Origin of the sequence: uncultured Barnesiella sp., assembly GCF_946496565.1 — a bacterium.
Lineage (GTDB): Bacteria > Bacteroidota > Bacteroidia > Bacteroidales > Barnesiellaceae > Barnesiella > Barnesiella merdigallinarum.
Genome location: NZ_CAMMHD010000001.1, coordinates 230687 through 283377 on the forward strand (window position 1 = coordinate 230687; position 52691 = coordinate 283377).

Here is a 52691-nt window from a genome sequence, read left to right on the forward strand (position 1 = left end):
GCCCGGGCACGCCTTCGATACGATGAAAATCGTAGCCGGACAGTACGAAGCCACCGAGCTGATAAGCGGCGAAAAAGAGACCAAAACCATCAGCCCCGACACCCCCTTCGACTGCACGCTGCCCGCTTATGGTGCCGTGGTGTGGAAGATGGAATTAAAAAATTTTTCCCAACGAAATATAGAAAAAATGAAAAAGGACAAGAAAATTTCGAAATAGAAATTGTACCTTTGTCTCAAAATAATAATCTCTGTTTTTACATTCAAAAAATCATGAGTCAAACACCTCCCTTCAAGGTATTTTCGGGAACCAATTCAAGGTATCTCGCTGAGAAAATCTGTAATAGTCTGGGTTGCGAATTAGGCCAAATGAACATTCAGCATTTTGCCGATGGTGAGTTTGCCGTCTCTTTCGAGGAGTCAATTCGGGGCTGCCAGGTATATCTGGTGCAGTCGACCTTCCCCAATTCCGACAACCTGATGGAATTGTTGTTAATGATTGATGCCGCCAAACGCGCTTCGGCCAAATCTATCGTAGCTGTCGTTCCCTACTTCGGCTGGGCTCGTCAGGACCGCAAGGACAAACCCCGTGTTTCCATCGCCGCCAAACTCCTGGCCGACATCTTGAGCGTGGCCGGTATCAACCGCCTCATCACGATGGACCTGCACGCCGATCAGATTCAAGGTTTCTTCGATGTTCCCGTTGACCACCTCTATGCTTCGTCGGTATTCATTCCCTATATCCAGTCGCTGAACCTCAAGGATATGGTGGTAGCTACCCCCGACGTAGGCGGTTCCAAGCGTGCCAGCACCTATGCCAAATACCTGGGTGTGCCTCTGGTACTTTGCCACAAGCAACGCGCCAAAGCCAACGTAGTGGAGAGCATGACCGTGATTGGCGATGTAGAGGGCAAGAATGTAATCCTCGTCGACGATATGGTCGACACCGCCGGCACCATCACCAAAGCCGCCGACCTGATGATGAGCAAAGGCGCCCTTTCGGTTCGTGCCATCGCTTCGCATGCCGTGATGAGCGACCCCGCTACCGAGCGTGTACAGAACTCGTCGATGACCGAGATGATCTTCACCGACAGTATTCCCTACACCAAGCTGTGCGACAAGGTGCACATCATCAGCATCGCCGACCTCTTTGCAGACACCATTCGCCGCGTGTACGAAAACAAATCCATCAGTTCGCAATACCTGCTGTAATACAGCACACCGTTATAACAGACGAAGGCCGATGCCATTCAGGCACCGGCCTTCGTCGTTTTGTATCCCAGCCCTCCGAACCGTCGTGTGGCCGCCGGGAGAGCAGGGGAGGGGGAGGAAGTTCCTCTTTGGCTTGGGATGTTCCTGGGCTGGCGTGCCTGCCTGCGGGAGAATCATCGCTTTACCCATAGGGCCCTTTACTCACCGGGCTCTTTCTGCCTTGCACCCGTCGTCCCTATTCAGGTCGGGCATAAAAAAAGCGAGGCGCATCGCGTTTTGCGATACGCCTCGCTGGGTATAGAGGATTAGAGATTTACTCGTTTATTTGACTTCCTCGAAGTCAACGTCGGTCACATCCTTGCCGTTGTTGTTGCCGCCCTGTTGAGCGTTGGCACCCGGTTGAGCCTGTTGGGCACCGGCCTGTTGCTGAGCCTGAGCGTTATACAGGTCTTGAGCAGCGGCTTGCAGTACACTCTCGAGTTCGCTCGAAGCCGAGTCGATACCGGCGATGTCCTGAGCCTTGTGAGCCTCTTTCAGTTTGTTCAGAGCCGATTCGATGGCGCTTCTCTTGTCGGCCGGAATCTTGTCGCCCATCTCTTTGAGCTGTTTCTCGGTCTGGAAGATGAGGGCATCGGCGTGGTTCAGTTTGTCGATACGCTCTTTTTCCTTGGCATCGTTTTCGGCGTTGGCGGCAGCCTCGTCCTTCATCCGTTTGATTTCGGCGTCGGTCAAGCCGCTCGAAGCCTCGATACGAATGCTTTGCTCTTTGCCCGTGCCTTTATCTTTGGCCGATACATTCAAGATACCGTTGGCATCGATATCGAATGTAACCTCGATTTGAGGCACACCACGCATGGCAGCGGGGATTCCGTCGAGGTGGAACTTACCGATGGTCTTGTTGTCTTTGGCCATAGGACGTTCACCTTGCAGTACGTGGATTTCTACCGAAGGCTGGTTATCGACAGCGGTCGAGAAGATTTCCGACTTGCGGGTAGGAATCGTCGTGTTGGCGTCGATCAGTTTGGTCATCACGCCGCCCAGCGTTTCGATACCCAGCGACAGAGGCGTTACATCGAGCAGCAATACATCTTTTACATCGCCGGTCAATACGGCACCCTGTATGGCGGCACCTACGGCTACTACCTCATCGGGGTTAACACCCTTCGAAGGAGTCTTGCCGAAGAATTTCTCTACGATAGCCTGGATGGCAGGGATACGGGTCGAACCACCTACGAGGATTACCTCGTCGATATCCGATGCACTCAAGCCAGCATCCTGCAGAGCCTTGCGGCAGGGCTCGATGGTAGCCTGGATCAAGCGGTCGCACAACTGCTCGAATTTAGCACGGGTCAACGTCTTAACCAAGTGTTTGGGCACACCGTTTACAGGCATGATGTAAGGCAAGTTGATCTCGGTCGAAGTCGAGCTCGACAACTCGATTTTAGCCTTTTCGGCAGCCTCTTTCAACCGTTGCAGAGCCATAGGATCTTCACGCAGGTCTACGCCTTCGTCGTTCTTGAACTCGTCGGCCAGCCAGTCGATGATTACGTGGTCGAAGTCATCACCACCCAGGTGAGTATCACCGTTGGTCGATTTTACTTCGAATACACCGTCGCCCAACTCCAGGATAGAGATATCGAACGTACCACCACCCAGGTCGAATACGGCAATCTTCATATCTTTGTTGGCCTTGTCAAGACCGTAGGCCAAAGCGGCAGCCGTAGGTTCGTTGACGATACGGCGTACGTTCAAACCGGCAATCTCACCGGCCTCTTTCGTAGCCTGACGTTGCGAGTCGTTGAAGTAGGCAGGTACCGTGATGACGGCATCGGTTACCTCTTGACCCAGATAGTCTTCGGCCGTTTTTTTCATCTTTTGCAGAATCATGGCCGAAATCTCTTGCGGAGAGTAGAGACGACCGTCGATGTCGACACGCGGCATGTTGTTGTCGCTGCGAACCACCTTGTAAGGTACACGAGCAATTTCGTTGGTTACCTGGTCGTACGATTCGCCCATGAAACGTTTGATCGAGAATACCGTTCTCGTCGGGTTGGTGATGGCCTGACGTTTGGCGGGCTCGCCCACTTTACGTTCGCCACCGTCTACAAATGCCACAATCGAAGGAGTCGTGCGACGACCTTCACTGTTGGCGATTACTACCGGCTCGGTGCCTTCCATTACGGCTACACACGAGTTGGTTGTTCCTAAGTCAATACCAATAATCTTTCCCATAGTTATATTCTTTTTTATTTGTTATTCAATAGAGTTAATTGTCCGCCGCCCTTGCGAGCGACACTCCATAATATTCAAATGCCATGCCAAAAAACGAGGCTCTCGAAAATGTTGCTTTTGTCAGTCTTTTCCAAAAGCACTTCGGCCGCCCGTGTCAGTAATGCTGTCGATTTGTCATATCGGCCGGAGGCGGCTGCGGGGCTCTGTGTAGAAAACATCTGCGGGGCTAAAAGGTTGATGGCCCGGGAGCTTATTTTCGCCGATTTATTTCGTTATTAAACCGAAATGACGTAAATTTGCCCATCTTATAATAGGTGTGAAAACAGTAGCCTAAAAAATATAAGTTAACTAAATACTAATTATTATGAACATTTCTCACATTGAACACTTAGGAATCGCTGTGAAAAGTCTCGAAGAAGCTATTCCTTATTACGAAAACATTTTAGGTCTCAAATGTTATTCTATCGAAGAGGTACCCGACCAGAAAGTGAAGACGGCCTTCTTCAAAGTAGGACAGACCAAGATCGAGCTGCTCGAGCCCACAAGCGAAGACAGCACGATTGCCAAGTTCATAGAGAAACGCGGCGAAGGTATCCATCACCTGGCTTTCGCTATTGAAGATGGTGTAGCCAATGCGTTGGCCGAGGTCGAAGCCAAGGGCGTGCGCCTCATCGACAAGGCTCCCCGCAAAGGTGCCGAGGGGCTGAACATCGCTTTCCTGCACCCCAAATCGACCTGCAGCGTATTAACCGAACTTTGTGAAGACCCTAATAAATAAGAAATATGAGCAATCAACTTGAAAAAGTACAGGAGCTGATTGAGCTGCGCGCTCAGGCTCGCCTGGGTGGTGGACAAAAAGCCATCGATAAACAACACGAGAAGGGTAAATATACGGCTCGTGAACGTATTGCGCAACTCCTCGACGAAGGCAGCTTCGAAGAGTTGGATATGTTTGTGCGACACAGATGTACCAATTTCGGGCAAGAGAAGAAATCGTTTTTGGGCGACGGCGTCGTAACCGGTTACGGTACGATCGAAGGCCGCCTTGTTTATGTATTCGCTCAGGACTTTACCGTATTCGGCGGTTCTTTGTCCGAGACGATGGCTTTGAAAATCTGCAAGGTCATGGATATGGCCATGAAGATGGGTGCGCCCTGTATCGGTCTCAACGACTCGGGTGGTGCCCGTATCCAGGAGGGTATCAACGCCCTGGCCGGTTATGCCGAGATTTTCCAGCGTAACATCATGGCTTCGGGTGTGATTCCCCAGATTTCGGCTATCCTCGGTCCCTGCGCCGGTGGTGCCGTATATTCGCCTGCCTTGACCGACTTCACGATCATGGCCAAAGGTATCTCCTACATGTTCCTCACCGGCCCGAAGGTAGTGAAAACCGTAACGGGCGAGGATGTAACACAAGAGGCCCTCGGTGGTGCCGAAGTTCACTCTGTTAAATCGGGTGTAGCTCACTTTGCTGCCGAAAACGGCGAAGAGGCACTGGCTATTATTCGCAAGCTCATCAGCTATATCCCTCAAAACAACCTCGAAGAGGCTCCCCTCGTTCCCTGCAACGACCCCATCGACCGTCTCGAAGACTCGCTCAACGAGATTATCCCCGATAGCCCCAACCGTCCTTATGACATGTATGAGGTAATTGGTGCCATCATCGACAATGGCGAGTTCCTCGAAATCCAACGCGATTACGCCAAGAACATCATCATCGGTTTCGCCCGCTTCAACGGACAGTCGGTAGGTATCGTAGCCAACCAGCCCAAATACCTGGCCGGTGTGCTCGACAGCAACGCTTCGCGCAAGGCCGCTCGTTTCGTTCGCTTCTGCGACGCCTTCAACATTCCTATCGTCAGCCTCGTCGACGTGCCGGGATTCTTGCCGGGTACGGGACAAGAATACAACGGTGTGATTCTGCACGGTGCCAAACTGCTTTACGCCTACGGCGAAGCTACGGTGCCCAAAGTCACCATCACACTGCGCAAGTCCTATGGCGGTTCGCACATCGTGATGAGTTGTAAACAACTGCGTGGCGACATGAACTACGCTTGGCCTACTGCCGAAATCGCCGTAATGGGTGGTGCCGGTGCCGTAGAGGTGCTCTATGCCAAAGAAGCCAAAGAGGCCGAAGACCCCGCCAAGTTCATGGCCGAGAAAGAAGCCGAATATACCAAACTGTTTGCCAACCCCTACAACGCAGCCAAGTATGGTTATATCGACGACGTTATCGAACCTCGCAACACCCGCTTCCGCATCATTCGCGCCCTGCAGCAGTTGCAGACCAAGAAGTTAACCAACCCGGCTAAGAAGCACGGTAATATTCCTTTGTAATACCTTTAAAGTATAACGACAATGAATAAAAAAATTTTAGGGATATTCCTGTTCGCTGCCTTCATGGTATCGTCGGTATGGGCACAGGGAAGGAAAGGCTTGCGTATCAACGAGGTGCTGGTGACCAACGAAAACAACTATCAGGACGACTACGGCTGTCAGTCGGCCTGGATAGAGATTTTCAATACCACCTTTGGTACCGTCGATGTGCGCAGCTGCTACTTGACCAACGACAAGAACAATCCCAAGAAATATCCTATTCCCAAGGGCGATGTTCTCACCGAGATGCCGCCTCGGCAACATGTGCTTTTCTGGGCCGACGGCAAGCCTAACAGGGGAACATTCCACGTGAATTTTACGCTCGACCCCGACAAAGACAACTGGATTGGTCTCTACGATTCCAACGGTCGTGACCTCATCGACTCGGTGACGGTTCCGGCAGGGATTCCCACCGACCACTCCTATGCCCGCTACGAAGACGGTGTGGGCCATTGGGTAATCAAGGGCGGAAACGAGCAGTCGGGCTATGTAACGCCGAGTACCAACAACATTACGCTCGACAAGAATGTGAAAATCGATATGTTTACCGAGCACGACCCCTTCGGGGTGGGTATGGCAATCATGGCCATGGCTATCGTATTTGCCGGTTTGTTGCTGCTCTACCTGTTGTTCCGTCTTATCGGGCAAATCTCGGTTCTCATCAAGAAGCGCAATGCTATGCGAGTACATGGTATTTCCGATAAAGAAGAGGCCAAGGAGAAAGGCTTCGGCCGCGAGGCGGGCGAGGTATATGCCGCTATCGCCATGGCTCTGTACCAGCATCTCGAAGCCCACGACGTAGAAGACACAATCCTCACCATCAACAAGGTGAAGAGAGCCTACTCGCCTTGGAACTCCAAGATTTATTCGCTGCGTGAAATTCCCTCTAAAAAGTAATCCCCCAAAAAACGATTAAACAAACTTATGAAAGAGTATAAGTATAAAATCAACGGTAACCTCTATAAGGTTTCTGTTGGCGAAATTGAGAAAAACATTGCCCATGTCGAGGTGAACGGTACCACTTACAAAGTACAGATGGAAGAGGCTGCTCCTGTAAAGGTTTCTACGCCCAAGCCCTCGTCGGCTCCGCGTACTGCTACGGGTGAGCCCGTTATCGCCAAACCCACTGTCAACTCGGGTGCCGACGCCGTGAAATCGCCGTTGCCCGGTGTTGTGAACGATATTTTGGTGAAAGTTGGCGATACGGTGAGCGCAGGCCAGGCCGTGCTTATCCTGGAAGCCATGAAGATGGAAAACAACATCAACGCCATCAAGAGCGGTAAAGTGACGGCCATCAAAGTAAATAAAGGTGATTCGGTACTCGAAGGAACCGAACTTATCATAATTGAGTAAGACTATGGGATTTATAGATTTCTTAGGAGATAATTTAGTCCAGTTCTGGGAGTATACCGGCTTTGCCAACTGTACCCTCCCGCACCTGGCTATGATTGTGGTGGGCTTGTTCTTTATCTATTTGGCGATAAAGAAAAATTTCGAGCCCATGTTGCTGGTACCCATCGGTTTCGGTATTCTTATCGGGAATATTCCTTTTAAAATCGATGCCGGTCTCGAGGTTGGTATTTATGAAGAGGGTTCGGTGCTCAATATCCTCTATCAGGGAGTGAGTGCCGGTTGGTATCCCCCGTTGGTATTTTTGGGCATTGGTGCCATGACCGACTTTTCGTCGCTTATCGCCAACCCCAAACTGATGCTGGTGGGTGCTGCTGCCCAGTTCGGTATCTTCGGGGCCTATATGGTCGCCTTGGCTCTCGGGTTTACCCCCGACCAAGCCGGTGCCATTGCCATCATCGGTGGTGCCGACGGTCCTACGGCCATCTTCCTTTCGTCGAAATTGGCTCCTAACCTCATGGGTGCCATAGCCGTTTCGGCTTACTCGTATATGGCACTTGTCCCGGTAATCCAGCCGCCTATCATGCGTTTGATGACCACGAAAAAGGAGCGTGTAATTCGTATGAAACCGGCGCGTGCCGTTTCGCAAAACGAGAAAATCATGTTCCCCATCGTCGGGTTGCTGCTCACCTGCTTCCTGGTTCCGTCGGGCTTGCCCCTGTTGGGTATGCTTTTCTTCGGCAACCTGTTGCGTGAGAGCGGTGTTACCTCGCGTTTGGCCAAGACCGCAAGCGGCCCCTTGTGCGACACGATTACCATTCTGTTGGGTGTAACGGTAGGAGCCTCTACTCAGGCTTCCGAGTTCCTCACCCCCAGCACGCTCGGTATCTTCGCTCTTGGTTTCATGGCTTTCGTCATTGCTTCGGCTTCGGGTGTATTGTTTGTGAAAATTTTCAATCTCGTGTTGCCCAAGAGCAAGAAAATCAACCCGCTTATCGGTAACGCCGGTGTTTCGGCTGTACCGATGTCGGCTCGTATCTCCAACAACCTTGGTCTCGAATATGACTCGACCAACTACTTGTTGATGCATGCCATGGGTCCCAACGTGGCCGGTGTAATCGGTTCGGCTGTTGCCGCCGGTGTGTTGCTCGGCTTCCTCTCGTAATCTCTCTGTAGAGTTATGATACATTCGGGCGGTGCGCTTCCTCGCTGGAGGCGCACCGCCCTTGTTTTTTCTCACCGTTTCCTTGTGCAGGGTAATGGGCATATTTGCGGTATGTATACGCCGGGAGTTATAGTATGATTAACCTCTTCGACAGGGAGGCGAAAGCGGTATGCTTGTAGTTCCGTTCGGAGTTGATAATCAAAATGTTTACACTTTATTCCGGTATTCGGTAGGCGACATGCCAGTCTGGTGTTTGAAGTATTTCCCGAAAAACGATTGGGTCGAGAAGTTCAGTTGGTAGGCAATCTCCTGGATACTCATATCGGAGTATTTCAGCAGGTTTTTCGCTTCGAGTATCACATAGTTGTCTATCCACTGTGCCGCCGATTTGCCCGACAGTTTCTTGACCAGCGTCGAGAAATATTTGGGCGTGATGCACAACTGTTCGGCATAGAAGGTAACGCTTCGTTCCTGCATGTGGTATTGCGAGAGCAGAGCGATGAATCGCCCGAAGATAATCTCTTGACGGTTTTTTTTATTTTCGTTTTTGGAGACAGGGGTGTAGTTCAGAATCAGGTCGTACAGTTGCCAGATGAGCGCGGCTCCCAGGCTTTGGAGTGTTTCCATCTTTTTACTCCCTTCTGTCGATTGGCTGATGAGCTTGATCAACGATATGAACTTGCAGAAGATTTCGATTTCGTCTTTGGAGAGTCGTAGGCAAGGCTCGTTTCGTAATTGAGAGTATACGGGAATGATGTCGCTGAGATTGATTTGAACTTTCTCAAAAAACGAACGGGTCACTGAAATCCCGTAAAAGGAACACTGCTGCTCGCTATTCAGCTGTACGATGTTTGCGGGTAGATTCAATATCATGGTGCCCGGCTGGATGTGATATTCGTTCAAATTGATGTTGATTGTCATCTCACCCGACAGGCATACCAGTGCTACCAGCGAGTCTATACGGCACGGGTATTTGAAGAAGTCGATGTCGGGGCGGTCGTTCTCGATAATGATGAGGCTGTCTTCCAGTCCGGTGGAATGTTTGATTTCGACTAACTTTTTCAGTTGTTTGTGGGTGAAACTTTCGATACATGTTTTGTCCATAAAATGCGATGTTTTGGACAAATATAATGTGATATGTGTGAATTTTAGCTGTAAATTTTTCTTAAATCTGACTTTTGGAACACTAACAGTAGAAAAAGGAACTTTATAGCTGTGTTGCTTTCCTACATCTTTGCATCGAATTTTAACAACGGAAAGTATGAAAAAGAATGGTAAAGCATTTGCTTATTTGTTTTTGACCGTAGCTTCGGTTCTGAGTGTAGGATGCAGTTCCTCGGGAAAGGAGGAAAAGACGGAGCGCGAAGTTCCGGTGAAGACTTGGACGGTCGCTTTTTGTGAGAATCTGGGTGTACATGAATATATGGGAACTGTCGAGGGAGAGTCTTCTTCCTCACTGAGTTTTCAGGTACCGGGGTATGTCGAGCGCATCTATGTGCGCGAAGGTCAGCGGGTAGCTCAGGGCGAACTGTTGGCCCGGCTCGACAAGACCACGTTGCAAAGCACCTATGATGCTGCTTGTTCTTCGTTGCGGCAGGCCGAAGATGCTTATGCCCGTATGGAGCAGTTGCACGAGAAGGGGAGCCTGCCCGAAATCAAGTGGGTCGAGGTACAGAGCTCATTGCAGCAGGCCCGCAGCATGGAGCAGATTGCCCGCAAGAATCTCAACGATGTCGAGTTGCGTGCTCCCTATGCCGGGGTAGTAGCTCAGAAGAGCATCGATACGGGATCGTCGGTGGTGCCCGGGGTACCGGTTTTCCAGTTGATGAAGATTATGCGCGTGAATGTAAATATGGCTGTCCCTGAGGATGAGATAGCCTCGATAGGTCTGGGCGATGAGGTATCGGTCTCCGTAGCGGCTCTCGGCAACAAGAGCTACACCGGAAAGATTATCGAGAAAGGCATTGCCGCCGACCCGCTGGTACACACCTACAAGGCATTGGTGCAGATCGATAATCGTTCGGGCGAATTGCTCCCGGGCATGGTTTGCGTAGCGCGGTTGGGCGGTACGCGCGACTCGTCAATTGTTGTTCCCAACCGAATCGTGCAAATCGATAGCGACGGCACTCCCTTCGTATGGGTCGACAGCGACGGCAGAGCCACCAAACGGCCGGTATCGGTCGGTGCCCTGTCGGGCGACGGTGTCGTAGTCGAGTCGGGCCTGTCGGTGGGCGATAAGGTAATTGTCGAGGGTACTTCGAAAGTAAGTGAAAACATGAAAGTAACAGAGCAATGAAAACAAAAGGTGGTATTATAGAAGCTGCCATGAAATACAGGCAGATCGTTATTCTCATCGTGGCGTTGATGTTTGTACTGGGAATTTACTCTTTGGTGAAGATGCCCAAGCAAGAGTTCCCTGCCTTTACCATACGCCAGGGGGTTGTGGTGGCCGTCTATCCGGGGGCTACATCGACCGAGGTCGAAGAGCAGGTGACCAAGCCGCTCGAAAACTTTATCTTTGAATTCAAAGAGGTGAAAAAGGCCAAGACTCATTCGCTCAGCCGCGACGGCATGTCGATTGTCTTTGTCGAGTTGAACGACGACGTAAACAACCGCGACGAGTTCTGGACCAAGTTCAAGCATCGTATAGCTGCCTTTAAGTCGCAGTTGCCCTCGGGGGTGCTGGCTCTCGTGACCAACGACGACTTTGGTGACACGTCGGCTATGCTGGTTACCATCGAGTCGAAAGACAAGACCTATCGCGAACTCGAGGAGTACCTCGACAATCTCAAGGATCGATTGCGCCGCATCGATGCCGTGAGCAACCTGCGCACCTATGGCTTGCAGAAAGAGCAGATCAGTGTCTACCTCGACCCGGCCAAAATCTCGCGCTATGCAATCGACAACACTACGCTGGCTACCCAACTGCTCTCCCAGGGTTTCACGACGGTGAGCGGAGCGGTCGATAACAGCCGGTTTGTAGCTCCCATTCACCTGGCCGATACCTACGACTGTATAAACGATGTAGCCAACCAGATTGTTTTTAGCGATCCGCAAGGGCACGCCATCCGGCTCAAAGATGTTGCCCGGGTGGTGCGTGAATATCCCGATCCTACCTCTTATATTACCAACAACGGCACCAAGTGTCTGGTGCTCTCCATGGAGATGCGCGAAGGCAATAATATCGTAGAGATGGGACAAGAGGTCAACAAGGTTCTCTCGGACTATGAGAAAGAGCTGCCCGACGATGTGTCGATATTCCGCATTACCGACCAGTCGCAGGTCGTAGGCGATTCGGTTGTAACCTTCCTGCGCGAACTGCTCATTGCCATCATTGCCGTGATTGTAGTCGTCATGCTGCTTATGCCCCTGCGGGTAGCTTCGGTAGCCGCTTCGACGATACCCATCACCATATTCCTCTCGCTGCTGGTCTTCTATGCCTGCGGCATGGAGTTGAACACGGTTACATTGGCGGCTCTGATTGTCACGCTGGGTATGATTGTCGACAACTCGATTGTCATCATCGACTGCTATATGGAGAAGCTCGACAACGGCGTGCCCCGCTGGACGGCAGCCGTCGAGAGCGCCAAGGAGTTTTTCCGCTCCATTTTCTCGGCCACGTTGGCAATCAGTATCACCTTCTTTCCCTTCCTCATTACCTCGACGGGTATGATTAACGACTTCGTGAAGTCCTTCCCTTGGGCTATCACCATTATCCTGGCCTTGTCTCTGCTGGTAGCTGTATTGTTGGTTCCCTACATGCAGTACTACTTTATTCGGACCGGATTCAAAGGTGCGCCCAAACCTGAAAAGAAACAACGCCGTTCGTTCCTGACCGTATTGCAATCGTCTTACGACAAGCTCATTACCAAGTGTTTCGCTCATCCCGTACGCACAATGGGCGTAGGTCTCCTCGCGGTGGTAGCCGGTGTCGTGCTGTTCCTGGCGCTGCCCATGCGGCTGATGCCTATTGCCGAGCGCAACCAGTTTGCCGTCGAGATTTACATGCCTTTCGGTACGGCGCTCGAAAAGACCTCTGCCGTGGCCGATAGTCTCGAATCGATTCTCCGTAAGGATCCCCGGGTGGTATCGGTGGCCTCGTTCAAGGGAGAAGGGTCGCCCCGCTTCCACACCACCTATGCTCCGCAGATGGCCGGTTCGCACTATGCCCAGTTTATCGTCAATACGACGGGCAACGAGGCTACCGAGCAGATGATCGACGAGTATAAGGATAAATACCTCAACTACTTCCCCGAAGCGCGTGTACGCTTCAAACAGCTCGAATACTCCGATGCGGTCTATCCCGTCGAGATACGGGTCAAGGGTAACGACCGCGACAGCCTTCGTGTGGCTGCCGACCGGGTGAAGAAGGTCATGGATGGCTTCGACGAGCTTTCGTTGGTTCATAGCGACTGGGAGGGACAGCTTCCCGGGGTCACCTTGCAACTCGACGACGATGAGATGGGGCGGCTGGGCATGAGCAAAGCCATGCTTTCGGCCAATCTGGCCATGCACCTGGGCAACGGTCTGCCCGTGACTACGGTTTGGGATAAGGATTATCCCATAGATGTCGTACTTAAGGACGACGGCCGTAGCGAGCTCTCCTACGATGAGGTGGGCGATACCTATGTCTCGGCTTGGGGCGGAGCTGCCTCGGTTCCGGTGCGCCAGATTGCTCGGGTCGAACCCGACTGGCACGATGCCCAGATAGCCCGTCGCAACGGTATTCCTACCATTACGCTCCAGTCCGATGTGAAGAATGGGGTCAACGCTTCGGCCATGACCAGCAAGATCGTGAAGGCCGTCGAGCAAATCGATATGCCCGAAGGCATCGAATGGGAGGTGGGCGGAGCCCGTGAGAGCGACAGCGATACCTTGAATATGATTGTGAGCGGACTGGTCATTGCGGTCGTCATCATCTTCTTCATCCTGTTGTTCCACTTCCGTCGCATCAATATGGCCCTGCTCATTCTCGGGTCACTCGCGCTCTGTCTGTTGGGAGCCGGTGTAGGTATCTGGGTGATGGGGCTCGATGTGAGTGTGACGGCAGTCTTGGGTATCGTCAGCCTCATGGGTATCCTTGTACGTAACGGCATTATCATGCTCGACTATGCCGACGAGTTGCGTATGAAAGAGGGATTGAGCGTGCGTGAGGCCGCCTTGCACTCGGCCAAACGTCGTATGCGCCCCATATTCCTCACCTCGGCCGCCGCTTCGATGGGTGTGATTCCTATGATTTTGGGAGGCAGTCCGTTGTGGTCTCCCATGGGTTCGGTCGTATTTTTCGGAACCATCATCTCGATGATATTGACCCTCACCATATTGCCGGTAGCCTATTGGTTGATATTCAGCCGGGCCGATCGTAAAACAGAAAATCGTTGAAAGGAGAAAAAAAGATGACAAACAAGCAAATCATATACGCCGTTGCGTTGGGCCTGTTGGGATGTTCGCTCCCGCTCAACGCCCAGAAACTCTATACGCTCGACGAATGCCAGGCTCTGGCCGTCGAAAACAGCGCCAAGGTAAAGAACAGCCGTTTCGATGTCGAGGCGGCCGAGCAAACCTCGAAAGAGGCCTTCACCAATTATTTCCCAAACATTTCGGCTACGGGTGCCATCTTCAAGGCCAGCGAAAGTATGGCTCAGATGGATATGGCATTGCCCGTACCCGGAGTGCCGCCTATCTCGATGGAGATGCTCAAGTCGGGCAAGATGGCGGGTGTCACTCTTCTTCAGCCGGTATTCATGGGTGGCCGCATAGTCAATGGCAACAAACTGGCTCATATCGGAGAGCAGGTGAGCCAGTACCAGCTGGCCCTTACCGAAGACCAGGTAGAGGCTTCGGTCTCGCAATACTTTTGGCAGATTGTTGCTCTCAAAGAGAAGTTGCGCACGCTGGCTACACTCGAGACTCAGCTCGATACCCTGCATCGCGATGTGGTGGCTTCGGTCGATGCCGGTGTCACCACCCGCAACGATTTGCTGCGGGTAGAGCTCCAGCAACAGAACATTGCCGCCAACCGGCTGAAGGTCGAGAACGGCCTCTCGGTAACCCGCATGTTGCTGTGTCAGTTGATCGGGGTCGATAAGAGCGATTTCGATATAGCCTTCGACAACTTCCCGCCCGTGGTCTCGCCGCTCGATTACTACATCGATCCCGAGACCGGGCTCGACAACCGGGCCGAGAGCAAGCTCCTCGACAAGTCGGTCGAGGCTGCCAAACTGCAACTGCGCATGAAGCGGGGCGAAAACCTCCCTTCGGTAAGTGTGGGAGCCGGCTATCTCTATCACGATTTGCTCGAGAAGGATACCGATTTCGGAGTCGTCTTTGCCAGCGTATCGGTGCCTATCACCTCGTGGTGGGGTGGCTCGCATGCCATTAAACGGGAAAAGATCAAAAAGATGCAAACCGAGAATACCCGGCAAGACTCGCGCGAAATGATGCTGGTCGAGATCGAGGCCAAGTGGAACGACTTGCAAGAGGCTTATCAGCAGGTGCTGCTCGCTCAGAAATCCATCGAGTCGGCTACCGAGAACCTGCGACTCAACAACGACTATTACAAGGCCGGTACGGTTGCGCTCTCCGATCTGCTCGATGCCCAGTCGCTCATGCAGCAAAGTCACGACCAGTATGCCGAGGCTTGCACCTCCTATCAGCAGAAACAGGTTGCCTATATGCAGGCTACGGGTCGGTAGGCCCTTGACGATAGGAAGTCATTAAAAAAGACAATCCGGCCGATTGCACCAAGCAAGCGACCGGATTTCTGTTTTTATGTATGTAAGAAGAAGTTTTCGAACGGTTACAGTACCACCTTGGTGTGGTAGCGGTTGGTACCCTGCGAAATCGTTACCAGGTATACGCCCCGGCTCAACGAGGGCAGGGGAGTTGCTGCCGATACCTCTCCGTCGAGCGTGCAGACGCGGGCGCCCGAGGTGTTGTAGAGGTCGATTTGCAGCGGGGTATCGTCGGTCGAGTTGACTACGAGTTTACCCTCCTGTGCGTAGCACCGGATAGGTTGGTCGGTCGGGAGCGACGATACGGCACTCGACGGTTGACGACGTTTGCCGAAAATCCACGACAGGAAATCCTCCCGGGCAAAGACCCCGCTCCAGATGAAGTGGTCGCCGCCGGGTATCTCGACATACTCGACCGTAGCCCCGGCCTCGAGCAGAGCCTCATAAGCCGAGCGCGAGTTGTTCACCGGCACCACACCGTCGGCATCGCCGTGGAAGAGCCGCCAGTAGACACGCTTGGTGCGGCTGTCGATGCGGTCTACCTGAATGCCGCCACAGATAGGTACGGCTGCGGCAAACGTTTCGGGAAACCGGCAGGCCAGGTCGAAGGTCCCCATGCCGCCCATCGAGATACCGACGATATAAACCCGGTCGGGGTCTACCGGCTCGTTTTGCAGGTAGTAGTCGATGAGCTCTTTCACCGCCTGGTTGGGGGTAGAGATGGGGTAGTCGGTCGGGAAGGTAGTGGCGTCGAACGAGGCGGGTTGGCTCTCAAACGGCCAGAAGTTCTCCGACGGACATTGCGGGAAGAGTACGAAAGCCGGATAGTCGGCCCGGTTCTGCGAGGTGAGGAACTGATCGGCACCATATCGCAACTGGCTCTCGTTGTCGTTGCCTCTCTCGCCCGACCCGTGGAGGAAGATGACCAGCGGGTAGCGCGTGTCGGCCTCGATGGTGGCCGGCTGCAGGGCACGGTAGTTGAGCGACAGCCCCGACGAGGCCTGGAACGTCTCGCGCGAGAAGAGCGTGTAGTCGGGCTCTTCATAGTCGGCTATCTTGGTACACGTCATTTTCATCGATGCCGTGTTCACGTCGATGCGGTATACTCCCGTCTCGGGCACCTGAAACGAGTTGTCGGGTTTGCCGTCGGTCTCCAGTTTCACATACAAGTCATACTCCTGGCCCGAGGCAATCACCTGGTGTCCGCTCTGGTCGAGCCGGCAGGTGAGCGATGTGGCCCACGACCGGGCTACGAGAAATTTGAATCGTTCCTGTTTGCCGCTGTTCTTTTTCAGCGGGCCGCTCCAGGTGTACGAGTCGGCGCTCTCTTTCGTCATGGCAAGGGCTGCGTTGGGGTCCCACCCCGACGAACAGGCATCGCCTACCACATACAGGTTGTCATAGGCAAAAGCCGTTGTACACCATACGAAAATCAGGCAAAGTGCAAAGTAAAGTTTTTTCATGGTCATTGATATTTTATGTATGGGTTAAAGGATATGTTCACTTCTGTATATTTTGCCTTTCTATTATGAGACAATAAAATCCCTCTATACCCTTACAGCCACCCCTGTTTTTTTATACGGTGCGTGCCGAAATAAAGCGAGGAGCCGTGTCTCAACAAGTTGTTCACTTCGACACAGCTCCAGGTTAAATTTAATGTATGTAAGAAGAAGTAGCTTTCGTAAAATCTCCGGCCCATTCCACAAAAAGGGGCGAAAGGGCTACCGCAATACCCTGGGGCCGGAGTTGTAACTCCCCGAACAAACCTGCCGGCCTGGTTGCCGGCAGGCTGTTCGGAGTGCTGATTGCATGGGAAACGTGATGAGTTCTATTTCTTAAGCGGATAAATTATTTTACCGTAAACGAGCCTTTCAATCCCTCGGCACTGTTCGGTCCGATCCAGATGTCGAACTGACCGGCCTCGACCTTCTTCTTCAGGTCGCGGCCATAGAAGGCCAGAGCCGAAACCGGCAGTTTGAAGGTGACCGTCTGGCTGTCGCCGGCCTTGATGAAGAGGCGTTGGAATCCTTTCAACTCTTTGACCGGACGGTCGATCGAGCCTACCAGGTCGCGCACGTAGAGTTGGGCAACCTCGGTACCGTCGACGGCACTGGTGTTCTTGACGGTAGCCGTTACGGTGAGGGTATCGGTGGCGCTCACCTCGTTGCTCGAGAGGTTGAGGTCGGCATATTCGAAGGTGCTGTACGAGAGTCCGTAGCCGAAGACAAACAGCGGGTCTTTACCCGAGTCGAGGTAGAACGACGTGTTGCCGAGTGACGTCTGAGGAGCCTCCAACGGAATATCCTCGAGGGGCGTAATTTCGTTTTGGGCGGGTCGGCCGGTGTTGTTGTGGTTGTAGTACATCGGTATCTGTCCCACTTCGCGCACGAAGGTTACCGGCAGCTTACCGCTGGGGTTCTCGCGGCCGTAGAGCAGGTCCATGATGGCCAGACCGCCCATGGTGCCCGGGTGGAAGTTGTAGAGCACGGCATCGGCATAGGGCAGGTCGCGCTCGATGGTGAGCGGACGGCCGGCAATAACCACCATCACTACCGGTTTGCCGGTGCTCTTCACGGCTTTCAGCAACTCCGACTGGGCACCTATCAGGTTGATGTTCGACAACGAGTGGGCCTCGCCCGAGAGGATGGCCTCTTCGCCCACGAAGACCACGGCCACGTCGGCCCGGCGTACGGCACTCTTCACCCGTTCGAAGTCGCTCGTATCGGTATCTCTCGAGTAGTCCAGCCCGGGCTCATAGATGTATTTCACCTGGTTGTACTCATCGGTTTGCAGGGCTCTGAGCGGGGTGACGGTGCGATTCTTGTCACCGTCGAACGACCAGGTGCCCAGTTGGTCGTGGGGAGCATCGGCCATGGGGCCTACGATGGCCAGGGTCTGACCCTCCTTGAGCGGCAGTACGCCGTCGTTCTTCAGCAGAATGGCCGACTCGACAGCGGCGCGGCGGGCCGTTTGCAGGTGCTCGTCGCAGTAGATGGTGCTCGTCTTGCCCGGTTTGGCATAAGGATTCTCAAACAGTCCCAGGCGGTATTTGATGCGCAGAATGTTGCGCACGGCGTTGTCGATTACCTCCATCGGTACCTTGTTCTCGGCTACCAGTTGAGGCAGGTGTTCGATATAGGTCTGGCTTACCATCTCCATGTCTACGCCGGCATTGGCCGAGATACGGGCCACATCCTTGCGGTCGGCGGCAAACCCGTGCGACATCATCTCGCTCATCGAGCACCAGTCCGATACCACAAAGCCGTCGAACTTCCACTCGTCGCGCAGCACGGTGCGCAGCAGGAAGTCGTTGCCCGAGGCGGGTATTCCGTCGTTGTCGTTGAACGAGGTCATCAGCGTGGCGGCTCCGGCCTCGATCGCTTTTTGGAACGGTTCCAGGTAGACGTTGCGCAACAGCGTTTCGGGAATATAGGTCGAGTTGTAGTCGCGTCCGCCCTCGGCAGCACCGTAGCCCACGAAGTGTTTCACGCAGGCGGCAATGGCGTCGCTGTCCGACAGATGCTCGCCCTGGAAACCGCGCACCATGGCGGCACCCAGTTCGCCCGACAGATAGGGGTCTTCGCCCAGGCTCTCGGCTATGCGGCCCCAACGGGCATCGCGCGAGATGTCGAGCATGGGGGCAAAGGTCCAGGTGATGCCCTCTTCACGCGCTTCGGTAGCTGCCATGTGGGTACCGGCCTCGACCACTTGCGGGTCGAACGAGGCAGCCAGACCCAGCGGAATGGGCAATACGGTTTTGTAGCCGTGAATGATGTCGCGCCCGATGATGAGGGGGATACCCAGCCGCGACTCCTCGACGGCCGTCTTCTGTATCTCGTCGATCAGTTTCGGGTCTATGTTGAGCATCGAACCTATCTCGCCGGCCCGTATTTTGGCCTTGATCGAATCCAGAGGCTGGTCGAAACAGAGCTGGTTCATCTGACCTATTTTCTCTTCGAGCGTCATTTTTCCCAACAGGTCTTCGATGAAACGCTCCTCTTCGGTGTTGCCGGTCGACTTACATCCTGTGGCAAGCAGGGCGGCAACACAGATGACAAACAATCCTTTTTTCATTGTGTATGTGTGGAATTAAGTGGTTATAAAATAATCTTGCAGGTGTAGTGCTGTGTCTCGTTTTGCAGGTCGAGCAGATAGACCCCCGCGGAGGTGTGGGGCAGGGCGATGGGCTCGGCGTCGGCTATCGGCCCGGCAAAGACCACTTGACCGCACAGCGTGTAGCAGGTGGCCCGGCAGTTGCCGTCGATGCCTGTGACGATAATCTCCCGGTCGGTCCGGCGGGTACGGACGGTTATCACGTCGGTAGCGGCTTCGGTCAGCCCCGTGGTGGGGTCGGTGGTGACGAGCAGTTGCGGCTTGTGGGAGTCTTCGGCCTCCGACGAATAGAAGTAGAGCAGCCCCGTGGCGTCGGTTTCGCCGATGCACAGCTTGAAGGTGAGCAGGCTGGCCCCGGCTTCGATTTGTGCCTTGGCCCAGTCGGTGACATCCCACTCGATATAGCTGTTCAGCTCGTCGGCCCGTACCAGAGTTTCACCGATGCGGGTGAATTGGTCGGGCTTGGTGTTCCAGGTCATTGTCGTGTACGACTCGGTATTGCCCCAAATCTCTACCGGGTGGGTCTCCTTGCGGGGCCAGCTGGGGTAGATGCAGTCGTAGTAGTAGGCCCGCACCACCATGCGCTCGGCCTGCGGGTCGATGCCGGTGGTGGCAAACGACAGGTAGGCTTCGCGGGTGTGGGTATCGGTATTTCCTTTTACCTCCAGATGGTCGGCATCGGTGTAGACCGTGGTCTGGTTGGCCTGGTGTACGTAGGTGTCGAAGGTGGGCGATACGCTCTGCCGCCCGGTGTAGATGTGGGCTTCGCCTGCCACGATACCGCTCTCGGTATAGCGGTTGCTTACCGCTACCGGAAGCACGGTGGTTTCGTCGGCCGTGGGGGTAACCTCGACGATGAGCGGGTTGGTGGTGATGCTGTCGAGCCGGTGTTCCTCACCGTTTACGGTGTAGGTGAGGCTCCAGGGCGGTACACCCGTAAAGCGGCACACGAAATAGCCCTGTTCGCCGGGAACAATCACCTTGCTCTTCTCGCCGAGTTCGACCGAGGCCGGCACGGGGGTGAAGAGTTCGGTCAACTTCTCCATGGCGATCGAGGCTATCTTCTGTTGGATATACTGCTCTTTGCCCCGCATCGGGTGCCACCCGAAGGTGATGTCGTAGATTTTTTCGGTATCGGCGGCATATTTGATACTGGGCTGACGGCCGTCGGCATCGACCACCTTGCGGGTGAAACCGATGTTTTCGTCCCACTCGATGAGGGGCAGCTGCCAGCGTTCGGCCAGGGTGCGGATGCTCTGGTTGTAGGTGATGCGCGAGTCGTGCCAGTGGGTACAGAGGATGATTGTGGCCGGTTTGCCGTTTTCGGTCTGGTAGTAGCGCGATTCGGGATTGAACTTGAGGTTGTAGCAATCGGCCTTGTAGCGCTTGATTACATAGTCGTAGGCCGTGTTGTACTGTTGAATCTCGTCGTAGGTATACTCTTCGTAGTTCTCCTTGATGCCGTTGGTGCTGGCCACGTCCTGGTTGTGCACGTGCATGATGATGAAGGCATCGATGCGGTCGAGCTCCTCGGTCGTGTAGAAGCGGTCGAGAAACATGTCCGATGCCGTGTGCTTGATGGCGTCGCCGCCCACCGCCTTGTTCAGCGGTTCGGCGTTGAAGGCGTCGCACACCAGTTCGAACCAGCCGTTCTCGGGTACGGCAAACGAGGCGCCGGCCAGCAGGAAGTGGTGGTCGTAGTTCTGGGCCTGTGTCGCGAGAGCGGCGAGCGACAGGAGCCCCGACAGGATAATCTTTTGTAGTTTCATGGTTTCTGCTTATCGGTTAATCTTTTACTTCGATGGTTGTCGTCGAGTGTATCTGACGCGACGACGAGGCCACATGCAACAGATATTTGTCGTTCTCGAGTTTCCAGTCGGCGATGCCCTCGTCGTAGAAGGCAAATGAGCTGACCGGGATTTCGAGTTCGACCACCCGCTCTTCGCCCGGTTGCAGGAACACCTTCTCGAAGGCTTTCAGCTCCTTGACGGGGCGCAGCACGCTGGGCTTCTTCTGGCTCATGTATACTTGTACGGTCTCGGCTCCGGCCTGTTGGCCGCTGTTTTTCAGGGTGAACGAGAGTTTCACCTTCTCGTCGGGGCGGTAGCTCTTCTTGTCGGTGCGGGCTTTCCCGTAGTTGAAGGTGGTGTAGGAGAGACCGTAGCCGAAGGGGAAGAGCGATTTGATTTTCTTCGTGTCGTACCAGCGGTATCCCACCAGAATATCGTCCTTGTAGTATTGCGTGTCGTTTACGCCCGGATACGACTCCTCGCCGAAGTAGTGGGCGCTGTTGTCTTCCAGTTTCACGGGAATCGAGAAGGGCAGTTTGCCCGAGGGGCACACCTCGCCGCTGATGACGTTGGCCGTAGCCGGGCCGCCTTGCGAACCCAGATACCACGACTGGATGAGTCCGTCGACCTTCGAGAGCCACGGCATGTTCACGGCGTTGCCGCTGATGATGATAATACCCGTGTTGGGGTTGGCCTCGACGAGCTTCTCGATGAGTTCGTTTTGCCCGAAGGGCAGGTCCATGCTCAGGCGGTCGTCGCCTTCACAGTCTTGGTGAAAGTTCTTGTTGAGGCCGCCGAAGAAGAGTACCACGTCGGCTTCGCGGGCCACCTTCACAGCCTCCTCGACCAGCGAGTCGGCATCGAGGCCCGAGGGCAGCTCGTTGCTGTAGTTGGGTTCGCCCGAAGCATAGCCCAGGGTGAAGACGATGTGTTCCCGACCGTATTTCTCGATCATCCCCTCGAGGGGCGAAATCTCCTTTTGCGGTTTCAGCTCCGACGAGCCGCCGCCCAGACACAACTGCTTGACGGCATTCTCGCCGATGACGGCAATCTTCTGGTAACGCCCCTTCTCGATGGGGAAGAAGTGGTTGTCGTTCTTCAGCAGCACGATACCCTCCTCGGCCACCTGGCGGGCAATCGCGGCATGCTCGGGGGTGAGCTTGCAGCCGTAGGGGCGGTTGCGGTTCATGTTGGTGCGGAAGCACAGGCGCAACACCCGGCGCACCTTCTCGTCGAGGAGCGACTCGGGCAGCTCGCCGCTCTCGATTTTCTTCAGGAACGGCTGGGCCAGGTAGTAGTTGTCGTAGGCCGAGCTGATGCCCCAGGTCAGACCGTTGGTCCAGGTACCCATCTCCAGGTCGAGCCCGTTGCGGGCAGCCTCGTCGGTATCGTGGGCCGAGCCCCAGTCGGTCAGCATCACGCCGTCGAAGCCCCAGTCGCGTTTCAATATCTGGTTGACCAGCCGCTCGTGGTGGCTGCAGTATTGGCCCCGGTATTTGTTGTACGAACCCATGATGGCCCACACGCCACCCTCCTGCACACCGGCTTTGAAGGCCGGCAGATAGATTTCGTAGAGGGCGCGGTCGCTCACTTCGACATTCACTTTGTCGCGGTTCTTCTCCTGATTGTTCAGGGCAAAGTGTTTCAGACAGGCGGCTACGCCGTTTTGCTGCATGCCCTTGACGTAGGGCACGACCATACGCGACGACAGATAGGGATCTTCGCCCATGTATTCGAAGTTACGCCCGCTCAGCGGGGTGCGGTAGATGTTGACGCCGGGTCCCAGGATAATATCCTTTTTCCGGTAGCGGGCCTCCTGGCCTATGGCGTTTCCATACCGGAATGCCAGTTTGGGATTGAAGGTAGCAGCCAGGCAGGTGAGGGCGGGGTAGGCCGTGCAGGAGTCGTTGGTCCAGTCGGCATGGTCCCAGTTGTCCCACACAAACTCCATGCGCACCCCGTGAGGTCCGTCGCTGAGCCACAGTTCGGGGATACCCAGCCGCGGGCAGCCGGGGGCACTGAACTTGGATTGGGCATGAATCATGTCGATTTTTTCCTTTAAGGTCATGCGCGACAAAGCATCTTCGATGCGAACCTCGATGGGTTGATTGTCGTCGAGATAGGCCGGTACAGGCTCTTGTGCCACTACCCGTGCTGCCAGAGCCAGTACGAGGGCCGAGAGGGTGCCGATTCTTAGAAGTATCTGTTTCATAATAGTCTTGGTCAAAAAAAATAGGTTAGGTCTATAAGCCGACATTCAAGTCGGATGCCTTCGGCTTCCACGGGTCGGTCGGGGGAGCCGGAGGCAGAGAGGAGTCTCTGTTACTTGAAATATTGGCCCTCCTCCCGCAGGCGCTTGCGAAGGAAATCGACATCGACCTGATGCACATCGGGGCGCGATTGCTTGGCGGCCAGAGCCGCTGCCATACCGGCAGCTTCGCCGGTGACCAGAGCGGGCGGCATCACACGCAGGCTGCCCAGAGCCTCTTCGTCGGCCGAGATGCAACGCCCGGCCGTGAGCAGGTTTTTCTTGCCTTTGGGGGTGAGGATACGGTAGGGGATACCATGCGACTCGCCGCGACCGTAGTGCTTGGCCTCGTAGCCGGGGATGTGTATATCAACAAAGTAGCAGTTGCGGCCAATCTCGTCGTCGAAACTGCGGCGTTCGAGCCAGTCGTGGATGGTGAAGATGTAGTCGCCCTCGATGCGTCGGCTTTCGCGGATACCCAGCAGCGAGGCGGTCTTCACGATGAAGCCGTTGCCATACACCTGCGGCTGGTAGTCCTTGAGCATGCGCAGGTATTCGGCGGCTACTTTGCGCCCCTTGATCATGGCCTCCGATACCTGCCAGGGGTCGGTCGAGTTGGTCATGTCGATGTGTCCGGCATTGAACTGCACGACGCCCGGACCGATGAGGTTGTTGCAGCTATGCTGATCGATTAGCGGGTATTTGCCCGATTTCAGTGCATCGTGAATGGGGCTGTCCTTGTTTTCCCAGTAGAGGTTGGGATTGGTGTTGTATCCGTAGGAGTCGACATTGGCAATCGAGAAGCAGAGGGTAGAGCGCTGCACCTTGTCGTCGGGGTTGCCCATGAAGTAGTTGGCCCCGGCCCATACGGCCAGGTCGCCGTCGCCGGTACAGTCGACAAAGACTTTCGCCTTGAAGGCGGTGAGTCCGTTTTTGTTGGCGACGATGATGGCCTGGATGGTGTCGTCCGAAGCCATCTCTACGTCGGCCAGGCGCGAGAAGAAGAGCACCTTGGCCCCCGACTCGCACACCATGTCGTCGTAGACGGTCATCAACTGTTCGGGGTTGATCGACACCCAGTCCAGCTTGTCGGCCGGTTCGTGCGGCACCCCTTTCTTGGCGGCGCGGAATACCTTCTCGGCCAACCCCCGGTAGATGATTTTCTCGCCGTCGGAGAAGGGACACCAGGCCGGAATCATGCCCGTGGTGCCCATGCCGCCCAGTTGGCCGGTGGCTTCGATGAGCAATGTCTTGGCACCTTCGCGGGCGGCCGATATGGCGGCTGTACACCCCGAGGGGCCACCGCCTACGACGATGACGTCCCAATCACTGTCTATCTGTATCTTTCTCCTCTTCATCGCGAGGGTCGATGGTTTCTCCCCGGCTTGCAAAATCGAGGGAACGGCCGAGGCTGCCAGCAGCATGCCGCTTTTCTGGATAAAATCTCTTCGGGATATTTTCGTGGGTTTCATATTGTTTCCTGTGGTTATGTTGTATAATGGTTTAGTCTTTGATATCGCTGCAAGTAAGTATGTTGGGGTAGGCGGCAAAGCGGGTGAAGTCGTCGCTGGCCGGATGCCCCGGTACCGGAATGAAGTAGTGTCGCTCTTTGTTCCAGGCATTCTCGCCAAACAGTACGAACGAGAGCTTGTATTGCGAGATGACGGGATAGAGGTATTGTGAGAAGAAGTTCGAAATTTTGATACCCTCCATGCCGGTACAAGTAATGGCCGGTATCTTTCGGTTCTTCCTGGCAAATTGGGTAATGACAGCCAAGTTGCGGTTCAGCTCTTGTATGAATTTTTGCCCGTCGTACTCTTCGGTTTGCAGTAATAGGGAGCTGACTCCTATTATGTCGACAAACTTGTTGCCGGGGTAGTAGGCCGGCAGGCAGGCGGTAGACCGGTTGTTGTAGACCGAGTAGGCGTAGAGCAGGTTGTGCACCTGTTTCTGGTCGCGCAGGTAGTTGACGGTGAGGGCCCAGAGCTGTTTATAGTCGTCGGCCTCACACAGTTGGGAGTTCCACCACAACGGTTGGTCATCGTTGTGGGCATGGAACGGTTGGAATATGACCGGAATCGGTTCGCCTGCTTCGTCTTTCAAGGAGGCAAAGAAGTCGGCCACCTTGTCCAGCGAAGCAAGGAACTCATTCCGAACAGAGTCATTCTCTACGATCAGTTTCACGGCATCGTGCCGGCTGCAATCGCTCGCGTCGCCTCCCGTCACGGGGTTGCTGGCCCGCCAGGTAAAGAGCGATATGCCTCCCTGGCGATTCACCTCGCGCACATAGTCGATGAGCGTGGCGAAAGCAATGGAATCGCCATTCAACCGACTGCCATGCTCGATGTTCCCGATGTCCCAGCCAAACACGGCCGGGTAGTCGCCGCACACCGACTTTACATCGGAGCGGCCCCTCTCCTGGAACCATTTGTAACCATAGGCCAAATCGTCTTGATGGCCGAGCATGATACCCTTGTCCAACTCGTGTTGCAACTTCAGGTACAGTTTTACTGTCCCGGCCGAGGCCTTCCCGTCGCTTATGGCCGGGGAGTTTTTCCCCTTTTGGTTGGTAGAGCCACAAGCGACGAGCAGGGCCGCGTTCAGGATCAGAATCAGTTGAATGATGCGATTTCTCATTTCTTACAAATTCGATATGACCACACGATGTCGCAGATCGTTTTCGAGGATTAGTTCAAATAGTTGTCGCTGCCTTCCCAGCCGGCGTTTTGGGTAAGTACGCCGCCCGACAGGTCGATTTGCGTTTGCGGAATCGGCAAGAAACCACCGGTTTCGGCACGGAACTCGATATTCTTGGTAGCGGCATTGGCTTGACCACGGCGGTTGTAGGTGACGATGCCGGTCTGGTTGGCCGTAATCTGGTCTTCGTCGTGCCAGCGCAGCAGGTCGTAATAGCGGATACCTTCAAAGGCCAGTTCGAAGCGGCGTTCGGCCTTGATGTTTTCGAGCGTGGCCGGAACCGAACCCAGGCCCACACGGCTTCTCACGCGGTCGAGATACTGTTGTGCGTTGGGAGCACCCAGCTCGGCGGCCATGAGCAGCACGTCGGAGAAGCGGATGATAATCAGGTCTTGAATATTGTCGCGCTGGTAGTCGGTACCCTCCATGCCATAGAGCTCGTGGCTGAAGTTGTGGACGTCGGTTTTCGTTTCGTCGGTCCACACGTTGATAGGCATGTATTTCTTCTGGAAGTAGCAGGTATTGTCTTCCTGGTTGCCGCCGCCGAAGTCGAAGTCGGCCACCTCGTCGGTGTTTCTGACATCGAGCACCGAGGCATCGCGACGCAAGTCGTTGGGATCCCAGTCGTCATAGATTTTGGGGTTGACCGTACCCATGCCCCAGCCTTGACCGAAGGGGAAGGTCTTGGTGTAGTTCTGTTCGCGGAAACCCGAGTAGAGGCAAATCTGGTTGCTCTTCTGTTGAGGCGAGTTCCAGTCGTTGGCCAACGACGAATACTTGATCGAGAATACCGTCTCGGCCGTACCGTCACCGGCCCAACTGAGGTTGTTGTCGGCCGTATACTTGTAATCCTTTACATAGGAGTAGGCCCACAGGTTGCGGAAGTCGGGCAGCAGGTCGTGGCCGCTGTTCTCCACACAGTCGACAATCCAGGTGACTACCTGGTCTTTCGTTATCTGAGAGCCGTCGGCCAGAGGCAGAGTTGCGGTCTGGTAGTAGCCGGTATAGAAGAGGAAGACACGGGCCATCAAGGCTTCGGCAGCCCATTTGGTTACCCGGCCCAGGTCTTTGGCCCGGTCGATGTCCTGGAATTTCACGCTGGGCAACAGCTCGATGGCCGTCTTCAGGTCGGTAGCGATTTGTCCGTAGAGTTCGGTAGTCGATGCCTTGGGAATGTTTACCGGCTCGGGATTGAGTACCAGAGGTACCTGTCCGAACATACGGGCCAGGTCGAAGTAGAAGTAGGCACGCAGGAAGTGGGTCTCGCCCAGAATCTTGTTTTTCGACTCCTCGCTGTTCCATACCACCTGGTCGAGGTTGGAGAGCAGGTAGTTGCTGCGGTATACCCCGAAGTACATGGCACGCCACGGGTTGTTGAACATGTCTTCGCTGCTCTTCTTGAACTGGTCGATAGCCTTGCAGCTCTTATCGTCGGGACCACCGCCGCCCAGACGGTCGTCGGACATCAGTTCCGAAACGAAGAAGAGGCTGCCCAGCGGCTCGGGGCGTCCCAGAATAGAGTATACGCCCGTGAGCAGTTGCGACACATCGGCTTCGGTGCGCGGGAAGTTGCTCGAGTCTTTCTTGGTCTTGTTGCTCGAATCGAGAAAATCCTCACAACTGGTGAGCAAGAGGATACCGATCATAAAATACAATATCTTTTTCATATCGTGATTTCTTTTTTGCGGTTAAACGGTTTTTGGTATGATGAGTTAGAATTTGAGGTTAACACCGAACATGTAGGTGCGAGAGCCGGGATAGTAACCCAGGTCGATGCCCGAGGTCCAGTTGTCGCCGCCTCCGTAGCCTACTTCGGGATCCATACCCGAGTAGTTGGTAAAGGTGAAGAGGTTTTGTACACTGGCATACAAGCGCAGTTGCGAGATGAATTTCGATTTGATCAGGCGGCTGAAGTCGTAGCCCAGCGTCACGTTGCTGATGCGGAAGTAGTCGCCGTCTTCGATATAGAGGTCCGATACGTAGCCGTAGTTGATGGAGCTGCCGTTGATCGAGGGCAGACGGTTCGAGGTACCCTCGCCGTGCCAGCGGCCCAGAATCTCGGTAGTGTAGTTGTCGAATGTCGTGTTGGTGTTGTTACGGTACGACTTGGCAATCTGGTTGCCGGCTACGCCATAACCCGTGAGCGAGAAGTCGAAACCTTTGTAACCCAGGTTTATCGAGATACCGTACGTTACATCGGGGTGGGGGTCGCCGATAAAGGTCTTATCGCCGTCGTCGATGGAGCCGTTGTTGTTCAGGTCCATGAAGATGACATCGCCGGGTTTGGCATCGGGCAGGATTTTCTTGGTGGCACCGGTCTCGGGGTCGGTCCAGGTATACGAGTCGATTTGTTCCTGGTTCTGGAAGATACCGTTCGTCTTGTAGCCGTGGAAGAAACCTACGGGTTGTCCCACTTCGGCACGGGCCAGATAGGTGGTGTTGTGGGTAAGGATGTTGGAGGTACCGTTGATGAAGCCTTCGCCGTTATCGATGCTGAGTACCTCGTTGTGGTTGTACGACATGTTGCCTTTGATGCTGTAGGTAAAGTCGCCCACCTGGTCGGTCCAGTCGAGAGCAATTTCGACACCGGTGTTTCTGATGTCACCGCCGTTGATGTAGGGGGCGTCGGTACCCCAGATACCCAGGCCTTGCGGTTTCACGAGCCAGCCGAGGGTCAGTTTTTCGTACCAGTCGAACGAGAATCCCAGACGGCCTTTCAGGAAACGGGTATCCAAACCGATATCGGTCTGACGCGAAGTCTCCCAGGTGAGGTCGGGGTTGGCAATCTTGTCGGCATAGGCACCGATGGTGTAGGCCGACTTGTCTTCGCCGAAGTAGTAGATGGCGGCGTTGGTGGCGTTGCCGATGGCGATGGTCTCGAGGTAGGCGAGGCGGCCGATGTTGCAGTTACCGTTCTCACCCCAGCTGGCGCGGAGTTTCAACTGGTCCATGAAGTTCACGTTTTCTTTGAAGAAATTCTCCTCGTGGATGTTCCAACCGGCCGATACCGAGGGGAAGTAACCCCAGCGGTGACCGCGGGCGAAGTTGGACGAACCGTCGGCACGCATCGTCACGCTGGCCATGTATTTGCCTTTGTAGTCGTAGTTGACACGACCGAAGAACGAGACGATACTGCCGTCGTCCCAGGGCGAACCGGTAGCGGTGGTTGTTCCGCTGGTCACGGTCTTGACGTTGCTCAGGTAGGCATATTCAAACGAGTCGAACTCCGAACCCTTGTTCGAACCGGCCAGGTTTTCACCGAATCCCCAGCGCTCGAGCGAGTTACCTACCAATACGTTGAATTTGTGGAAGTCGTTCAGCGTGAAGTCGTAGGAAACCGTGTTGTCCCAGCTCCATTGCAAGCCGTTCCACGAGCTTTGAGTCACCTTGTCCTGGTCCGAGAAGTTGACCGAGTTCAACCGATAGACCGGCGTATATTCGCGGCTGGTACCGCCGTTGTAGGCATAGCCGAAGGTCGAGCGCCATTTCAGGTTCTTGATGGGTTCGAAGATGAGGTAGAGGCTACCGCGCACCGAGTAGTTTTTGCTGGTTACGCGCGAGCGCAGGTAATCCATTTGAGCGATGGGGTTTACCGACTGGTAGTCGAGCCCTTCGAGCGGGTCGTGGTAGTCGCCGTTCTCGTCGTATACGGGGAGCAGCGGGTTACCGGCCAGGGCGCTGCGCACGTCGTTCCAGTAGATGTTGCCGGTACCCATACCCAGGCCCGAGCTGCTCACGTGGCCGGCCGTAAGGGTCTCGCCAAAGGTAAGTATGTTGCGGTCGCCGCTGCGGATGACGTGGTGTTCCGAGTTCAAACGCAGGGTGTAACGCTCGTAGAGCGATTTCACTTCGGGATTCTCCAGACCGATAACCGGCTCTTGCGACGTGTAGGAGAAACCGAACGAGAAATTGGAGATGTCGTTACCGCTGGTCACGTTCACGGCATGTCCCATTTGCGGAGCATTCTCGAGTGTCATCTCTTTCAGCCAGTTGGTGCCGGTGAAAGTACCGTTGTCTACCCCTTCGAGAATACTGCCGGGAATACGGTCGGCAAAGTATTGGCGGTCGTAACCGGCCTCGTTGAGGATTTCGAGATACTGTTTGGCATTCAGGGGTGTAGCCGTCTTGGCCAGGTTCTGGAAGCCGATGTAGCCGTCGTACTCGATGGTGGCTTTTCCCTTTTTACCCTGCTTGGTAGTTACCAGAATAACGCCGTTGGCGGCACGGGCACCGTAGATGGCGGCCGAGGCAGCATCTTTCAGCACGTCGACCGATTCGATGTCCGAGGGGCTCAGCATCGAAATATCGCCGTTGGGCACACCATCTATAATATAGAGAGGATCCGAGGTGCCGATGGTACCGAGACCACGGATGGTTACTTTGAAACCGTCGCCCGGTTTACCGCTCTGCTTGATGATGTTGACACCCGGTGTTTGGCTCTGCAAGGCGCCCAGCGTATTCACCGTGTTCAGTTTGGCAATGTCGTCGCCTTTCACTTGTACGGTGGCGCCCGTTATCAGTTTCTTCTGTTGCACGCCGTAACCGATGGCCACAAATTCGTCGAGCATGTTCATGGCCGGGGTCATTTCGATAGTCAGGTAGGTTTTGCCTTTTACGTGTACCGTAGTCGTTTCATAACCCAGATACGAAACAACCAGAGCCGCATTGGGCGAAGCGGATAGCTCGAAACGGCCGTCCTTGTCGGTAATGGTTCCGTTGGTGGTGCCTTTTTCGGCAATGCTGGCTCCGATCAGCGGTTCGCCGGCCGAAACGACAATACCCGAAATTTTTGTCGACTGGGCAAATACGGAACCGCCGCACGCCATAAAAAGCAGCAAGAATACGAGGATATCCTTGATCCTCCCTCTTGTTTGTTTTTTGGTAAAGTTTTCTTTTTCCATGATTAGATTGTTGTGTGTTATTCTATGTTTTTTGCCTTGTGTCAAGTACGGAAATTTTGTATGTCAAAATTACTTCGTAGTTCTTTCGAGGGCTTGCATATATAAGTATTAGTATTTTCGTATGGTGAGGCTATGTTGTAAAAATGTAGCAAAGAGTTAAAGATATGTAGCCAGTTTTACCGGGCCGATATAATTCAAGAAAAAGCACTACATTTGTAGAGTAAAAGCAAAAGCCCTAATTCAAGAAGATTTCGTTTCACTGGACGATGATGCACACGAAAACACTACACATATTACTTAATTTGCTCTGGCTCTCTGTTTTTCCACTCTTGGCGAATACCGATAAGTTTTATGGTTTGCAGGAGGGACTCTCCAACAGTCATGTAAACAGTATCTATCAGGATAGGGCCGGTCTTATTTGGATTTGTACCGACAACGGGTTGAACAGTTTCGACGGGTTGAAGTTCAAGACCTACTACCACATACTCGACGATGAGACCTCGCTCGACAACAATTCGGTGCTGACGGTCTACGACGATACCAAAGGCAATCTGTGGGTGGGAACCACCGGCGGCCTGCAACTGCTCGACCGGACGACCGACCGCTTCACGACCATCCGTTTTTCCTACCCCTACATTACCGATTTCAGCTACATCAGCTGCATCATCGAGGACAGCCGGGGCAACATCTGGCTCTCGACCAGCCGGGCCGGTGCCATCTGTCTCAAGGGCGACGACCATCGTCCCGTCTACTACCTGCCTACCAACAGCAACATCTGCTCCGATAAAATCAATACGATATACGAAGACCGTTTCGGCAATATCTGGATCGGTTCGCAAGACAACGGTATCAGTGTGCTGAACATGGAAAACCACACCATTGTCAATTATGCACACGACCCCGACGACGAGAATTCGTTGTCGAGCAACAAGGTATTCTCGTTTGTCGAGCTCCCCGACGGCAACATGCTCATCGGTATGATCGACGGCGGTATCGACCTGTTCGACTACAACTCCAAGAAGTTTATCCGCAACTACATCCCCTCGGTCGAGGGGGCTTTCACCTTGAAGAAGGGGCTCCATAACAATATCTGGATTGGTACCGACGGGAACGGGCTTAAGAATTTCGATTACAAGACCGGGGCAATCAGCACCTACGACTCCGATTTGAACAGCGTAGACATGCACCACGCCAAGGTGCACGGTATCCTCGAAGACCGGCTGGGCAACCTGTGGCTCGTGCTCTACCAGAAGGGTATCATGATGATTCCCCAACAGGAGCGCATCTTCCACAACTGGGGCCTGAACTTCTTTCACCCCGAGTTGAATATCGGTACCGAGTGTGTGCTGAGCATTCTCGAGGACAGCGCCCGCCGCGTGTGGATAGGTACCGACGGCGACGGCATCTACCGCCTGAATGCCAACCGCAAGGTCGACCGCCATTACAGCACCGCCCAATTGCCGGCCAGTGTGGTACTGGCCATTTTCGAGGACAGCAAGAAACGCATCTGGCTGGGTACCTATCTGCACGGGCTCTATCTCTACGACGAGGGCTCCGACAGCTTCCGCAGCGTGAAACTGCACGCCGGCGGCAAGGCGGTGAAGGATATTTACACCATCGAAGAGAATGCCGACGGCACTCTGTGGATTGGTACCAACGAAAACGGCCTTTGCCTCTACAACCACGACACCGGTAAGATTACGAGCTACACCTACGATATGATGTACAGCGGCAACCAGATACCCAGTAACTCGGTGCATACCATACTCTTCGGGCGCGACAAGCAGGTATGGATAGGTACCAGTAGTGCCGGCATCAGTTGCTTCGACCAGAAGACCGGGCAGTTTCACGACTACAATGTCGAGAACGGCAAACTCAAAAACAACAACATCTACGCCGTAGCTCAGGACAAGGCCGGCAATATCTGGGTGGGGACCAAAGGCGGGCTGCACTACATCGACCTGAAGCGCGACACCATGCTGCTCTATACCGAGGCCGACGGGCTGGCCAACGCCTCTATTGCCGGCATCGAAATCGACGGGAACGGCAATCTGTGGATCAGCACCTCGCTGGGCCTCTCGTTCTACGATGTGAAGCAAAAGCGATTCTCCAACTACTACACCTCCGACGGCTTGCAGAACAACGAGTTCAGACGCGGAGCCCATTTCGGCTCCAAGACGGGCGAGCTCTTTTTTGGCGGCATCGACGGGCTCACGGCCTTCTATCCCTTTGTGCCGCATGCCGGGCACGAGCTCACCAACCTCATGTTTACCGACCTCTATTTCTATAACGAAAAAATCGAGGTGGGCGATACCGACGATGCCGTGCTGAAGCACAACATCAACGCGACCGACCGTATCAAGATCGGACACGATATTCGCAGCTTCTCCATCGAGTTTGCCGCACTCGAATACAATTCGCCCGAAAAGGTGATTTACCAGGTGAAGATGAAGAACTTCGATACCGAGTGGCGCACCCTGCCCGCAGGCAGTCGGCTGGCTACCTACACCAATCTGAACCATGGTTCCTACACCTTTATGGTGCGGGCCTTCCTGCCCGGGACGAAACCAGTCGAACGCAGTTTGCCCATTGTCATCACACCACCCTTCTGGCTCACGTGGTGGGCCAAGACCTTCTACATCCTCTGTGTGCTGGCCGCACTCTTCCTCTTCTTCTACATGATGGAGCGCCGGGTACGTCGCAAGAAAGAGACCATTCAGAAGGAGAACGACAACCTCATCATGCAATCGAAACTCCAGTTCCTCACCGACATATCGCACGAAATCAGAACCCCGTTGACCCTGATACTCTCGCCCATAGAGACCCTGATCAAGGATACGCCCGAGGGGTCGCTGCGCAATGTCTATAAGCTCATCAACCAGAACGGGCAACGCATCCTGCGCCTTATCAACCAGGTGATGGAGATGCGAAAACTCGACCGTGGTCAGGTGAGGCTGCTGGCTGCGCCTACCGATGTGGAGCACTTCTTCCGCGAGATATCCTCGTCGTTCGACAACATTGCCGAGGAGAAGAAAATTCGCTTCTCGTTGCAGGTCGAGCCGGGGTTGCCCAAGGTGTGGATTGATCAGGAGAAGCTCGACAAAGTGGTATTCAACGTGCTCTCCAACGCTTTCAAATATACCCCCGAGGGCGGCCGCATCGACATCACGATAGGGCGCGACGGCGACCAGTTGAGAATCTGTATCGCCGACTCGGGCGAGGGTATTCCGCCCGAACAGCGCGAGCTGATATTCAATCGCTTCTACCAGGTGCCCACGAGTGCCAACCGCAACAAGGTGGGCACGGGTATCGGGTTGCACCTCTCGCGCAGCCTCATGGAGATACACCACGGCCGCATCTATGTCGACGATTCTCCCTTTGGCGGGGCTGCGTTTGTCATCACGTTGCCCCTCGACAACAGCTATTTGAAGAAAGAGGAGATGCAGGCCGAGGGCTCCGAAAACAGCCTGGCCACACTGGTGCAGCCCGCGTTGCAAGACTTCGTCGAAGATACGCCCGAGGAACAGTCGCAGGGCTCGACGAGCACATCCCGGTACAAACTGCTGGTGGCCGAAGACGACAAGGATATACGCAAGTATCTGAAAGAGGTGCTTGGCGACTATCGGGTCATCGAGGCCGAAGACGGAGTGCAGGGGTTGGAACTCGTCATCAGCGAGATGCCCGATTGTGTGATTACCGATGTAATGATGCCCGAGATGGATGGCATCGAGTTGTGCAAGAAAATCAAAACCAACGACAAAACCTGCCATATCCCCGTCATCATGCTCACGGCAAAGACTGCTATCGAGCAGCGCATCGAGGGGCTCGAGGTGGGGGCCGACTCGTACATACCCAAGCCCTTCAACGTAGAGCACCTGCGTACCCGGGTGCGCAAGCTCATCGAGTTGCGTCGCACCATTCGCGAAAAATACGAGGGGAAACACGAGTTGCGCAAGGAAGACATCAAGATAAAGTCGGGCGACGAGAAACTGCTCGAGAAGCTGGAACAGATTGTCAAAGAGCAGATTTCCGACCCCAACCTCTCGGTCGAGACCATCAGCCGCCAAATCGGGGTGAGCCGTTCGCAACTCCAGCGCAAGCTCAAGCAACTGACCAACCAGAACCCGAGCGACTACCTCAAGACCACCCGTCTGCGCTATGCCGCCATGTTGCTGGTGACGAAAAACCTCTCCATCTCCGAGGTCACCTACGAGGCCGGCTTCTCGTCGCTTTCGCACTTCTCCAACAGCTTCCGCGACTTCTACGGCATGTCGCCCAGCCGCTATGTCGAGCTGAACCATGCTGGAGCCGCCCGGTCTGAGGAGGAGACCGACTCCGAAGCCACCGACGAGCCGAAACCGTCGGCCGACTGATTGCAGAATCTTTGCAGAACCTCCCGGGGCTGTGTCCCCGAAAGTGCGTGTAGACGGCACTTCTGCTACATAAACTGAAATCTGCGCTACATATATGAAAGAGCCGAGCCCCGCCCCGTGCCTATCTTTGCACTGTTAACGCAAATAGAATTTGAAATCATGAAAAGAGTGCAATGGATTTGGGTCGGGTTGCCGCTGTGGCTGTTGGCGGCATGCAGCCCGACAAGCAAACTGGTATTTGAAGACCATTTCGACGGTGAGGGGTTGCCCGATTCTACCCGATGGAATTACGAAGAGGGGTATGTGCGCAACGGCGAGTTGCAGTATTATACGGTAGCGCGGCCCGAAAACTGTTATCAGAAAGATGGCTGTCTGCACATAGTCTGCCGCAACGACAGTGCCCGCATCGAGCAGGGATTGTTCGGCAAGGCCTGGGCGACACCAGTCGATACGACCCGCTGCGACAGTGTGGCCCCCGTTACTTCGGCCAGCATTACCACCCGCGGATTGGGTGAGTGGAAATACGGTCGGGTAGAGGTACGGGCCAAATTGCCCGATTGCCGGGGCTCCTGGCCCGCCATCTGGATGAGGCCGGCTCGAGACACCTATGGCAAATGGCCCCGGAGCGGCGAAATAGACATTATGGAAAACGTGGGCTACGACCTGCCCAAGGTGCACTATGCCATACACACCGAGAAGTACAACCACACCAAGAACAACCAGAAACGCTTTACGGTCGACTGCCCCACGGTAGCCACCGATTTTCACGTGTATGGCTTCGAATGGCGGGCCGACAAACTCACCTGGTATCTCGACGGGGTCGAGACCTACTCGGTGGTCAAGGACGAAGAGGGCTGGGAAGCCTGGCCGTTTGACCAACCTTTCTACCTGATACTCAATTTCGCTTTCGGCGGAGGCTGGGGCGGTAGCCAGGGGGTGAACCTCGAGGGGCTGCCTCAGGAGTATGTAATCGACTACGTGAAGGTTTATCAATAGGTTTTCAATCATCATACATCGCGAGCCATCCTCTTACTGCCTCCCGGCAGGTTGTGCCTCCCGAAGTGAGGCACCTGAATCAATCGGAATTTCTGTTTCGGCCGGGAGGTAGGAGGGGTTGTGTTTGCCCCCTTGCAAGATTGCAGTTCGGGGGGCCTACCTGCGAAATAGCGCCTTCGGCAGAGGTTATGATGCGAGCAGAACGCTCCCGGTTTTCCTTTCGGAAAAATGCAAGAAAATAGTCACAAAAAGGCTTCTCCGGGGCCGCTCGGGCCGCTCTGCAACATATTTCAAAGTTTTTGCTACAATTTTTCAATAGCGAATGCAAAACTTCAAACAATCACATACTCGCAGTAAAGCCTTTCGTCCCGATTCAATCTACATTTGTGATGTCACAAGACAAGGACAGGATACAGACAATTATTTGTAAAACGTAAAATAAAAAATAGAAAGAGATTTATGAGAAAGAGATTCATTTCCATTTTGACGGCATTCTTTGGAATCTTAGGAGCCGCAGCCCAGGTTCCGGGTTCGTTTCAATATCAGGCCGTGATGCGCAACGACGACGGCAGCATCGCTTCCAACAAGCCCCTCGAGTTGAAGGTGCGCATTCATCAAGGCTCGGCCGACGGTACGGTAGTGTACGAAGAGGAGCATACCACCTCGACCAATGCCTCGGGTATCATCACCCTCAAGGTAGGAGAGGGCACCAACACGTCGCGTGTCAACGTACTCTACGATATTGACTGGAGTGCCGACGCCTACTTCTTCGAGACACAAGTCAACCGGGGTACCGGCTATGTGAGCCTGGGTACTCAGCAACTGCTCAGTGTGCCCTATGCCAAGTGTGCCGAAGTGGCCGACAACGTACACATAAAATCGCCCGATGGTAAAATGTGGCGCATCAAGGTGGCCAACGACGGTACAATCTCGACCGAAGCCGTAAACCAATAAAACAGATGAGACGATGATGAAGAAAGCTATACTATTATTATCGGTAGCGTCGGTATTGAGCGGGCAGGCCGTGGCTCAATCGGTTTTGTCGACATCAGGCTGCACGACCGAGACCCTCACCTGGACGTTGGGCGAGGTCTTCACCGAGTCGGTGTTGCGCTCCAATGTCGTTCGTTTCTCGCAAGGGTTCAATCAACCGATCGAGTTCTCGACCTCGGGTATCTTGAGCATAAAGGGCGATAACCTCACCTTTACCGCAGGCCCCAATCCCGTAGCCGATGTGCTGTATCTCACGGTTTCGGGCTCGGGGGTTACCACCTGGCAGCTCTACGATTTGCAGGGCCGCATGCTCGACTCGGGCCGTATGCTCGATGGACAGCAGGCCGTAATCGGGTTCGCCGACCGGAAAGCCGGAGAGTATCTGTTGAAAATGGAAAATGAGACAGGACGCCGTTCTGTCAAGATTATTAAAAAATAGGTGTGACGATGAAAAGATTTATTTTAGCCATATGGGCCGTATGTTTGCTTTCGGCAATTGACGTATGTGCCCAAACCATAAAGGGGATACCCTATCAGACCATAGTGCGCGACGAGCAAGGTAACCCCATGCCCAACCAGGAGGTGACGGTGCGTTTCTATATTCAGCGTACCTTGTCGACACGGTCCGATGCCGAACCTCAGTTGTTGTATAGCGAGACTCATTCGACCGTGAGCGATGCCAATGGACAGGTGAGCCTGCAAGTAGGTGCGGGTACTCCGCTCGAAGGCTCGTTCGAAGCCGTCGACTGGTGGGGAAAGGTTTCGATTGAAACCGAACTGGAATTGCCCGGCACGGGAGAACGGGTATTTACCACTACGCAAGAGTTGGGTACGGTGCCCTATGCCCTGTCGGCCGAGAAGGCTTTGCTGCTCAAGTCGGACGACGGTACGCAATGGAGTCTCGAGTGCGACAACGAGGGTAACCTGAAGTCGGTGAAAATTCCCCAACGCTATACCAAGCTGGTATTCTCCGACGAGTTCGAGGGTACCGGTCTGCCCGACGACAGCAAGTGGGGCTATGAAGAGGGTTACACCCGCAACGGCGAGGAACAGTATTATACGGTAGCCCGCGAGGAGAACTGCTACATGGCCGACGGCTATCTGCACATCGTCTGCCGCAACGACAGCGCCCTCATCGAGAATGCGCTCTATGAGAAACCCTGGAGCGCTGGCGGTTCGCACGGCTATCGGGCCGATACGATTATCCCCATCACTTCGGCCAGTGTCGTGACCAAAGGCAAGTTTGCCTTCACCTACGGTCGGGTAGAGGTACGTGCCAAACTGCCCGTGTGTCTGGGTTCCTGGCCTGCCATCTGGATGTTCCCGCAAGACCGTAGCGACTGGCCTGCCTGTGGCGAAATCGATATTATCGAGCATGTAGGCTACGATCCCGGAAACATCTATTTCACGGTTCACTCGACCGAACTCAATGGCAACAACCAACCCAACCGTTACGCCTCGAGCGCACCTATCGAGAATCCCGAAGATTGGCACGTCTATGCCTTCGAATGGCATCCCGACCGGCTCATGTGGTATATCGACGACGAGCTCCAGTTCACCGTAGTACGGTCGCGGGTTTACTCCGACAGCAACTGGCCTTTCAACAAGGATTTCTATCTGTTGCTCAACTTCGCCTTCGGTGGTGGCTGGGGAGGCCGCGAGGGTATCGACATAGAGGCATTGCCGCGTGAGTATGTGATAGACTATGTACGAGTATACCAGTAACATAAAGATAAAACGGATAAAACCAATAAGACTAAAATCATGAAAAAAACAACTACACTTGTCTGTACCGTCCTGATGGCGGCTATGTGTAGCTTCCCCGGGAGAGCCGACAAGGTCTACTATGTCGATCCCGATGGAAACGCACCCGACGGTATGACGGTCGATGCCGTCTATACCAAAGTGGCTTCGGCCATCAACAACGTAACGGCCGACGAGCCGGTAACCATCTACCTGAAACCGGGTCACGAGTTTAAAGAGAGTAACATGACCACCGGCACGAACCGGGTCGATTTGACAATCATCGGCGACAGCTCCACCATCAATGCCGGTACCGCTCAGCGTATCTTGCGCACCGAGGCTGCCCGTCTGGTCTTGAAGGGCATCACCTTCACCGGAGTCAAAGACTACACCAGCATGGGCGGTGTGCTCTACTTTGCCGGCAATGCCGGCAGTGCCTCCGAACTGGTAGTCGACAGCTGTGCCTTTGAAAACTGTTCGCTGACATCGGGAGCCGACGGCGGTGCCGCCATCGCTACCGGTACGAATGCCATGAGCGTGACCATTACCAACTGCGTGTTCAAGAACAACGAGACCGAAGGATACAGAGACTCCATGAGTGGTACCTCTATCCATTTCCAGGGTAAAGATGGGGTTTTCACTCTCGAAAACTCTATCTTCCAGGGCAACGTGATTAACTCCAATTCGGGAGCCAACGCCGTGGGTATCGTCAACAACTCGAACGTGCAGGCCCGCCTGGTCAACAACACTTTCTACAACAACACTACGCTGGGTGTTCCCGTAGGCTCTGTTCCCAATATCCTGTTCAATGGATCTTCCAATACGGCCGAGGTGGTGAACAACACCTTCTACTTCGATTTGAGAGACGATGCCGAGGGTGAGGAGGGCGACCAGACCCTGATGAAGAAGGTCTACAAAAGAACCTCTGCCGTCAACGTGGGCGAGACCGGCAACAATACCCTCTACTTCGTCAACAACGCCGTGGTCGGTTTGCGCAGTGCCGTCATTTCGCCGGCTGCTACGGGACGTACCATCGTGTGCCGCAACAACTACGCCGCCGTGCTCGAGCCTCACGCCTATGTAACCGAACTGGCCAACGAGGTCGATGGCAACGTGCTGCTCACGGCGCGCGAGTCGAATGTGGGCGATCCCTTCATTGCCGACATCGACAGCCTCACTACGTTGATAGGTGAGGTGGGATTCGCCGATACGCTTTCGACCGATAACTTCGTACCCTATCTGGCTACGACCGAAGAGAGTCTGCTCATCGATGCCGGTACGGCCGAATATCTGGTGGGCGATGCAAATATCGTCCCCGGGGTCGATGTGCTGGGCAATGCCCGCGACGACGAGGGTGTCGACATCGGTGCCTATGAATATGTGACCGAAGATGTGCCTACGGCTGTTGCCTCGGTCGATGCCGCCCCCGACTTCAGAGTCTATGTACGTTCGGGCGAACTGGTAGTCGAGAATCATACCGATACCGCATTCGAGGTAAATCTTTTCCAAATCGACGGCCGTCGGGTAGGCACCCTGTCGGTACCGCAATCGGCCGTGGTAGCCCGGGCTTCTCTCGCCCACGGCGTTCTGCTGGTCGTAGCCACCGACGGTACGACACAAATCACGAAAAAAGTAATCTTATAAACTTAATATCAATATTTTATGAAAAAGAAGTTCTTATTAGTAGCTCTGTTGGCAGGTTCTCTCGGAGCAAACTCCTTTGCTGCCACAGAAATTTATGTGAAAGCCAGTACGGGTAGCGACAGCTACAATGGATTGTCTTGGGACACCGCTTTCAAAACCGTAAGCAAAGCAATAGGTAGTGTACAAGAGAACGAGGAGACGATTATCTACCTCGAGGCCAATACTGTATTCGATACAGGTGGTCAGTTGGATTTGGGTAACAACAAGATTGTTTCGATTATCGGCGACAACACCACGCTGCGCGCCGCCGAGAAAGCCGGTAAGGATGGTGGCGAAGGTGCCCGCATCTTGCGTGCTGTCGGTGGTTGCGACCTGTCGCTGAAGGGCATCACCTTCCTCAACGGTCGCCAGATCGAGTATAACCCCGGCGGTGGTGTATTCTTTGCCGGTAACACGCTGGTAGTCGATAGCTGTACCTTCATCGACAACGAGTCGGGCTCGGGGGGCTCGGGTATTGCTTCTCGTGGTGTGAGTGTAACGGTTCGCAACTCCTATTTCGACGGCAACTACGTGAACAGCGGTTACGGTACGGGTGCTGCCATCGTACAAGCCGGTGTGAACAATGGCGAGGCCGGTACGCTGCTGGTAGAGAACTGTACCTTCTACCGCAACGACCTGAACGGTGTGGGTACGGCTATCTCGACGAAAGATGCCGGTGCCGGATACTCCAACATGAAAGAGGTGAAGATTGTCAACTGTACCTTCCTCGAGAACACCTCCGACCTGGCCAACCAGGCTGCCATCGATGTATCGGACAACAGCGAAATCCCCGTCAAAATTATAAACAACACCTTCTACGGTAACGACGGTGCTCTGCGTGTAGGCGACATCTACGGCGAAAAGGGCGGCGAAGTTATCTTCATCAACAACCTCGTATTTGCCAACGCTTCGGGTATCTTTGGTGCCGAGGGTTATTCGGTTGCCGACCTCCGTTCGCCCATCATCGGCTACAACAATATCATTGTAGGTGCCGAGCGTGGTGTCAACGAATTCATCGACGACGAGTGCTTCAACGACAAGAAAGACCTGTACAACAACCGCGTGGAGACGCTGGCCTCGTATCCGCTCTCGATGGTCGCTTTGGCTACCGAACTCTCGACCGACAACTATGTACCTTACCTGGCTTTGACGGCCGAGAACAGCGACGCCGTAAATGCCGGTTACGCTACGGGTTCCTATGCCGAACTCATCCCCGCGACCGATATTCGTGGCAAGTATGCTGCCGGTACAAGAGATATCGGTGCCTATGAATACGGAGGTCTCGATGATGATGAATCGGCCATTTCGTCGGTTGTTGCCGATGCTTCCGATTTCGTAATCGCTCGCAATGGCGACCAGGTTACGGTTGTCAACACCGCCGACCGTCGCTTCACCCTCACCGTAGTCGACATGCTGGGCCGCACGCTCTATACTGCCGAGGCTGCCGGTCAACTCACGGTCGACAAACAGGAGCTGGGTGCTCGTTGCGTCATCTTCGTACTCACCGACGGAGTAAGCAAGAAAGCTGAAAAAGTAATGTTGTAATCTAATGTGTTTCTCCGGTAGGAGATAGGATTGGTTATAGTGTAGCCCTGCCTGAATATTCAGGTGGGGCTGCTTTTTTGTGTTTAGGGGTGATGGTTGAAGCGGGAGTTACCTTTGACGATTCACTCCTTGTCGTTGTCGAAATCAATCAGCGGGTTATCATTCCATCGGTCAAAATCCGATTGAAACAATTTATCCTGGATGAGGCGATATTTTTCAAATTCGGTTTCGGCATATAATTTGGCTTGCTCGGTCGATACGGTTCCGGCATCGGCCAATATGGGCCTGTCGTCACTATCCAGAAATTTATCTATTCGTATGGCCCAGTCTTCCATTGTCATGGGAATGCGACGCTTGGCTCTGTCTTCAGCCAAATCGAGAAACGCGTTAACAATTCTTCCCATCGACTCCAGTTCGTCTCCTTTCAAATAGTTTTTAGCAACCGCCACATCGGTTTTTACGATTTTTCCATTAGGCGCGTTTTCCCAAGAGGTAAGGCCCATGTGTTCTTTTTCGGCATTGGCTCGTTCTACAATCAACTCTGCAGCCGTGTGCCCGTGAACCGCATAGTGTATCTTGTTTTGTACTTTTTGGAAAAACAAACGGGTAGTGGGAGCGTTGCGGTTATAGTCGATACTTGTTGCGTAAATATCGGTCAGCTTTTGATAGAAGCGGCGCTCGCTCAATCGAATTTCACGAATCTCGGCAAGCAGATGCTCAAAATAGTCTTCATTGAGAAATGAGCCATTCTCCATACGTTTTTTGTCAATGACATAACCTCGTATGGCAAATTGACGCAGAATATATGTGCACCACTGACGGAATTGCGTTGCCCGTATCGAATTGACTCGGTAACCGACCGAGATAACGGCATCCAAATTATAATACTTTGTAGCGTACTCTTTTCCGTCGGCGGCAGTTCGTCGGAATTTCCGACAAACTGAATCTTCTTGTAACTCACCACTTTGAAAGATATTCTGCAAATGCTCGGTTATTGTAGAGCGACCTTTGTCGAACAGTAGAGCAATGGCGTCTTGGGTCAGCCAAAGGGTCTCGTCTCTATACATCACTTCTATACCGTCTTCTTGGTTTTCTATTTGAAATATGAGAAATTCGGCCGTGCTGTTACGTATCTGGAGTTTTTTGCTCATGACATGTCTTTTTCAAAAGAGTATTTCAGTTGATGTTTGAATATGGGTTGAGTCATATGACGCTCTCTTGCAAATATATTGTTTTTATCCGATATGTTTGTTTGTGAAAGGTGTGTTTCTCAGAATTTGGCAGAAAGAACGGGCAAAGGAGGTTCCTTCTTTGGGAATGGAAATACTGCGGCATGGCAAAAAAATCTCAAACAAGTTAGTCTTTTTGTATTTACCTTTCACTATCTTTTCATAAAATAGGATTCGGTTCGGCATAAAAAATCAAGCGAGCTTATTTTTTCTGCTCTCACCTTTCACTATCTTTGTTACACGAAGATAGGATGCGGCTCGGCATAGTCAAATTGAAAACTTGGTTTTCATTTGTCTCTGCTCTCACCTTTCACTATCTTTGCAAGGATGTAAGGGGTCGAGCCTCGGGATCTCGCATCAGATTCGATACGGTCGGGTAGAGGCTACCGTTTTACACGATGTAGAAAAAGAAAGGATAATATGCGTTTACGTGGTATATGGCTGGGGGTAGTTCTGGCTCTCGTTGTCCCCGTGTGCCGTGGCGAAATGATTGCGCCGTTGAAAATACCTTTGTTGATGAGTGCCAATTTCGGGGAGTTGCGCCCCAACCATTTCCATTCGGGTATCGACTTGAAAACCCAGGGTCGCACCGGCCTGCCGGTCTATGCGATGGATGGCGGCTATGTGTCGCGGGTCGTGGTTTCGCCGTGGGGCTTCGGCCGTGCGGTCTATATCAATCACCCGTCGGGGTTGACCACCGTCTACGGTCACCTGAAGAGTTTTGCCCCTTTTATCGACGAGATTGTGCGTCGTCTGCAATATGAGCAAGAGGGCTTCTCGATCGACTGCGAATTTGCCGAGGGCGAAATCCCGGTAGGGCAGGGCGATATGATCGGATACAGCGGTAACGCCGGTTCGTCGGGCGGGCCTCACCTGCACCTCGACATCCGTGACACGGCTACCCAGGACCCCATGGACCCGCAGGAGTGGCTTTCGCAATACATTACCGACGACGTGGCTCCCGAGGCGCGTCGGGTGGTGGTCTATACGCATGCCGGGGTGATGGAAAATTCGTCCCGCCGGCTCGAGCGCAAGGCTACCAAGAGCGGTGCCGGGGCCTACTCGATAGGCGAACCCATTCCGGCCTGGGGCGATGTCTCGTTCGGTATCGAGGCTTACGACCGCATGACCGGCACGGCCAACAAATACGGCGTGCATCAGGTCGACCTCTATGTCGACGACAGCCTCTTCTTCTCGACCTATATCTACCGCTACTCGTTCGACGAGACCCGCTACATCAACAGCTTCACCGAGGACGGGAAAATCATGCGCACCTATGTGGCACCCGGCAACCGCCTGCGTTCCATCTACAAGCAGGTCGACAATCACGGCATTCTCCACGTCGATGAGGAGCGCGTCTATCCCTGCCGCTATGTGCTCACCGACTACGACGGCAACCAATCGGTGTTGAACTTCTCGTTGGTCGGGCGGCTGCAAGAGCCGGTCGAGCCCCAGAAATCGGGCATCTATTTCTCGTATGCCGTCGACAATTTGTATAAGAAAGACGATTTTGGTATCTTCGTCCCCGCCGGGGCATTGTACGAAAACATCGACTTTACGCGGCGCAAGCTCGAGTCGAACCGCTACTACTCCGATACTCACATCATCGGCCCGGACGACATTTCGCTGCACCGTCCGGCCGAGATTTCGATACGCCTCACCCGCGACCCGCTGGCCGACAAGCGGCAATACTACCTGGTGCGCATCAAGGGCAGCCGGGTCTACCCGGTAGCGGGCGAGTATGCCGACGGCTGGTACAAGGCCAAAATCCGCAACTTCGGCTCCTATGCCGTAGCGGTCGACTCGGTGGCACCCACCATCCAGCCCGTGACGCCCGAGCGTTGGGGCTCGCGGGGCACCGTGGTGCTCAAGGTGGCCGACAATGCCAGCGGCCTCAAGAGCTATCGCGGCGAAATCGACGGCAAGTTTGTCCTCTTCGAACTCGATGGCAAGACCGGCCGCATCTCGTATCGCCTCGAGAGCAACCGGGTGAAGAAGGGTAGCAAGCACACCCTGCGGGTACGGGCTACCGACATGTGTGGCAACGAGCGGGAATACACCGGCTCATTTGTTTGGTAAATAACAATAACCGATTAGATATGAAAAAATTAGCGATTTTATCTCTTTTGACCGTGGCCGCCTGGCCGCAGGCGTGGGCCTGTACGAGTTTGATAGCCGGTAAGCAGGCTACGGCCGACGGGAGTGTGTTGGTAACCTATTCGGCCGATTCCCATACCCTGTATGGGGCGCTCACCTCGTCGCCGGCTGCCGACTGGCCCAAGGGCTCCATGCGCAAGATTGTCGAGTGGGACACCAACAAACCGCTGGGCGAAATCGAGCAGGTAGAGCACACCTATGCCGTGGTGGGCAACATGAACGAGCATCAGCTCACCATTGTCGAATCGACCTGGGGCGGACGTCCCGAGCTGGTCGATACCACCGGCATCATCGACTACGGTTCGCTCATCCAACTCGGTCTCGAGCGGGCCAAGACCGCCCGCGAGGCCATCAAGGTGATGACCGGCCTTGTCAAGAAATACGGCTACTGCAGCAGCGGCGAGTCCTTCACCATTGCCGACCCCAACGAGGTGTGGGTGATGGACCTCATCGGCAAGGGCCCCGACCGTCGCGGTGCCGTGTGGGTGGCTATCCGCATCCCCGACGACTGCATTGCCGGCCACGCCAACTATCCCCGCATTCACAAGATTCCCCTCGACGACAAGGAGAACTGCCTCTACTCGCCCGATGTCATCTCCTTTGCCCGCGAGATGGGCTACTTCGACGGCCTGAACAAGGATTTCAGCTTTGCCCAGACCTATTACCCCGCCGACTTCGGCGCCCTGCGGGCCTGCGATGCCCGCGTGTGGGCCTTCTTCCGCAAGTACGACTCGACCATGGACCAGTACCTCCCCTACATCAACGGCGAGGTCTACAACCCCTTCCCCCTCTACATCAAGCCCTCGCGCAAACTCACCGTGCAGGATATGAAGGATGCCATGCGCGACCACTTCGAGGGTACCCCCTTCGACATGACGCAGGATGTGGGTGCCGGTCCCTTCAAGGTGCCGTACCGTTTCCGCCCCATGTCGTTCCAGGTCGAGGATAAATCCTACTGCATGGAGCGGGCCATCGCCACGCAGCAGACCGGCTTCACCCTCGTGGGCCAGATGCGCAACTGGCTGCCCGACGCCGTGGGCGGTGTGCTCTGGTTCGGTGTCGACGATGCCAACACCTGCATCTATGTGCCCATGTACTGCAGCATCACCCGCGTGCCCGAGTGCTTCAGCCCCAGCAACGGCTCGATGTACGACTTCTCCTGGACCTCGGCCTTCTGGGTTCACAACTGGGTAGCCAACATGGCCTATGCCCGCTACGAGCCCATGATCGGCGACATCCGCAAGGTGCAGACCGCCATAGAGGGCTCGCTCAACGCCCGCCAGGCTGCCATCGACAAGGCTGCTGCCGACCTCTACGCCACTTCGCCCGCCGAGGCCGTGGCCTTCCTCACCCAGTACAGCTGCGAGGCTGCCGAGGCTTCGACCGCCCGCTGGAAGCAACTGGGCGAATACCTCATGGTCAAATTTGTCGACGGCAACGTGAAGCGCGAAGAGAACGGCCACTTCAAGGACAACGGCTACGGCCTGCCCGATTCGCCCCTCTTCCCCGGCTACTCCCAGGAGTATTACGAAGAGATCGTGCGCCAGACCGGCGACCGTTTCCTCGAGAAGGCTCCGCAGTTCTAAACCCGGTTCTTGCCTCGAACGGTGAAAACGATACGAAACTTTTTCTTAATTTTTGCATCAGTCTCGAGGAAATAACTAAATTTGTCACAGCGAAATAAACAACTGTAAATCGACGAAACAATTAACTATTGAATTCTGAATATATGGGAAACGAAGAATTATTGAAACAAGTAGAGGCCAAAGCTCAGGTATGGCTGGGCGAAGGCTACGACGAAGAGACGAAAGCCGCTGTACGGGCCATGCTCGACAACGAAGATAAGACCGACCTCATCGAGGCCTTCTACAAGGATCTCGAGTTCGGTACGGGCGGTCTGCGCGGTATCATGGGTGCAGGCACCAACCGCATGAACATCTACACCGTGGGGGCCGCTACCCAGGGACTCTCCAACTACCTGAAGAAGGCCTTTGCCGACCTGCCCCAGATCAAGGTGGCCATCGGTCACGACTGCCGCAACAACAGCCGCCGCTTTGCCGAGGTGGCTGCCGACGTATTCTCGGCCAACGGCATCAAGGTATACCTCTTCGACGCCCTGCGTCCCACCCCCGAGGTATCGTTCGCCATCCGCGAGCTGGGCTGCCAGAGTGGTGTCATCCTCACCGCTTCGCACAACCCCAAGGAGTACAACGGCTATAAGGCCTACTGGAGCGACGGCGCCCAGATGATTGCCCCCCACGACAAGAACACCATCGACGAGGTGAACAAGATTACCTCGGTCAAGGATGTGAAATTCCAGGGCAACCCCGCTCTCATCGAGATTATCGGCGAGGAGATCGACCGCCGTTACCTCGACCGCATCAAGACCCTCTCGCTCAGCCCCGAGGCCATTGCCCGTCACCACGACATGAAAATCGTCTACACGCCTATCCACGGCACCGGCGTGCGCCTCGTGCCCGCCTCGCTGAAGAACTTCGGCTTCACCAACATCATCCACGTGCCCGAGCAGGATGTGGTCAGCGGCGATTTCCCCACCGTCGTGTCGCCCAACCCCGAAGAGCCCGCCGCCCTCGACATGGCCATCAAGAAAGCCATTGAGACCGATGCCGAGCTCGTCGTAGCCTCCGACCCCGATGCCGACCGCATCGGCATGGCCGTCCGCAACGACAAGGGCGAGTTTGTCCTCATCAACGGCAACCAGATTGTGATGATATTCCTCAACTACCTCATGACCCGCAACAAGGAGCTGGGGCTGCTCAAGGGCAACGAGTACATCGTCAAGACCATCGTCACCACCGAAACCATCAAGACCATTGCCGAGCGCAACGGCTTCAAGATGTACGACTGCTACACCGGCTTCAAGTGGATTGCCTCGGTTATCCGCGAGAACGAGGGCAAGGCCCGCTACATCGGTGGCGGTGAGGAGAGCTACGGATTCCTCCCCGAGGATTTCGTGCGCGACAAAGACTCCGTATCGTCCATCTCGCTCATGGCCGAAATTGCCGCCTGGGCCAAGGACAAGGGCATGACCATGTACCAGATGTTGCAGGACATCTACATCAAATACGGCTTCTCCAAAGAGAAAGGCATCTCGGTCGTTCGCAAGGGCAAATCGGGTGCCGAGGAGATTGTGGCCATGATGAAGAGCTTCCGCGCCAACCCCTTGAAAGAGCTCGCCGGTTCGCCGGTCATATGCGTCAAGGACTACGACTCGCTCGAGGCCCTCAACCCCGTCACCGGCGAAAAGTCGAAACTCGACATGCCCGTCACCTCCAACGTGCTGCAATACTTCACCGCCGACGGCTCCAAAGTCTCCATCCGTCCCTCGGGTACCGAGCCCAAGATCAAGTTCTACATCGAGGTGCGCGGCATCAAGATGGACAGCTATGCCGACTACGACGCCGCCAACGCTGCCGCCGATGTCAAGATCGAGGCCATCAAGAAAGAGCTGGGCATCTAATCCCTTTCGACCCGTCGGGCGCCGCGCCTTGCGCGGCAGCCCCTTCGAGATAGAGCGGCCCCGGGAGTCTCGTGCTCCCGGGGCCGTTTGTGTGTTTGCGGGGGCAGGTGCCTTACCCCTCGGGAATCGGGCGGAAGTTCCCCTCCCGTATCACCTCCAGCAGGTAGTCGGCAAAGGCCGTTGCCGCCCGCTTGCGGTAGCACCCCTGCGGCCAGAAGAGGTAGCCCGGCGAGGTGAGCGGCTCGGCACACAAGATAGGCACCCGCACCAGGTCGGGCTCGTCGGCCACCGCCGCCTGCGTCAGTATGGTACCCCACTCTCCGCCCCTGAGCAGGTGCAGAATGGTGTGCACGTCGTTCATCTCTATGCCCACGGTCAGCGACAGCCGGTATTTGCGGCACAGCTCCTCGATTTTCGTGCGGGTGGCAAAGCCCCGTTCGGGCAGGATGAGGGGCGTGGCCGAGAGCCGTTTCAGCGTTATCGACGATAGCGAGGCCAGCCGGTGCGAGTGGTGCACCACAAAGTAGAGCTCCGACAGAAAGAGAGGCATCGTTTCAAAATCGTTGTACACCTCGCGCGGCTTGAACGACAGCACAAAGTCGAGCGCGTGGCGCTCCAGCTGTTGCAGCAGCTCCTCCGAGGTCCCCTGCGTCACCCGCAGCCCGATGTGCGGATAGTCACGCGTAAACCGTTCCAGCGCCGGCAGCATCAGCGAAATCATGCTGTGCGTCACCCCCACGTGCAACTCTCCCGTGCGGATGCCCTTCAGGTCGCGTATCATCTGTTTCCCGTCCTCGGCATCCTGTATCGCCTTGCTGGCATAGGGCAGCAGGGCCAGACCCGCCTCGGTGGGCAGCACCCGCTTGCCCACGCGGTCGAAGAGCAGGATACCCAGCTCCTCCTCCAGTTGTCCTATCTGTTGCGACAGCGTGCTCTGCGAGATATGCAGCATCCGCGCCGCCTCCGAAAAGTTGCGCAGTTCGCAAGCCGCCTTAAAGTAGTTCAGTTGACGCAGTTCCATCTCCTTAATCGGTTTTATCGATAGATGTTATTGAAAAAATCTGTTTTGCAAATATAGACAAATATCCGGCAATGCCTTAGATTTGTTCCAAATTTGTAGAGCACCTCGCTCGGTAGAGACCTGTCGACTGCTCCTCCCGGTCGGGCAATCCGGTCAGCTGCGGCAGCCCCTGCGGCCGTCGTCGCCACCACTTCCGCCCGCCGTCACCCTGGATATACCAAACCATAAGAATCATACAAATATGAAAAAAACAGTTTCCATGGCCTGCTTGGCCATACTCCTCCTCACTTCGGCCTGCACGCAAAAGAAGGCGGTGTCGCAGGCACCCGTAGTCGTTCAAGAAGGCGTCCGCTTCTGCGAAAGCACCTATCCCTACGACGGCGGCCTGCTCATCGCCAACTTCGGCACCGAGCAGCTCAACCCCCCTCAATACCGAGGGCAAGGGCTACATCCTCCACTACAAGGATGGTGAGACCTCGACCTTCATCCCCGCCGACGGCAACCTCTCGGCCCCCAAGGGCATGTATGTAGGCAAGGGCCATCTCTTCGTGTGCGATGTAAACAAAGTCGTGGTCTATGACCTGGCCCGGCGCGAGGCCCAGCCCCGCATCCTCTCGTTGCCCGAGGGATGCCTCTTTGTCAACGACCTGGCCGCCGTAGGCGATACCCTCTACGCCTCGGTAACCAATGCCGACCAGATTTTCAAGATCGACATCAGCGACATGGCCAATATCGGTGCCCCCGTCGAGTGGCTCACCGTGCCCGGTCCCAACGGACTGCTCGCCGACGGAGAGTCGCTCTACATCGCCTCCTATCCCGCCGACGGCAATACCCGCCCCGAGCACACCATCTATCGCGTGGCCGATGTTGCCGCTCCCGCCCTGGAGAAGGTCATCGATGCCCCGGGACAATACGACGGCATCGCCTTCTCGGCCGACAGCACCGCCCTCTACATCACCAACTGGGCTCCGGCCGGGTTGAGCCGCATCGACCTGAATACCGGAACGGTTACCCCGGTATCGGTCGAGTTGGAACAACCGCTGGTCGGCCCTGCCGACATCTCCGTGGCCGACGGTCACATCTATATCCCCGACCTGCCCAACAGCCGGGTGGTGGTAGTGGCCGAGTGAAACGGCTCCCTCCGGCCTCCCGGGCTCCCGGACGACAGGCCGGCTCAAAAACAACCCAGGCGAAGGGCTTTCCCTTCGCCTGGGTTGTTCTGTCTCACGGCATACCGCTGTTCCTCGTCATTCCGCACTCACACGTCATTCCGCACTTGATGCGGAGCTCCACGTCATACCGCGCTGTGATGCGGTGCTCTACGTCATTCCGCACTCACACGTCATACCGCGCTACGACGCGGTATCCAGAAATACCGGCAAAGGCAATACCCACAAGAGGCACTTTTCTGGACCCCGCCGTCTCATCATACCGCACTTGACGCGGTATCCAGGAATACCGGCAAATGGACCCCGCATCGGGTGCGGGGTGACCCGGTGCCCGACGCGGTATCCAGAAATACCCTCCCGGTCATTCCGCACTTGATGCGGAATCCAGGAATACTGGCAAATGAATGCCTCGCCTTTCCTCTCTGGACCCCGCATCGCTGTGCGGGGTGACCCGGTGTGATGCGGAATCCAGGAAATACCCTCTCGGTCATTCCGCACTTGATGCGGTGCTCCACGTCATACCGCGCTACGACGCGGTATCCAGGAAATACCCGCCACGTCATACCGCGCTACGACGCGGTATCCAGAAAATACGGGCAGGGGGAAATACCCGCCACTGGACCCCGCATCGGGTGCGGGGTGACCCGGTGCGACGCGGTATCCAGAAAATACGGGCAGGGGGAAATACCCGCCAGTGGGCCCCCTCAACGGAACAGTCCCGATTGATAATCATCGATTACGCCTTGAATATATTCGGGAGTTACACCAATCTCCTCCGACAAGTCCCTCCACTGCGGGTTTTCCTGTTCGATAAGGGCTATTTTCCAAGCCCGGTTCCACTCTTTGAGTTGCTTTTCCCGGCAGATAGCCGAATAGAAATCCCGAAAGGCTTCGTAATAGACCAAGGTTTTCACGTTATACCTACTGGTAAAACCCTCGTCGATCGAGGCTTTGTGCTCGGCCACCCGTCTGGCCAGGTTGTTGGTTACGCCGATATAGAGCGTTCCGTTTCGTTTGCTGGCCAGGATATAGACAAAACCCTTGTAAATTTGCATCGTTCTCTGTTTTTTTATTCTTCACACTCATGCACTGGACCCTGTCACCTCGTCATACCGCGCTTGATGCGGAGGTCTGGTCATACCGCGCTACGACGCGGTACTTCCCGTCATTCCGCACTTGATGCGGAATCCAGGAATACCGGCAAATGAATGCCTCGCCTTTCCTCTCTGGACCCCGCATCGTAGTGCGGGGTGACCCACACACTGGACCCCGCATCGCTGTGCGGGGTGACCCGGTGCTCGACGCGGAATCCAGGAATACCCACCACGTCATACCGCGCTACGACGCGGTATCCAGGAAATACCCGCCAATGGACCCCGCATCGTAGTGCGGGGTGACCCGGTGCGACGCGGTATCCAGAAATACCCTTCACGTCATTCCGCACTTGATGCGGAATCCAGGAATACCGGCAAATGAATGCCTCGCC

At 54.8% G+C, this 52691-nt stretch carries 35 protein-coding genes (1 of these 35 cut by a window edge); 22 read left to right on the top strand and 13 right to left on the bottom strand.

Annotated features, from left to right (window positions below; genetic code table 11):
* Both Q1K76_RS00870 and Q1K76_RS00875 read left to right on the top strand, forming a co-directional pair.
* On the top strand, positions 1–217 hold the 3' end of the coding sequence (locus tag Q1K76_RS00870; RefSeq protein WP_300130335.1) for an alpha-amylase family glycosyl hydrolase. 1529 nt of this gene lie to the left of the window's left edge; only the last 217 of its 1746 coding nucleotides appear in the window; its start codon lies off the left edge, out of view; the stop codon is at positions 215–217.
* Positions 218–270: 53 nt separating this feature from the next.
* Positions 271–1209: a ribose-phosphate pyrophosphokinase gene (locus Q1K76_RS00875; RefSeq protein WP_300130338.1), complete on the top strand. Its 939-nt coding sequence runs from the start codon at positions 271–273 to the stop codon at positions 1207–1209.
* A gap of 321 nt (positions 1210–1530) precedes the next feature.
* Here Q1K76_RS00875 and dnaK read toward each other — a convergent pair whose 3' ends face one another.
* The gene (dnaK, locus tag Q1K76_RS00880; RefSeq protein ID WP_300130340.1) at positions 1531–3441 is read right to left on the bottom strand and encodes a molecular chaperone DnaK; all 1911 of its coding nucleotides are present in this window, start codon (positions 3439–3441) and stop codon (positions 1531–1533) included.
* Positions 3442–3805: 364 nt separating this feature from the next.
* On the opposite strand from dnaK, the gene mce reads away from it, so the two are divergent.
* Genes mce through Q1K76_RS00905 form a run of 5 tightly spaced genes read left to right on the top strand, consistent with a single transcriptional unit; the run spans position 3806 to position 8332 of the window.
* Complete coding sequence (gene mce / locus Q1K76_RS00885) at positions 3806–4219, top strand: methylmalonyl-CoA epimerase (protein WP_087408080.1); 414 nt, start codon at positions 3806–3808, stop codon at positions 4217–4219.
* Between the two features lie 5 nt (positions 4220–4224).
* Positions 4225–5778: an acyl-CoA carboxylase subunit beta gene (locus Q1K76_RS00890; protein WP_087408079.1), complete on the top strand. Its 1554-nt coding sequence runs from the start codon at positions 4225–4227 to the stop codon at positions 5776–5778.
* Between the two features lie 21 nt (positions 5779–5799).
* A complete protein-coding gene (locus tag Q1K76_RS00895; protein WP_300130343.1) occupies positions 5800–6714 on the top strand; it encodes an OadG family transporter subunit in 915 nt (304 codons plus the stop codon).
* 27 nt (positions 6715–6741) lie between these two features.
* Entirely contained in the window at positions 6742–7170 is a 429-nt protein-coding gene (locus Q1K76_RS00900; RefSeq protein ID WP_025278054.1) for a biotin/lipoyl-containing protein, read from the top strand.
* Between the two features lie 4 nt (positions 7171–7174).
* Positions 7175–8332 (top strand): sodium ion-translocating decarboxylase subunit beta, encoded by a 1158-nt coding sequence (locus Q1K76_RS00905; protein ID WP_025278053.1) that lies wholly within the window; start codon positions 7175–7177, stop codon positions 8330–8332.
* 207 nt (positions 8333–8539) lie between these two features.
* On the opposite strand, the gene Q1K76_RS00910 is transcribed toward Q1K76_RS00905, so the two are convergent.
* Positions 8540–9436, bottom strand: a complete 897-nt coding sequence (locus Q1K76_RS00910) for an AraC family transcriptional regulator (RefSeq protein ID WP_300130346.1) — start codon at positions 9434–9436, stop codon at positions 8540–8542.
* A 157-nt stretch (positions 9437–9593) separates the two neighbouring features.
* On the opposite strand from Q1K76_RS00910, the gene Q1K76_RS00915 reads away from it, so the two are divergent.
* From Q1K76_RS00915 to Q1K76_RS00925, 3 genes are read left to right on the top strand one after another with little or no spacing between them, the layout of a single operon-like run.
* Positions 9594–10628 carry an efflux RND transporter periplasmic adaptor subunit gene (locus Q1K76_RS00915; protein ID WP_087408074.1) on the top strand — a complete coding sequence of 345 codons (1035 nt, stop codon included), beginning with the start codon at positions 9594–9596 and terminating at the stop codon, positions 10626–10628.
* The gene (locus tag Q1K76_RS00920; RefSeq protein WP_300130349.1) at positions 10625–13714 is read left to right on the top strand and encodes an efflux RND transporter permease subunit; all 3090 of its coding nucleotides are present in this window, start codon (positions 10625–10627) and stop codon (positions 13712–13714) included. The genes Q1K76_RS00915 and Q1K76_RS00920 overlap by 4 nt, the downstream gene beginning before the upstream one ends.
* A 14-nt stretch (positions 13715–13728) precedes the next feature.
* Positions 13729–15027, top strand: a complete 1299-nt coding sequence (locus Q1K76_RS00925) for a TolC family protein (protein WP_087408282.1) — start codon at positions 13729–13731, stop codon at positions 15025–15027.
* Between the two features lie 104 nt (positions 15028–15131).
* Here Q1K76_RS00925 and Q1K76_RS00930 read toward each other — a convergent pair whose 3' ends face one another.
* The 8 genes from Q1K76_RS00930 to Q1K76_RS00965 form a co-directional block, all read right to left on the bottom strand.
* Complete coding sequence (locus Q1K76_RS00930) at positions 15132–16529, bottom strand: SusF/SusE family outer membrane protein (RefSeq protein ID WP_300130352.1); 1398 nt, start codon at positions 16527–16529, stop codon at positions 15132–15134.
* 385 nt (positions 16530–16914) lie between these two features.
* Positions 16915–19140, bottom strand: coding sequence for a beta-glucosidase BglX (bglX, locus tag Q1K76_RS00935; protein ID WP_300130355.1), 2226 nt, complete (start codon positions 19138–19140; stop codon positions 16915–16917).
* Between the two features lie 23 nt (positions 19141–19163).
* Positions 19164–20948, bottom strand: coding sequence for a DUF5040 domain-containing protein (locus tag Q1K76_RS00940; protein ID WP_300130357.1), 1785 nt, complete (start codon positions 20946–20948; stop codon positions 19164–19166).
* A 16-nt stretch (positions 20949–20964) separates the two neighbouring features.
* Positions 20965–23181 carry a glycoside hydrolase family 3 C-terminal domain-containing protein gene (locus Q1K76_RS00945; protein ID WP_300130359.1) on the bottom strand — a complete coding sequence of 739 codons (2217 nt, stop codon included), beginning with the start codon at positions 23179–23181 and terminating at the stop codon, positions 20965–20967.
* Between the two features lie 110 nt (positions 23182–23291).
* Entirely contained in the window at positions 23292–24689 is a 1398-nt protein-coding gene (locus Q1K76_RS00950) for an FAD-dependent oxidoreductase (RefSeq protein WP_258326430.1), read from the bottom strand.
* Positions 24690–24720: 31 nt separating this feature from the next.
* A complete protein-coding gene (locus tag Q1K76_RS00955) occupies positions 24721–25854 on the bottom strand; it encodes a glycoside hydrolase family 26 protein (RefSeq protein ID WP_258326429.1) in 1134 nt (377 codons plus the stop codon).
* A gap of 50 nt (positions 25855–25904) precedes the next feature.
* Positions 25905–27581, bottom strand: coding sequence for a RagB/SusD family nutrient uptake outer membrane protein (locus tag Q1K76_RS00960; RefSeq protein ID WP_300130362.1), 1677 nt, complete (start codon positions 27579–27581; stop codon positions 25905–25907).
* 45 nt (positions 27582–27626) lie between these two features.
* Positions 27627–30815: a TonB-dependent receptor gene (locus Q1K76_RS00965; RefSeq protein WP_300130364.1), complete on the bottom strand. Its 3189-nt coding sequence runs from the start codon at positions 30813–30815 to the stop codon at positions 27627–27629.
* Between the two features lie 329 nt (positions 30816–31144).
* Between Q1K76_RS00965 and Q1K76_RS00970 the strand changes: the two genes are divergently transcribed.
* From Q1K76_RS00970 to Q1K76_RS01000, 7 genes are all read left to right on the top strand, one after another.
* The gene (locus Q1K76_RS00970; protein WP_300130365.1) at positions 31145–35188 is read left to right on the top strand and encodes a two-component regulator propeller domain-containing protein; all 4044 of its coding nucleotides are present in this window, start codon (positions 31145–31147) and stop codon (positions 35186–35188) included.
* 159 nt (positions 35189–35347) lie between these two features.
* Positions 35348–36184 (top strand): glycoside hydrolase family 16 protein, encoded by an 837-nt coding sequence (locus Q1K76_RS00975; RefSeq protein ID WP_298663453.1) that lies wholly within the window; start codon positions 35348–35350, stop codon positions 36182–36184.
* Between the two features lie 459 nt (positions 36185–36643).
* The gene (locus Q1K76_RS00980) at positions 36644–37138 is read left to right on the top strand and encodes a hypothetical protein (protein ID WP_258326424.1); all 495 of its coding nucleotides are present in this window, start codon (positions 36644–36646) and stop codon (positions 37136–37138) included.
* 13 nt (positions 37139–37151) lie between these two features.
* Positions 37152–37616, top strand: a complete 465-nt coding sequence (locus tag Q1K76_RS00985) for a T9SS type A sorting domain-containing protein (protein WP_258326423.1) — start codon at positions 37152–37154, stop codon at positions 37614–37616.
* Positions 37617–37624: 8 nt separating this feature from the next.
* Complete coding sequence (locus Q1K76_RS00990) at positions 37625–38902, top strand: family 16 glycosylhydrolase (RefSeq protein ID WP_258326422.1); 1278 nt, start codon at positions 37625–37627, stop codon at positions 38900–38902.
* A 39-nt stretch (positions 38903–38941) separates the two neighbouring features.
* Entirely contained in the window at positions 38942–40564 is a 1623-nt protein-coding gene (locus tag Q1K76_RS00995; protein WP_300130369.1) for a choice-of-anchor Q domain-containing protein, read from the top strand.
* 18 nt (positions 40565–40582) lie between these two features.
* Positions 40583–42148 carry a right-handed parallel beta-helix repeat-containing protein gene (locus tag Q1K76_RS01000; RefSeq protein WP_300130373.1) on the top strand — a complete coding sequence of 522 codons (1566 nt, stop codon included), beginning with the start codon at positions 40583–40585 and terminating at the stop codon, positions 42146–42148.
* A gap of 122 nt (positions 42149–42270) precedes the next feature.
* On the opposite strand, the gene Q1K76_RS01005 is transcribed toward Q1K76_RS01000, so the two are convergent.
* The gene (locus Q1K76_RS01005; protein ID WP_087408068.1) at positions 42271–43299 is read right to left on the bottom strand and encodes a virulence RhuM family protein; all 1029 of its coding nucleotides are present in this window, start codon (positions 43297–43299) and stop codon (positions 42271–42273) included.
* Positions 43300–43797: 498 nt separating this feature from the next.
* On the opposite strand from Q1K76_RS01005, the gene Q1K76_RS01010 reads away from it, so the two are divergent.
* From Q1K76_RS01010 to Q1K76_RS01020, 3 genes are all read left to right on the top strand, one after another.
* The gene (locus tag Q1K76_RS01010; RefSeq protein WP_087408066.1) at positions 43798–45456 is read left to right on the top strand and encodes a M23 family metallopeptidase; all 1659 of its coding nucleotides are present in this window, start codon (positions 43798–43800) and stop codon (positions 45454–45456) included.
* Between the two features lie 20 nt (positions 45457–45476).
* Positions 45477–47120 carry a C69 family dipeptidase gene (locus Q1K76_RS01015; protein WP_300130375.1) on the top strand — a complete coding sequence of 548 codons (1644 nt, stop codon included), beginning with the start codon at positions 45477–45479 and terminating at the stop codon, positions 47118–47120.
* A 143-nt stretch (positions 47121–47263) separates the two neighbouring features.
* Entirely contained in the window at positions 47264–49015 is a 1752-nt protein-coding gene (locus Q1K76_RS01020) for a phospho-sugar mutase (RefSeq protein ID WP_300130377.1), read from the top strand.
* Positions 49016–49127: 112 nt separating this feature from the next.
* Here Q1K76_RS01020 and Q1K76_RS01025 read toward each other — a convergent pair whose 3' ends face one another.
* Entirely contained in the window at positions 49128–50036 is a 909-nt protein-coding gene (locus Q1K76_RS01025) for a LysR substrate-binding domain-containing protein (protein WP_087408063.1), read from the bottom strand.
* A gap of 241 nt (positions 50037–50277) precedes the next feature.
* Between Q1K76_RS01025 and Q1K76_RS01030 the strand changes: the two genes are divergently transcribed.
* Positions 50278–50508, top strand: coding sequence for a hypothetical protein (locus Q1K76_RS01030; RefSeq protein WP_300130380.1), 231 nt, complete (start codon positions 50278–50280; stop codon positions 50506–50508).
* 49 nt (positions 50509–50557) lie between these two features.
* Positions 50558–51166 carry a hypothetical protein gene (locus Q1K76_RS01035; RefSeq protein ID WP_300130382.1) on the top strand — a complete coding sequence of 203 codons (609 nt, stop codon included), beginning with the start codon at positions 50558–50560 and terminating at the stop codon, positions 51164–51166.
* A 743-nt stretch (positions 51167–51909) separates the two neighbouring features.
* On the opposite strand, the gene Q1K76_RS01040 is transcribed toward Q1K76_RS01035, so the two are convergent.
* Positions 51910–52260, bottom strand: a complete 351-nt coding sequence (locus Q1K76_RS01040) for a GIY-YIG nuclease family protein (RefSeq protein ID WP_298663023.1) — start codon at positions 52258–52260, stop codon at positions 51910–51912.
* Positions 52261–52691 lie beyond the last annotated feature (431 nt).

Excerpts from the sequence above, each read along its gene's own strand:
- Q1K76_RS00875 (WP_300130338.1), top strand. The coding sequence starts at position 271 with ATGAGTCAAACACCTCCCTTCAAGGTATTTTCGGGAACCAATTCAAGG.
- dnaK (WP_300130340.1), bottom strand. The coding sequence starts at position 3,441 with ATGGGAAAGATTATTGGTATTGACTTAGGAACAACCAACTCGTGTGTA.
- mce (WP_087408080.1), top strand. The coding sequence starts at position 3,806 with ATGAACATTTCTCACATTGAACACTTAGGAATCGCTGTGAAAAGTCTC.
- Q1K76_RS00890 (WP_087408079.1), top strand. The coding sequence starts at position 4,225 with ATGAGCAATCAACTTGAAAAAGTACAGGAGCTGATTGAGCTGCGCGCT.
- Q1K76_RS00895 (WP_300130343.1), top strand. The coding sequence starts at position 5,800 with ATGAATAAAAAAATTTTAGGGATATTCCTGTTCGCTGCCTTCATGGTA.
- Q1K76_RS00900 (WP_025278054.1), top strand. The coding sequence starts at position 6,742 with ATGAAAGAGTATAAGTATAAAATCAACGGTAACCTCTATAAGGTTTCT.
- Q1K76_RS00905 (WP_025278053.1), top strand. The coding sequence starts at position 7,175 with ATGGGATTTATAGATTTCTTAGGAGATAATTTAGTCCAGTTCTGGGAG.
- Q1K76_RS00910 (WP_300130346.1), bottom strand. The coding sequence starts at position 9,436 with ATGGACAAAACATGTATCGAAAGTTTCACCCACAAACAACTGAAAAAG.
- Q1K76_RS00915 (WP_087408074.1), top strand. The coding sequence starts at position 9,594 with ATGAAAAAGAATGGTAAAGCATTTGCTTATTTGTTTTTGACCGTAGCT.
- Q1K76_RS00920 (WP_300130349.1), top strand. The coding sequence starts at position 10,625 with ATGAAAACAAAAGGTGGTATTATAGAAGCTGCCATGAAATACAGGCAG.
- Q1K76_RS00925 (WP_087408282.1), top strand. The coding sequence starts at position 13,729 with ATGACAAACAAGCAAATCATATACGCCGTTGCGTTGGGCCTGTTGGGA.
- Q1K76_RS00930 (WP_300130352.1), bottom strand. The coding sequence starts at position 16,529 with ATGAAAAAACTTTACTTTGCACTTTGCCTGATTTTCGTATGGTGTACA.
- bglX (WP_300130355.1), bottom strand. The coding sequence starts at position 19,140 with ATGAAAAAAGGATTGTTTGTCATCTGTGTTGCCGCCCTGCTTGCCACA.
- Q1K76_RS00940 (WP_300130357.1), bottom strand. The coding sequence starts at position 20,948 with ATGAAACTACAAAAGATTATCCTGTCGGGGCTCCTGTCGCTCGCCGCT.
- Q1K76_RS00945 (WP_300130359.1), bottom strand. The coding sequence starts at position 23,181 with ATGAAACAGATACTTCTAAGAATCGGCACCCTCTCGGCCCTCGTACTG.
- Q1K76_RS00950 (WP_258326430.1), bottom strand. The coding sequence starts at position 24,689 with ATGAAACCCACGAAAATATCCCGAAGAGATTTTATCCAGAAAAGCGGC.
- Q1K76_RS00955 (WP_258326429.1), bottom strand. The coding sequence starts at position 25,854 with ATGAGAAATCGCATCATTCAACTGATTCTGATCCTGAACGCGGCCCTG.
- Q1K76_RS00960 (WP_300130362.1), bottom strand. The coding sequence starts at position 27,581 with ATGAAAAAGATATTGTATTTTATGATCGGTATCCTCTTGCTCACCAGT.
- Q1K76_RS00965 (WP_300130364.1), bottom strand. The coding sequence starts at position 30,815 with ATGGAAAAAGAAAACTTTACCAAAAAACAAACAAGAGGGAGGATCAAG.
- Q1K76_RS00975 (WP_298663453.1), top strand. The coding sequence starts at position 35,348 with ATGAAAAGAGTGCAATGGATTTGGGTCGGGTTGCCGCTGTGGCTGTTG.
- Q1K76_RS00980 (WP_258326424.1), top strand. The coding sequence starts at position 36,644 with ATGAGAAAGAGATTCATTTCCATTTTGACGGCATTCTTTGGAATCTTA.
- Q1K76_RS00985 (WP_258326423.1), top strand. The coding sequence starts at position 37,152 with ATGATGAAGAAAGCTATACTATTATTATCGGTAGCGTCGGTATTGAGC.
- Q1K76_RS00990 (WP_258326422.1), top strand. The coding sequence starts at position 37,625 with ATGAAAAGATTTATTTTAGCCATATGGGCCGTATGTTTGCTTTCGGCA.
- Q1K76_RS00995 (WP_300130369.1), top strand. The coding sequence starts at position 38,942 with ATGAAAAAAACAACTACACTTGTCTGTACCGTCCTGATGGCGGCTATG.
- Q1K76_RS01000 (WP_300130373.1), top strand. The coding sequence starts at position 40,583 with ATGAAAAAGAAGTTCTTATTAGTAGCTCTGTTGGCAGGTTCTCTCGGA.
- Q1K76_RS01005 (WP_087408068.1), bottom strand. The coding sequence starts at position 43,299 with ATGAGCAAAAAACTCCAGATACGTAACAGCACGGCCGAATTTCTCATA.
- Q1K76_RS01010 (WP_087408066.1), top strand. The coding sequence starts at position 43,798 with ATGCGTTTACGTGGTATATGGCTGGGGGTAGTTCTGGCTCTCGTTGTC.
- Q1K76_RS01015 (WP_300130375.1), top strand. The coding sequence starts at position 45,477 with ATGAAAAAATTAGCGATTTTATCTCTTTTGACCGTGGCCGCCTGGCCG.
- Q1K76_RS01020 (WP_300130377.1), top strand. The coding sequence starts at position 47,264 with ATGGGAAACGAAGAATTATTGAAACAAGTAGAGGCCAAAGCTCAGGTA.
- Q1K76_RS01025 (WP_087408063.1), bottom strand. The coding sequence starts at position 50,036 with ATGGAACTGCGTCAACTGAACTACTTTAAGGCGGCTTGCGAACTGCGC.
- Q1K76_RS01030 (WP_300130380.1), top strand. The coding sequence starts at position 50,278 with ATGAAAAAAACAGTTTCCATGGCCTGCTTGGCCATACTCCTCCTCACT.
- Q1K76_RS01035 (WP_300130382.1), top strand. The coding sequence starts at position 50,558 with ATGTATGTAGGCAAGGGCCATCTCTTCGTGTGCGATGTAAACAAAGTC.
- Q1K76_RS01040 (WP_298663023.1), bottom strand. The coding sequence starts at position 52,260 with ATGCAAATTTACAAGGGTTTTGTCTATATCCTGGCCAGCAAACGAAAC.